The 52,793-nt window shown below is 66.9% G+C and carries 51 protein-coding genes and 1 pseudogene; 26 read left to right on the top strand and 26 right to left on the bottom strand.

All coding sequences use genetic code 11. The features are described 5' to 3' along the window. Positions 1-48: 48 nt before the first annotated feature. On the top strand, positions 49-282 hold the full coding sequence (locus B141_RS51755) for an HNH endonuclease signature motif containing protein (RefSeq protein WP_272944114.1): 234 nt from the start codon (positions 49-51) through the stop codon (positions 280-282). A gap of 250 nt (positions 283-532) precedes the next feature. On the opposite strand, the gene B141_RS0127560 is transcribed toward B141_RS51755, so the two are convergent. From B141_RS0127560 to B141_RS0127575, 4 genes are all read right to left on the bottom strand, one after another. Next, positions 533-2,482, bottom strand: a complete 1,950-nt coding sequence (locus B141_RS0127560) for a hypothetical protein (RefSeq protein ID WP_040422494.1) — start codon at positions 2,480-2,482, stop codon at positions 533-535. Then, positions 2,482-3,645, bottom strand: coding sequence for a 5'-methylthioadenosine/S-adenosylhomocysteine nucleosidase family protein (locus B141_RS0127565; protein ID WP_020578423.1), 1,164 nt, complete (start codon positions 3,643-3,645; stop codon positions 2,482-2,484). Before B141_RS0127565 ends, B141_RS0127560 begins: the two co-directional genes overlap by 1 nt. After that, positions 3,642-4,376, bottom strand: coding sequence for an NUDIX hydrolase (locus tag B141_RS0127570; RefSeq protein ID WP_020578424.1), 735 nt, complete (start codon positions 4,374-4,376; stop codon positions 3,642-3,644). The genes B141_RS0127565 and B141_RS0127570 overlap by 4 nt, the downstream gene beginning before the upstream one ends. Positions 4,377-5,019: 643 nt before the next feature. Continuing rightward, the gene (locus B141_RS0127575) at positions 5,020-5,853 is read right to left on the bottom strand and encodes a phytanoyl-CoA dioxygenase family protein (protein WP_020578425.1); all 834 of its coding nucleotides are present in this window, start codon (positions 5,851-5,853) and stop codon (positions 5,020-5,022) included. 150 nt (positions 5,854-6,003) lie between these two features. Here B141_RS0127575 and B141_RS43090 point away from each other — a divergent pair, with 150 nt between their 5' ends. Together B141_RS43090 and B141_RS52375 are read left to right on the top strand one after the other, a co-directional pair. After that, positions 6,004-6,933, top strand: coding sequence for an AraC family transcriptional regulator (locus tag B141_RS43090; protein ID WP_020578426.1), 930 nt, complete (start codon positions 6,004-6,006; stop codon positions 6,931-6,933). 34 nt (positions 6,934-6,967) lie between these two features. Continuing rightward, positions 6,968-7,717 carry a transglycosylase SLT domain-containing protein gene (locus B141_RS52375; protein ID WP_084678566.1) on the top strand — a complete coding sequence of 250 codons (750 nt, stop codon included), beginning with the start codon at positions 6,968-6,970 and terminating at the stop codon, positions 7,715-7,717. Between the two features lie 57 nt (positions 7,718-7,774). On the opposite strand, the gene B141_RS0127590 is transcribed toward B141_RS52375, so the two are convergent. Beyond that, positions 7,775-8,449 (bottom strand): response regulator transcription factor, encoded by a 675-nt coding sequence (locus tag B141_RS0127590; protein WP_020578428.1) that lies wholly within the window; start codon positions 8,447-8,449, stop codon positions 7,775-7,777. After that, positions 8,419-9,768: a sensor histidine kinase gene (locus B141_RS0127595; RefSeq protein ID WP_020578429.1), complete on the bottom strand. Its 1,350-nt coding sequence runs from the start codon at positions 9,766-9,768 to the stop codon at positions 8,419-8,421. The genes B141_RS0127590 and B141_RS0127595 overlap by 31 nt, the downstream gene beginning before the upstream one ends. Positions 9,769-9,862: 94 nt before the next feature. Between B141_RS0127595 and B141_RS46195 the strand changes: the two genes are divergently transcribed. Further along, on the top strand, positions 9,863-10,972 hold the full coding sequence (locus B141_RS46195) for a CPBP family intramembrane glutamic endopeptidase (protein ID WP_020578430.1): 1,110 nt from the start codon (positions 9,863-9,865) through the stop codon (positions 10,970-10,972). Here the strand turns inward: B141_RS46195 and B141_RS47900 are convergent. The 3 genes from B141_RS47900 to B141_RS0127615 are packed head-to-tail and all read right to left on the bottom strand — an operon-like array spanning position 10,895 to position 13,047. Then, positions 10,895-11,809 carry a helix-turn-helix domain-containing protein gene (locus tag B141_RS47900; protein ID WP_237742828.1) on the bottom strand — a complete coding sequence of 305 codons (915 nt, stop codon included), beginning with the start codon at positions 11,807-11,809 and terminating at the stop codon, positions 10,895-10,897. The two genes, B141_RS46195 and B141_RS47900, sit on opposite strands and share 78 nt — an antisense overlap. A gap of 9 nt (positions 11,810-11,818) precedes the next feature. Then, a complete protein-coding gene (locus B141_RS0127610; protein ID WP_040422501.1) occupies positions 11,819-12,655 on the bottom strand; it encodes an alpha/beta fold hydrolase in 837 nt (278 codons plus the stop codon). 29 nt (positions 12,656-12,684) lie between these two features. Next, positions 12,685-13,047, bottom strand: a complete 363-nt coding sequence (locus tag B141_RS0127615; RefSeq protein WP_157181338.1) for a hypothetical protein — start codon at positions 13,045-13,047, stop codon at positions 12,685-12,687. Between the two features lie 29 nt (positions 13,048-13,076). Between B141_RS0127615 and B141_RS47905 the strand changes: the two genes are divergently transcribed. Beyond that, entirely contained in the window at positions 13,077-13,247 is a 171-nt protein-coding gene (locus B141_RS47905; protein ID WP_084678560.1) for a sigma factor-like helix-turn-helix DNA-binding protein, read from the top strand. A gap of 23 nt (positions 13,248-13,270) precedes the next feature. Here B141_RS47905 and B141_RS0127625 read toward each other — a convergent pair whose 3' ends face one another. After that, entirely contained in the window at positions 13,271-13,696 is a 426-nt protein-coding gene (locus B141_RS0127625; RefSeq protein ID WP_020578435.1) for a four-helix bundle copper-binding protein, read from the bottom strand. 233 nt (positions 13,697-13,929) lie between these two features. Between B141_RS0127625 and B141_RS43105 the strand changes: the two genes are divergently transcribed. The 5 genes from B141_RS43105 (at position 13,930) to B141_RS43115 (ending at position 18,773) form a co-directional block, all read left to right on the top strand. Continuing rightward, complete coding sequence (locus B141_RS43105) at positions 13,930-15,048, top strand: FecCD family ABC transporter permease (protein WP_020578436.1); 1,119 nt, start codon at positions 13,930-13,932, stop codon at positions 15,046-15,048. Next, positions 15,045-16,127 carry an ABC transporter ATP-binding protein gene (locus B141_RS43110; RefSeq protein ID WP_020578437.1) on the top strand — a complete coding sequence of 361 codons (1,083 nt, stop codon included), beginning with the start codon at positions 15,045-15,047 and terminating at the stop codon, positions 16,125-16,127. Before B141_RS43105 ends, B141_RS43110 begins: the two co-directional genes overlap by 4 nt. Continuing rightward, positions 16,124-17,347 carry an ABC transporter substrate-binding protein gene (locus tag B141_RS0127640; RefSeq protein ID WP_020578438.1) on the top strand — a complete coding sequence of 408 codons (1,224 nt, stop codon included), beginning with the start codon at positions 16,124-16,126 and terminating at the stop codon, positions 17,345-17,347. Before B141_RS43110 ends, B141_RS0127640 begins: the two co-directional genes overlap by 4 nt. Next, positions 17,344-17,499, top strand: coding sequence for a hypothetical protein (locus tag B141_RS49735; protein ID WP_020578439.1), 156 nt, complete (start codon positions 17,344-17,346; stop codon positions 17,497-17,499). Before B141_RS0127640 ends, B141_RS49735 begins: the two co-directional genes overlap by 4 nt. Before the next feature lie 314 nt (positions 17,500-17,813). After that, on the top strand, positions 17,814-18,773 hold the full coding sequence (locus B141_RS43115; RefSeq protein WP_020578440.1) for an alpha/beta fold hydrolase: 960 nt from the start codon (positions 17,814-17,816) through the stop codon (positions 18,771-18,773). Here B141_RS43115 and B141_RS47910 read toward each other — a convergent pair. From B141_RS47910 to B141_RS49740, 6 genes are all read right to left on the bottom strand, one after another. Further along, positions 18,733-20,889 carry a glycosyltransferase family 4 protein gene (locus tag B141_RS47910; RefSeq protein ID WP_084678561.1) on the bottom strand — a complete coding sequence of 719 codons (2,157 nt, stop codon included), beginning with the start codon at positions 20,887-20,889 and terminating at the stop codon, positions 18,733-18,735. The genes B141_RS43115 and B141_RS47910 overlap by 41 nt on opposite strands. A gap of 169 nt (positions 20,890-21,058) precedes the next feature. Next, complete coding sequence (locus B141_RS50910) at positions 21,059-21,658, bottom strand: Gfo/Idh/MocA family protein (RefSeq protein WP_202805945.1); 600 nt, start codon at positions 21,656-21,658, stop codon at positions 21,059-21,061. Between the two features lie 17 nt (positions 21,659-21,675). Continuing rightward, complete coding sequence (locus tag B141_RS0127670; protein ID WP_020578442.1) at positions 21,676-22,953, bottom strand: cytochrome P450; 1,278 nt, start codon at positions 22,951-22,953, stop codon at positions 21,676-21,678. A gap of 58 nt (positions 22,954-23,011) precedes the next feature. Further along, positions 23,012-24,673 (bottom strand): FAD-dependent oxidoreductase, encoded by a 1,662-nt coding sequence (locus B141_RS0127675; protein ID WP_026257623.1) that lies wholly within the window; start codon positions 24,671-24,673, stop codon positions 23,012-23,014. 254 nt (positions 24,674-24,927) lie between these two features. Further along, positions 24,928-25,896 carry an SLAC1 family transporter gene (locus B141_RS0127680; protein WP_051114194.1) on the bottom strand — a complete coding sequence of 323 codons (969 nt, stop codon included), beginning with the start codon at positions 25,894-25,896 and terminating at the stop codon, positions 24,928-24,930. A gap of 35 nt (positions 25,897-25,931) precedes the next feature. Beyond that, positions 25,932-26,183 (bottom strand): hypothetical protein, encoded by a 252-nt coding sequence (locus B141_RS49740; protein WP_157181339.1) that lies wholly within the window; start codon positions 26,181-26,183, stop codon positions 25,932-25,934. 244 nt (positions 26,184-26,427) lie between these two features. On the opposite strand from B141_RS49740, the gene B141_RS0127685 reads away from it, so the two are divergent. The 4 genes from B141_RS0127685 (at position 26,428) to B141_RS0127700 (ending at position 29,121) form a co-directional block, all read left to right on the top strand. Beyond that, positions 26,428-26,661, top strand: coding sequence for a hypothetical protein (locus B141_RS0127685; RefSeq protein WP_020578445.1), 234 nt, complete (start codon positions 26,428-26,430; stop codon positions 26,659-26,661). Then, positions 26,658-27,137, top strand: coding sequence for a Clp protease N-terminal domain-containing protein (locus B141_RS0127690; protein WP_020578446.1), 480 nt, complete (start codon positions 26,658-26,660; stop codon positions 27,135-27,137). Before B141_RS0127685 ends, B141_RS0127690 begins: the two co-directional genes overlap by 4 nt. Before the next feature lie 239 nt (positions 27,138-27,376). After that, positions 27,377-28,279, top strand: coding sequence for an ABC transporter ATP-binding protein (locus B141_RS0127695; RefSeq protein ID WP_020578447.1), 903 nt, complete (start codon positions 27,377-27,379; stop codon positions 28,277-28,279). After that, positions 28,276-29,121 carry an ABC transporter permease gene (locus B141_RS0127700; protein WP_020578448.1) on the top strand — a complete coding sequence of 282 codons (846 nt, stop codon included), beginning with the start codon at positions 28,276-28,278 and terminating at the stop codon, positions 29,119-29,121. The genes B141_RS0127695 and B141_RS0127700 overlap by 4 nt, the downstream gene beginning before the upstream one ends. A gap of 214 nt (positions 29,122-29,335) precedes the next feature. Here B141_RS0127700 and B141_RS0127705 read toward each other — a convergent pair whose 3' ends face one another. After that, positions 29,336-29,761: a MerR family transcriptional regulator gene (locus B141_RS0127705; protein WP_020578449.1), complete on the bottom strand. Its 426-nt coding sequence runs from the start codon at positions 29,759-29,761 to the stop codon at positions 29,336-29,338. Positions 29,762-29,767: 6 nt separating this feature from the next. Between B141_RS0127705 and B141_RS46200 the strand changes: the two genes are divergently transcribed. After that, positions 29,768-30,862 (top strand): MFS transporter, encoded by a 1,095-nt coding sequence (locus B141_RS46200; RefSeq protein ID WP_020578450.1) that lies wholly within the window; start codon positions 29,768-29,770, stop codon positions 30,860-30,862. 58 nt (positions 30,863-30,920) lie between these two features. After that, positions 30,921-31,796 carry a polysaccharide deacetylase family protein gene (locus B141_RS0127725; RefSeq protein WP_020578451.1) on the top strand — a complete coding sequence of 292 codons (876 nt, stop codon included), beginning with the start codon at positions 30,921-30,923 and terminating at the stop codon, positions 31,794-31,796. 214 nt (positions 31,797-32,010) lie between these two features. On the opposite strand, the gene B141_RS43125 is transcribed toward B141_RS0127725, so the two are convergent. After that, entirely contained in the window at positions 32,011-32,691 is a 681-nt protein-coding gene (locus tag B141_RS43125) for a DUF6882 domain-containing protein (protein ID WP_202805946.1), read from the bottom strand. Here B141_RS43125 and B141_RS0127735 point away from each other — a divergent pair. Then, positions 32,684-33,082 (top strand): MmcQ/YjbR family DNA-binding protein, encoded by a 399-nt coding sequence (locus B141_RS0127735; protein ID WP_020578453.1) that lies wholly within the window; start codon positions 32,684-32,686, stop codon positions 33,080-33,082. The two genes, B141_RS43125 and B141_RS0127735, sit on opposite strands and share 8 nt — an antisense overlap. Here B141_RS0127735 and B141_RS52980 read toward each other — a convergent pair. Both B141_RS52980 and B141_RS0127745 read right to left on the bottom strand, forming a co-directional pair. Next, complete coding sequence (locus tag B141_RS52980) at positions 33,057-33,866, bottom strand: P-loop nucleotide/nucleoside kinase family protein (RefSeq protein WP_084678562.1); 810 nt, start codon at positions 33,864-33,866, stop codon at positions 33,057-33,059. The genes B141_RS0127735 and B141_RS52980 overlap by 26 nt on opposite strands. A 102-nt stretch (positions 33,867-33,968) precedes the next feature. After that, positions 33,969-34,634 carry an alpha/beta hydrolase gene (locus tag B141_RS0127745; protein ID WP_040422505.1) on the bottom strand — a complete coding sequence of 222 codons (666 nt, stop codon included), beginning with the start codon at positions 34,632-34,634 and terminating at the stop codon, positions 33,969-33,971. A 483-nt stretch (positions 34,635-35,117) separates the two neighbouring features. On the opposite strand from B141_RS0127745, the gene B141_RS43130 reads away from it, so the two are divergent. From B141_RS43130 to B141_RS0127760, 3 genes are read left to right on the top strand one after another with little or no spacing between them, the layout of a single operon-like run. Then, positions 35,118-36,167 (top strand): phosphotransferase enzyme family protein, encoded by a 1,050-nt coding sequence (locus tag B141_RS43130; protein ID WP_020578456.1) that lies wholly within the window; start codon positions 35,118-35,120, stop codon positions 36,165-36,167. A gap of 15 nt (positions 36,168-36,182) precedes the next feature. Beyond that, entirely contained in the window at positions 36,183-40,931 is a 4,749-nt protein-coding gene (locus B141_RS46205; protein WP_020578457.1) for an ATP-binding cassette domain-containing protein, read from the top strand. Continuing rightward, entirely contained in the window at positions 40,928-41,971 is a 1,044-nt protein-coding gene (locus B141_RS0127760) for a prenyltransferase/squalene oxidase repeat-containing protein (protein WP_020578458.1), read from the top strand. The genes B141_RS46205 and B141_RS0127760 overlap by 4 nt, the downstream gene beginning before the upstream one ends. 38 nt (positions 41,972-42,009) lie before the next feature. On the opposite strand, the gene B141_RS43140 is transcribed toward B141_RS0127760, so the two are convergent. The 4 genes from B141_RS43140 to B141_RS49750 form a co-directional block, all read right to left on the bottom strand. Next, positions 42,010-43,068 carry a phosphotransferase enzyme family protein gene (locus B141_RS43140; RefSeq protein WP_020578459.1) on the bottom strand — a complete coding sequence of 353 codons (1,059 nt, stop codon included), beginning with the start codon at positions 43,066-43,068 and terminating at the stop codon, positions 42,010-42,012. Positions 43,069-43,306: 238 nt separating this feature from the next. After that, positions 43,307-43,684 carry a VOC family protein gene (locus B141_RS0127770; protein ID WP_020578460.1) on the bottom strand — a complete coding sequence of 126 codons (378 nt, stop codon included), beginning with the start codon at positions 43,682-43,684 and terminating at the stop codon, positions 43,307-43,309. Positions 43,685-44,296: 612 nt separating this feature from the next. Next, a complete protein-coding gene (locus B141_RS43145) occupies positions 44,297-44,971 on the bottom strand; it encodes a hypothetical protein (protein WP_157181341.1) in 675 nt (224 codons plus the stop codon). 534 nt (positions 44,972-45,505) lie between these two features. After that, positions 45,506-45,682 (bottom strand): hypothetical protein, encoded by a 177-nt coding sequence (locus tag B141_RS49750; RefSeq protein ID WP_020578462.1) that lies wholly within the window; start codon positions 45,680-45,682, stop codon positions 45,506-45,508. 647 nt (positions 45,683-46,329) lie between these two features. Here B141_RS49750 and B141_RS47925 point away from each other — a divergent pair. The 6 genes and pseudogenes from B141_RS47925 to B141_RS0127825 all read left to right on the top strand — a co-directional run bounded on the left by B141_RS47925 (position 46,330) and on the right by B141_RS0127825 (position 50,896). Further along, complete coding sequence (locus B141_RS47925) at positions 46,330-46,626, top strand: site-specific integrase (RefSeq protein WP_157181342.1); 297 nt, start codon at positions 46,330-46,332, stop codon at positions 46,624-46,626. Between the two features lie 8 nt (positions 46,627-46,634). After that, a complete protein-coding gene (locus B141_RS0127795) occupies positions 46,635-47,156 on the top strand; it encodes an AAA family ATPase (protein ID WP_020578464.1) in 522 nt (173 codons plus the stop codon). 650 nt (positions 47,157-47,806) lie between these two features. Then, positions 47,807-47,854: pseudogene (locus B141_RS52985) on the top strand (hypothetical protein); the annotation flags it as partial. A gap of 70 nt (positions 47,855-47,924) precedes the next feature. Next, the gene (locus B141_RS0127815; protein WP_020578468.1) at positions 47,925-48,377 is read left to right on the top strand and encodes a tetratricopeptide repeat protein; all 453 of its coding nucleotides are present in this window, start codon (positions 47,925-47,927) and stop codon (positions 48,375-48,377) included. A gap of 372 nt (positions 48,378-48,749) precedes the next feature. After that, on the top strand, positions 48,750-50,096 hold the full coding sequence (locus B141_RS43155) for a serine hydrolase domain-containing protein (RefSeq protein ID WP_020578469.1): 1,347 nt from the start codon (positions 48,750-48,752) through the stop codon (positions 50,094-50,096). A gap of 152 nt (positions 50,097-50,248) precedes the next feature. Next, the gene (locus B141_RS0127825) at positions 50,249-50,896 is read left to right on the top strand and encodes a class I SAM-dependent methyltransferase (RefSeq protein WP_020578470.1); all 648 of its coding nucleotides are present in this window, start codon (positions 50,249-50,251) and stop codon (positions 50,894-50,896) included. A gap of 173 nt (positions 50,897-51,069) precedes the next feature. Here B141_RS0127825 and B141_RS0127830 read toward each other — a convergent pair whose 3' ends face one another. Together B141_RS0127830 and B141_RS52990 are read right to left on the bottom strand one after the other, a co-directional pair. Then, positions 51,070-51,963 carry an arginase family protein gene (locus B141_RS0127830; RefSeq protein ID WP_026257632.1) on the bottom strand — a complete coding sequence of 298 codons (894 nt, stop codon included), beginning with the start codon at positions 51,961-51,963 and terminating at the stop codon, positions 51,070-51,072. A 330-nt stretch (positions 51,964-52,293) separates the two neighbouring features. Continuing rightward, positions 52,294-52,656: a GNAT family N-acetyltransferase gene (locus B141_RS52990; protein WP_084678565.1), complete on the bottom strand. Its 363-nt coding sequence runs from the start codon at positions 52,654-52,656 to the stop codon at positions 52,294-52,296. Positions 52,657-52,793 lie beyond the last annotated feature (137 nt).

Genomic DNA, 52,793 nt, shown 5'->3' on the forward strand with positions numbered 1-52,793 from the left:
CGCTTCTTCACCACCGCCCAACGCCACGCACTAGGAATTCGGGACGGTCTGGAATGTAACTTTCCAGGCTGCGACCGTCCCGCGAAGTGGTGCGATGCCCATCACATAACTCATTGGGTCGANGGAGGCCGAACCGACCTCAACAACGGCGTCCTGTTATGCGGATCGCATCATAACCTCATCCACAACAGCGACTGGCAAGTCCGCATGGGACCAAACGGCAGACCCGAATACATACCCCCACCCTGGATCGACATCAACCAACGCCCCATCCGCACCTAAAACTGCAGCCGCAGATCGCGATACTGGTGTCGCCGGCGACGGCTCCAGCATTCGACGTGCCACCGTCGACCAGTAATGCGCCGCGAGGGAGGTTCGCCAAGCTGTCTCCATCGCCGCACCATAAATCCGGGTGCTGCCGCGGTCAAATCTGCCAGACGAGCAGGCAAGGACTCTTCGGTGGAGCATACTCCCGAGACCGGGTGGGCTCGGCGAGTTCGGTGTTAATCGGTCAGCTCACAGACGGGCGCCGTCAGGTCGGCGAGCCGTCTGCCCGTTGGTGCTGGCGTTTGATCCATTCCTTCCCTTCGGCCGCGATCCCCTCCAGGATGTAGAGGGTGGGGCCGAGCCCCGATGCGTCTATCGTGATTTGGGAAAGAATCTCCGGATCCTCGTCCGGCCGGATTCCGTCCATGCTCGACTCGGTGACTGGAACGCTGATCGGCTCACCGCTGACCAGTGTCAGTTCGAACTTCTGTTGCTGAGTGGCCAACCCATCGATGCCAACCGAAGCGACGGCGTCGAAGCGGTAGTTCAGCCGTTGCGTCATCTGAGCTTCTCCGTTGTAGGAGTTGAGGTCGATGTCGACATGCCGCACCCCGTCATCGGTCAGCAGGAAGAGCAGGAGTCGATATCGCGAGTAGCGCCACGGCCCATTGCTGACACGTGCTCGCTTGTACGACTTGGCCGGTGCTTCGATGAAGGCGTGGGCGATCACATGACTCGGTTTGAGCCCGTAGTGCCGCATGGATTCATCGACCTGGATCTTCCGGTCGTACTCCAGCCAGGCAGCCATCTCCTTTTCGGTTGGCCGGTCTGACAGCTTCCGCGACCAGCGGTCGTACGCTTGCTCGCGGGCCGCGAGTCGCTGAACCCGTTCCGCCTTGTCGGCTTCCACCTGCCGCCGCTCGGTCGTGATGTGCAGCCACGCCCACATACCGTTCGCCGCCGCCAAAATGGCGAGGGCTATCCAGGCAGCACCCCGAAGCGGTGAGGCCAGCACGGCTGCGCTGGCCGCCCAGATGCCTCCGGCAATGGCCGCGGCCAGCCCTGCGACGCAGAGGAGCTTGGTCGGGAACGGTGTGCGCAACTCGGCCACGTAGGCGATCAGGGTGCCCTTCTCCCACTGCCGCCGTACGTCACCCACTAGATGGCGGACCAGCCAGGCAATCTCTTCGGCATCGATTCGCTGCTCGCGGTAGATCTCGACCAGCTCGTCTCGTAGCTGTCGTTGGATGCCGGCCGTCTCGTCTCGCCAGAGGGCATAGTCGGTGTCGGCGGGAACGTATAGCGCGAAGTACCTGTCGAACAGCCGGTCGACCTTGCGGGCGAAGCCGCCAGCCGGCGCCGGTGGTCTTTGCTGCGGTGGGACGAACTGAGCATCCTTCGCTCGCAGCCGGACTGCCCGGAAACGCCATTCCGCTCCGGTCACGCCAAAGACGGCGAGGCCAACAACGGACGTGAGGAACGCGAGTATCGGGACAAGTTCAGCACGTTGCAGCAGCAACTGCCCGATGCTGCCGGCAGCGACCAGAAAGCTCGCTGTGCCGACGGCCGCGCGCAACCAGTCGCCTACCGAAATCGCGGGCGCCTGCACGGGAAGGACCCGGGCATGGGCAGGAGTGGGATGGAAGAACTTCCACGCCCGCCCCTTTCTGTTGCCGGCTTCTCGTCCGACTATTGCTCGCTCAACGGCGCGCTGCCATATCTCATCGACGATCGGGCCCTCGAGCAGCACTTCGAGATGGTCGAGAATCATGCCGCGCTGGCGCGGTGCGAGCTGATCGAGTTGCTTGACCAGCAGAGCGGTTCCGGTGCTGGCCGGGGAGTCGAGCAGGCTCCGAACGACCCGTAGGCCCGCCGTCCACTCGTCCTGACCGTTCAGGCACGAGATGCGGCGGCGGATGGACAGCACCTGTTTTTGATCATCATTGCTCAGTTGTCGTAGCGTCTGCCCACTCAGCAGGGCGAGCAGCCAGTGGAACCTCACCTCGTCGGTCTCGTGCCCTCGGGCCACGGCTTTCTCAATGTGCTGCCGTGCATTCGCCAGCATCCCGACGTCGAGACAGCGAACGCCGGCGCGGAACGTGTCCTCAGGCGAGGCTCCCGGCGGCAGTTGGTAGTGGTTGTTGATATTTCCGTGAACGACGTTGGCCTGTACGCCGACCTGGGCATTGCCCTGGGCGATATTGGCCGGCGTCATCACGACAGCCCCTTGACCACGGCGATGATCGCCGCCACCTTCGCGGCCAACTCCGCCACATCGGAGACCAGCCCCCGCAGTTTCTTGAGCGCTACTACCAGGGCACTCCTGCTCCGCTCGTTTTCTTCCTCCAGACAGTCATCCGCGACCTCCAGCTCGGTTTCCGCCGCGGAGTAGCTGGCCTCGTCCAGCTGACCGTCTCGATGGGCCCGGTCCAGGAGTCGTCGAAGATCCGCCAGCTCCGCCGCGAGGTCGATCGAGGGTTCCGGTTCAGCTCCGATCGTGATGGGGCCGAAAATCTGCCCCGCCTGAACTCCCACCCGCGCATTTCCGGTGGCGATGTTCTGGTTCGTCATGCCCATGTGCGCAGGTCCGCACTTCTCCATCGTCGCCTCCGGATGGTTGCCCGTTGCCCTCGGATCGGAGATCAGCTCCTCTGCCAGTGCCACCGCGAAGGCGGCCGCATGAGCAACCGCTCGTGGCTGCCAGTTCTCGCCGTCGGTGGCGCTCTTGGTACCGTCGGCCCGGTCGCTGATCCCGCGTACCACGACAACCGGCAGCGCATGGTTGAGATGGCCCGCCTGCGCAACACCGGCGGCTTCCATCTCGATCGCCAGAGCGTCGTTGTAGTGCTGTCGCACCCACTGGGCCTGCTCGGAAACTGCCGAGTCCTGCACGATTTCGCCTGCCGCGATCGGCCCAAAGCGAACCTTGGGCGTTGTCCCCTTGGGTAGGCCGTGCGCCCACTCACCACTTCGAGCCACGTGCTGTGCGATCTGGCCGGCGCCGTGCGAGAGCTCCCACACTCTGGGCCGGGCCTTGAGGCCATCGTCTTCGCTCGTGCCGCCGTGGTACGCGTAGATCTGCGAGGCCACCACCACGTCCCCGAGTCCGATACTCGGCCATAGGGCTCCGGCGACACCCACGAAGAGCACAGCGGCTGGGGAGAACTCGGCGATGGCGCGTTCGGCCAACACGGCTGCGGGATGGTTGCCTTTGCCCACCAGACCAAGGGCGCCGCGGCATCCGCGTCCACCGGGCCGGCCGAGTTCGAAGCGGGTGCCGGCGGGATGCCGGTGCACGCGCAGGTCGGTCAGATTCTTCCGAACCGCCTCGTACTCCAGGTTCAGGGCGGTGAGAATCACGACGAGGTCGTTGTTCATGGTTCTGCCGTCTCCTTGTCTGCCGGATCGGTCGGTCGGGTCATCGGGGGGTGCAGCGTCGTCCGCGGACCCTGGCGGAACTGCCGTGGTGGACGCCCGGTGTCGGTCTTCCTGGTCGGGCCTGCGGGGACGATGAAGCCCTCGACGTTTTGCACCTTTCGATAGAAGTTCCGTGGATCGAGCCGGACTCCCCATACCGCCTCGTAGACCTGCTGCAGCTCAGCGATGGTGAACGTCGGACCGCAGAAAGCGGTTGCCAGCGTGGAGTGCTCCAGCTTGCTGCGAGCGCGGTCGATGCCGTCTGTGAGGATCTGTCGATGGTCGAAGGCGAGTTTTGTCCTGGGCGATAGTGCGAGGTCGGTGGGAACCCAGCCCGCATCGGAGGCGTCGGTGCCGGCGATTGGTTCGGGTAGCCGCGGCGCGATCGTCAGGTAGGCCAGAGAGATGACCCGTCCCCTGGGGTCGCGTCCCGGTGTGCCATAGGCGCCCAGCTGTTCCAGATGCAGCTGGTCTGCCGTCAGGCCCGCCTCCTCGGACAGCTCGCGGTGGGCTGCCGCCAGCAGGTCTTCCTCCGCGTGGTTCAAGAAACCACCGGGCAGCGCCAGGCTGCCCTGATACGGCTCGATGCCGCGCTCCACCAGCAGCACGTGCAGGCGTGAGACGCGCAGGGTGAGGATGACGAGATCCACCGCGAGGAGCACCTTGGGAGGAACCCAGTGATCGTCGATCATGGATGCAGCTTAGATTATTGTCACTCTGACAGGAACCCTCGACAGCAGCCGAGCTTCACCTGGTCCGGGCATCGCCGCGATCGGCATTCGACGGTGGTCAGCGAATGCGCTGGAGACACGCTTTGCCTGGGGCATCCGGACCTGGACGCCGCCGCCCGGATGACACCACCGATGACGCCCGGCATGAAGATGACACCAAGCATGGGAATACCGGCGCGAGCGGTTCGGCGTGTTTGTGTCGCAGGACGACGGCCCTGAACACCCTGTCTTGTCTGCCGTCAGATTGGTCACGAGGCGCACGCGGAGGGCACGGAGACTCAGCTTGGGAATCTGATGCGGGTTTCGTCGCGGGCGGCACAGCCCGAGTCCGATGTGATGGTCCTAGAGCCAACTCTGCCCAGTCGCCGGGTTCGAGGATGTAGAAGGGATGTCCGGCCGGATCGGCGTAGGCGTGTTCGAAGCCCGGTGGCGGGAGCCGGGTCCCGGGCGACGACGACGCGGCCGAGCACGCCCAGCGCATTGGGTGGGCCACTTGCGCCCGGATGTGTCGCGGTAGAGGCAGAAGGGGTGGCCGATGGGATCGGCGTACGTGCGGTAGTCGGGCGCCCGGCAGGTCGGGCCGGGCGCCTTGTGTCGCAGGCCGTCAGGCGGTCCGACTGTCGTAAAGCACAGGATTCAGCGGCGTCCGAGGGACCTGGCCGACCTCCGTGCCGGGCATCCAACCGCGGTCGCGGACCTGGGGGTCGTTGGTGGGCTCGGCGACCCGGATGTCGGCGTCCATGTAGATCACGGTCATCACGCGGCGCGGCACCGTGGCAGGGTTCGGGCCCGCGTGGTGGAAGGTCCAGCCGCGGTGGAAACTGGCGTCGCCGAGGGCGAACGGCTCGACGACGTCCTCGAAGTTCTGCTCGGCAACGACCTGCGCCAGCCGTGCCTCGGACTCGTCGGAGATGGCGAGGTCGCGGCCGTAGGAGAAGTTGTGGCTGCCGCGGGCGAAGGCCAGTGGGCCCATGTCGAGCGGGGTCTCCTGGAGCGGCAGCCAGATCGTCAGGCAGCGGTCGGAGGACAACGGCCAGTAGTACTGGTCGGCGTGCCAGGGGGTGATGCCGCCGCCGGGCTCCTTGTACAAGGCCTGGTCGTGGTAGAGACGCACGGCGTGCACGCCGAGGAGCTTGGCCGCGATGCCAGCCAACCGGCGCGAGAACACCAGCCGCCTGACCTTCTCGTTCTCCCGCCACAGGTTCGTCACCTGCAAGAACGCCTTACCGTAGGTGTCGCGCTCTGCCAGCGGCAGGTGCTGGGTGTTCAGCCGGATCACCTCGGAGGTGATCGTCGGCTCGTACTGTGCGATCGTCTCCGGGGACAGTACGCCGGACAGGTGAATGAAGCCGTCGCGGTTGAAGTCGGCGGTCGCGGTCGGGGCCAGGCCCTCGTACGGCACATCCAACTCCGAGGCCGGTGTTGTTATCGCGGTCATGTCGCGCTTGCTCCTGATGCGTCAGGGGACGGGCGGGTTGCCGATCTCCACCGTCGCAGGGCTGGAACGGCGCCGCCACACCGCTATTGCCCACTTCTGGTACTCAGTTGTCACTCACGCATGCAGCCAAGCCCGGCTTAGGATGCCCGCGTGAAGCCGCGCTACGAGCAGCCTGGCGTACCCGACGGGACGACTTTCCTTTGCTTCATCCGCCGCCAGCGCGCCTTCGACTTCGCCTGGCATTACCACCGGGAGTACGAGCTCACCCTCATCACCGCGGGTACGGGCACACGCTATGTGGGTACCACCGTGGAGCGCTACCACCCCGGCGACCTGGTCCTGCTTGGCCCGGATCTGCCGCACACCTTCGCCTCCGAGCCGTACGACGGGATGGCCGAGGCGGCGGTGGCGCAGTTCCGGCACGGCTTTCTCGGCCCGGAGTTCTTTGCCCTGCCTCAATTCCGTACGCTCGGCGGCCTGCTCGCCCGATCCGCCCGCGGCCTGCGTTTCGCCCGCGTCCCGGGCGAGGTGCGGGTGCTCCTAGCCGGGCTGCCCCGCCTCGAGGCCGCAGCCCAAACCGTGGCGCTCCTCGCCGTGCTGCGCCGCCTCGCCGCCGACGCCACGGCCACGCCGATCACCGACCCCGGATACGCCCCCGCCCCCAGCACCGCCGTGCGCGACCGCATCGACGCTGTGTGCCGCCAACTTCAGCAGACCCACACCGAGCCGGTGTACCAGGCGGAGGTCGCGGCGCTGGTACACATGTCGCCGACGTCCTTCAGCCGCTTCTTCCGCCAGGCCATGGGCCGTACGCTCACCGACTACGTCAACCAGCTCCGGGTGGAGACGGCCTGCTCCCTACTCACCGCCACCTCCCTGCCAGTCACGCAGGTCGCCGCTCGTAGCGGCTACCGGAACCTCTCCAACTTCAACCGCCGCTTCCGCGAGCTGAAAGGGCTGCGACCGACGGAATACCGGGCGGCACACCCGCAGGCCGGCAAACCTTCTCGAAGTGCTCGGCAACGTGGAGTTGTCCCACCGAGGTCCGCGGCGGGAGCAGGATCAGCCGTTCGAACGTGACAACCTGTCCGCTATGAGGCGAACGCTGATACGGATGGTCGGACGGCGGCGGCCCCGGCCATCGGTAGTGGCGGCCACCGCAGCGATCGTTGCGACCGCACAGCTGACCTGGGCCGCAACGGCATGCACCAGCAACCACACCAACGGGGTGAGCACGTCGGCATCGCCGAGTGCAAGCGCTCCTCGAACGGCGTACGCCACCCAGCCGCGGCCGGATGTGCGACGTACGAAGGAGCAGACGCCTGAGCTACCCGCCGGCGGCCGGCCCACCAGCACGTCAGCTAACCGCCAGGACCCGGCTCAGTTCGCGGCACCGGTTGTCCGGCACGCTGCCGATGCGAGGATCGATGCACGATTGCTGATGGCGATCTTGTACAACGAGTCGTACAAACCGCACGACCCAGACGCCGAACGTGCCTGGCAGCGGCTCGATCCCGACGCCGCGTTCGGCATCGCCAACATGCACAAGCCTGCCTTCGATCAGACCAAGCGGGGACGCGCCTTCGCCGATCGCGACTGGCAGGAACTCCCTGACGACCCGGACCTCGCGATCCAGGCCGCCGCATGGCACCTGCATGACCTAGCAGCGCAACTGCCCGCCGTCTGGCCTGCGGCTTACACAAAGGCGGAACTTCTAGCCCTTGGTTACAACGCGGGAGCAGGCAACATGCGCGCATTTGCTAAAGGCGCCGAACCAGGCAGGGTTGCACACTCATATCTGACCCGCATCCGCCGCAACTGGGCGATCGCCAGTCGCGTCATCCGTGAGCACCGGCCACGTTAACGGCGCAGACTTGAGCACCGGAACGCGCTGCCGGGTGCGGTGGTGCACGCGGGATTCTCAGCCAAGCCGACCGTCTCTGAGGTAGGCCAGGACGGCGAGGACGCGGCGGTTGGTGTCGTCGGTCTGGGGAAGGTGGAGCTTGGCGAGGATGTTGCCGACGTGTTTACCGACGGCCGGCTCGGATATGACGAGTTGCCGGGCGATCGCCGAGTTGGAGTGGCCCTGGGCGATGAGGGCGAGGACCTCGCGCTCGCGCGCCGACAGCGAGGACAGGGGGTCACTGCGGCGGCGCACCAGTTGGCTGATGACCTGGGGGTCGATGACGGTTCCGCCGGCGGCCACCTGGCGCAGCGCAGCGATGAAATCCTCGACGTCGACGATCCGGTCCTTGAGCAGGTAGCCGATGCCGCGACCGTCACCGGAGTCGAGCAGGTCGGCGGCGTAGCGGTGTTGGACGTACTGGCTGAGCGCGACGATCGCGAGGTCGGGGTGAGCGCGGCGCAGTTCGACGGCGGCGCGCAGCCCTTCGTCGGTAAAGCTCGGAGGCATCCGGATGTCGGTGACCACCAGGTCGGGGCTGTGCTCGGCTACGGCGAACTTGAGTGCCTCGCCGTCGCCGACGACGGCTACGGTGTGCAAGCCGAACCGTTCGAGCAGGCCGGCGAGTCCTTCGCGGAGCAGGACTCCGTCTTCGGCGATGACTACCCGAATGGTGGTTGGTTGTGGTTGCACGGAAGCTCCACGCGTAGCAGTGTCGGGCCGCCGACCGGGCTGGACAGCAGCATTCTGCCGCCGGTGACCGCTACCCGGTCGGCCAGCCCGGTCAGACCGGTGCCGCGGCTTGGGTCAGCGCCACCGTGACCGTTGTCGCTGATCTCGACCGTGAGCATGGTGCCGTGCTGGCGTACGGTCACAGCCGCGCTGGTGGCGTCGCTGTGCTTGGCGACGTTGGTCAATGCCTCGGCCGCCACGAAGTACGCCGTGTTCTCAATCTGGTTGGGCGGCCTGGCGGGCAACTGGGCCTTGACGGTCACCGGGATGGGTGACTGGTCGGCCAGTTCGTCGAGGGCGGCGGGCAGGCCGAGGTCGGTCAGGATCTGCGGCTGGATGCCGTGGATGAGCTGGCGTAGCTCGGCCATCAGCTGCTTGGCCTGTTCGTGCGCCGCGGTGACGCTTTCGGCAGCGGACGAGTCGGGCGGCAGGTCGAGCCGGGCCAGCCCGAGTCTCAGGGTGAGGCTGACCAGTCTCTGCTGGGCGCCGTCGTGCAGGTCTCGTTCGATACGGCGGCGCTCGGCCTCGAAGGCGTCCGCGAGCCGCGCACGGGAGCGCGACACCTCGACGAGCTCCGCACGCAACTGTTCGGTGGTTTCGCCCAGCAGAAGGGCGCGCGCCACCGCTGCGTGTGCGCCGGCCAGCAGGGTCCACAGGTAGGGAACCAGCGGGAGCAACAGAACACCGACGATCACGTACGGCGGCGTCTGCCCGACCGTCGCTGCCGTGCCGAAGCCCAGCGCCACCGGGCTATCACCCGGCTGTTGTGCCAGTACCAGGAGTGGACTCACGAGGAACGTGCCGACCAGAGGTACGGCGAGCAGCGCGGCGATCGACAGTACGGGTGCCAGCGTGGCCAGCAGACAGGCGTAGCCGACCTCGCGCCAGGTGGCCGGGTCGGCGTAGCGGTCTCGCAGCCACGACACCAGCCCAGCAGGCGCCGGTGCGCGGTGAATGCTCACGGCTGGTCGGTTGTCCACCATGCGCAGACGGTTACGTTCCAGCCTGGCCAGTGGCGGAGCGATCAGTGGCCCGAGCGCGCCGGTCAGTGCGGCCGCGAACAGGACCATGAACACGATTACGCCGGCCTGGTAGCCACCTTCCGTCAACCGTGCGACGAGCACCAGCCAGGGAATCGCCAGCACCACGAACGCCGCAAGCGCCACCGGCAAGGTCGTGAGTAGGTAGCCCGCGGACCGCCACGGCCAGCTACTGGCCAGGAGCCGACGGCAGGTGAGGGCCTCCAGTGCCGTCTGCGGGTTACCTGTGCGCACGCCCATCACGGTAACCGGCGGTGCGGGGTGAGTCCCGGTGGCTGGTTGTACGGATCAGGTATGCCTGGCCCTACCTCCGTTTCGGTTCCTGGACGTAGTGATGTTCGGCCGGCTGGATGGTCATCTGGTGTCGCGGTCGGCGAGCTCGCGGCAGCGGTCGCCGCCGCAACTCCCCGTTACCGAACCGGAAGGAACCGGCCCGATGTCGAGAACCAAGGGCCTTGTCACGTACCTACTGATCAGCTTCGGCGTGACCTGGACCGTCGAGATCACCGCGCGTCTGATGGGTTTCTCGCTGGCGAATCCACTTGTGCAGATCCTGTCCCTCGGCTGGATCGCACCCGCCGCGGCGGCATTCATCGTCCGCCGCTGGGTGACGCGGGAGGGCTTCGCCGATGCCGGGCTGGCGCTACGGATGCGCACCGCCTGGCGCCACTACCTCGCGGCCTGGCTCGGCCCGCTGGCGTTCACCGTGGCCGCCGTCGGGGTGGCCGCGGCGCTGGGGCTGTGGCAGCCGACCCTTGCACCGCTGAACGATCTGATACCCGGGTTGCCCTGGTGGGCCTTCCTGGCCGTGCTGATGCTCGTGGTACCGCTGCTCGCTCCGGTCTACTGGGGCGAGGAGTTCGGCTGGACCAGCTATCTGCGGCTGAGGATATTCCCGGGGCGCCCACTGGCCGCGACCCTGGCCACCGGCTTGATCTGGGCGGTCTGGCACTACCCGCTGGCATTCCTCGGGTACATCGAATTCGGGAACGTGGCGCTGGGACTGCTGGTTTGGACGGTGTCGTTCCTGTGTCAGGAAATCATTCTCACCTGGCTGCGGCTACGCAGCGGCAGCATCTGGACCACCAGCGTCGCGCACGCCGGCAACAACATGACGCTCTCATTCCTGACCGGCATAGTGCTGGGCGGGACGATCGACGCCACTGTCAATATCGCCATCATGACCGCGCCGATGGTGGTGGTGGCCGGCTGGATTCTCCTCAGCGGCCGGTACGAGGCACAACCGCCGACCACGGCAGAGCGGAAACCTGAAACTCGATCCGTCCGACCAGGTAATGGTGTGCGTGCGGAAGCTGATCTCCGGAATGCATCACCGCGTAGCGATCAATACCTGCCGATAGTCGATTCAACTCGCGCAGGCAGGCTGTTCAACGAAGGTCGGGATGCGTTCGCCACCCGTCACAGGGCTCCGGGTTGGCGATGACACCGGCCACGCGACGTCGTCAATCGCGAGCCACGGCGCGATGGCCACGGCCGTGGGCGTAAGCCCGGCGAACGCCTTGACCTCGCGGTGGAGGTGGGACTGGTCGACGTAGCCGCTCTCGGTGGCAACTCTGGCGGGGGCGTGACCCGCCGCGAGAAGGTGGGCCGCGTGGTCGAACCTCACCAGTCGGGCCGCGCGTTTGGGTGTGATGCCGAGCTGGGACCGGAAGCGGGACCACAGTCGTTTGCGGCTCCAGCCGACCTCGTCCGCCAAACCGTCGACCCGTACCCGCCCCCGGCTGGTGACCGTCCGCCGCCAGGTGTGGGCGACCTCCGGATCGACCTGTGGGCGACCGCCCAGCCGTCGACCGAGGATTTCCGCCGCGATCGCGAACCGTTCGTCCCACGACGCGGCGGCGCGCAGCCTGTCCTCGGTTCGCCCGGCGTCGCGGCCCCAGACATCCTCGAGGGATACCACCGTCCCGCTGAGCTCGGTCGATGCGCTGAGCACCGCAGCCGCCGCGACTGGCTCCAGCCGGATCTGGAGGCACTCGCCCGTCCCCCGGCCAGTTGCCCGAAGGTCGCCGGGGAGGAGCCCGACGACGACACTGCCGCGCTCGTGCCGGCCATGCGTGTCGTAGACGAGGCCCTCCCCCTCGCTCAGGTCGATGAGCAGGGTGACGGATGGGTGCACGACCATGGCGATGTCCACGACTGGTGCTGGGACACGTTGGCGGAACCCGGCCATGCTGATCCCCGGCAGCTGACCTGACGGGCGCGGGACTGCGACGTCCACGTCCGACCACGCCCAGCCGGCGGGTGTCCCGGTCGACAGCACATGGCCAGTCTAGGGCTCAGGGATCACCGGCGGGGTGTCAGCGCCCGTTGCCGTGAAGCCCAGCAGCAGTTTGCTGGTCTCCTCGGGTGCTTCGAGCATGGGTACGTGCCCGACGCCTGGCAACATCTCAACCCGCGCGCTCGGCACCGCGTCGTACTGGCGCGCCGACGACGGCTCCCAGCGGGGGTCGGCGGCGCCGAAGATCACCAGCACGGGGACGTCGAGGGTGGCGAGACGTTCGGGCACGCTCCGCTCGGCGATGTACGCGGTGTTGCGTTGCAGCACCGTCCTGAACGCGCGGTAGGTGATGCCCTTGAGATCGGCGATCGCGTCGACCGGGATGTCCACCGGGCGAGCGGTCGTCGCGTTTATCCCCTTGCGGATCATCGCGTCCGAACGTGCCGACCAGAGGAGGGGGCCGAGAGGCGGGCCCAACAGGACTCGAAGGATGAACGGCTGCGGAAGGAGCGCATCGAGGCTCGGGCCGGTGCTGATCAGCGTGAGCGAGCTCACCAGGTCGGGGCGCTGTTCGGCAAGCGCGGTGGCGTAGTAGCCGCCGCTGGAGTGCCCGGCCACGGCGACGAAACGAAGGCCGAGGTCGTCGAGCACCGCCGCCACCCGGCCCGCCTGCGCGGGCACGTCGTATGACGGCGGGGGCGGGGACTGGCCACAGCCCGGGAGGTCGACCCGGATGACGTGATGGTGGCCGGCCAGTGCCGGGACCACCGGGCTCCAGGAGGCGCCCGAGGCTCCCGATCCGTGGATGAGCAACAGCGGCGGCGCCTGCCGCGGGCCGTCGTGGACCACGTGCATCCCATGCGAATGCTTGACGTCGTACTCACTCATGCAGGGGATGATGCATGGGCTGCCGACCATCAGTCTTGGACAAATGTCGTCGTGGAGTTGACGACCACCAGGGGACGGTGATCCTCAGGCGGCCCGATGGCGGCGGCTGGCTGGCCGCAGCGGCGGACGGCCGTGCGGTAGCTGGTCCGGAGCAAAGGCCGGGTCGCTGGCAACGGCAGTCGCGGCCGGGTCGGCGAGCACATCCTGGTGTCGCGGACTTGGACTGCGGTGGTCCTCGGACTGGCGGTGCACCACAACAGCAGGACCAGTCCCGCAGCGAGTGGGCCGTGGGTGGCGATCCGGGAGGCCGAGACCTCGTTCGCGAGCAGGTCATGCACCGAGAACGCGGTAAGAACAGCCACGAAGCCCGTAAGGACCGGAAGCATCCCCACCGTCGCCCGCGTACGCAGGGCAGGAAGACCTGGACCCCGAACGGCGTGAAGCGCTGGTGCTCACCCAGGTGCTCGGACTGTCCTACGCCGAGGTGGCCGAAATCTGCGGATGCCCGATCGGCACCGTGCGCTCCCGCATCGCCCGCGCCCGCGACGACCTGCTACGCGCCGACGGCCAGCGTGAAGCCGGGGCGAGCTGAACCACCGCCCGACAGACAACTGTCTACTTGCCGCGCGTGTTGGCACCGTGCAGGCCTTGGATGACTTGCCGGCATTGCTCGGCACAGCGCTGGGTGGCCTCCGAACAGATCCGGCAGTGCTCATGGTGAGCGGCGTGCTTGCCGCACGACTGCGTGCTGTGTTCGCAGGCGATCACGCACGCCTCCAGTTGTGCGCTGAGTAGGGCGACGTCACCGTCGCGGGTGAGCACCCGGCGGGTCGTCGCGACCACGTCGGCGCAGTTATGGTCGCGGGCGATGGCGTCACGCAGGTTCAATGCGTCGTCTCCGGCGAGCATCGCCGCTGCGCAGGCGGTGACGGCTTCCTCGCACTCCAGCATCGCGTCTACCGCGGCGGCCAGGCGGTCGCTGCTCACCTGGGGTACGAGCGTCAGGGCTGAACTGTCGAGCAGCTCGCGCGTGTGCGTCATGACGGGTCTCCTGATGTCGAACGGTCGCTCCCCGTATACCCGCCTCGCACGTCGGCCACCCGGCAATCGACCACGCGTGCCCCAAGGGTGAGAGCTAAACGGATCGGCGTCCCCTCGGCCCCGAGTGCCGCTGCATCAGTCCTGAGATCGCGCGGAACTTTCGGGTGATGCGGCACGACTTACACGGAGAAGCTGTTCTGCGTTCGCGGAAGGAGTGAGACGCGAGGTGCACCTTGTCGGATAGCGGCACGGTTGTTGACGACACCGTCAAGACCGAGGCAGTAGCCGTACCCTCCCACAAGCCCGGAGCGCGCCGACGGGTCGGATACGTGGCGGGCGTATTCGTGCTGCTGCTCGTCCTTCTCCTCGGCGCCGTCGTGGTGCTGATCGCGCAGGGCTCGATCCCCATACCGATCAGCGAGGTACTACGGATCCTCACCGGCCAGGAGGCCTTGACTGAGGTCCACCGGACCATCGTCATGGATGCCCGACTCCCCAAGGTCATCGCGGGGCTGCTGGCTGGTTCCGCACTCGCGGTCGGCGGGGCACAGATGCAGACACTGTTCCGCAACCCACTGGCTGATCCCTTCGTGCTGGGGGTCAGCTCCGGCGCCATCCTGGGCGCCGCCATCGTGATTCTGGGCACGAGTGGCGTCGGATGGCTTGCCGGGCTCGGTGTCGTCAGCCAGCTCGGGGTGACCGGCGCCGCGGTGGTGGGAGCCGCCGCCGTCCTGTTGATCGCGCTCGGCATCGCGAGGCGGATCGGCGACCCGGTCGTCGTGCTCGTCGTGGGTGTGATGCTCGGCTACCTGGCCGGGGCCATCGTGGATGTGCTCGTCTACTACACCGATCCTGAGCGGCTGCAGGCGCTGGCCGCCTTCACCCGCGGGTCGGTCCGCAACGTCACGTGGAGCGAGCTTCAGATCATCACCGTCGCCTGCGTCTGTGTGCTCGGGCTCTCCTGCTTCCTCTCCCAGCCGTTGAACGCCCTCCTGCTCGGAGAGCGGTACGCCAGCAGCATGGGGGTCAATGTCCGCCAGGTCCATTTCCTGTCGCTCGCGAGCGTGGCGGTGCTCTCCGGCATCATCACGGCCTACTGCGGCGCAATCGGCTTCGTCGGTCTGGCCGCTCCGCACCTGGCGCGCGGTGTCCTACGCACCGCCGACCATCGGTCGGTTCTTCCGGCAAGCGCCCTTGTCGGGGCCGTTATCGTGCTCGTCGCCGAGTACGTCGCCGGCGGCAACGGGCTCACCACCGTCTCGCTGCCACTGAATTCCGTCACCGCGTTCGTCGGCGCTCCCGTCATCCTCTGGGTGCTCCTTACCGGCCGAGCCAAGAGGCGGGTTGGATGAGCGAAGTTCTCAAGCCGGCGCTGCAGGCCCTCGGGGTGACCGCAGGCTATCGCCGCCGTCGTCACCCTGCCGTCGCCGTTCTACAAGACCTCCAACTCGAAGCGCATCCCGGCGAGCTCATCACCCTGATCGGCCCCAACGGCGCCGGGAAGTCCACCCTGTTACGAACGCTGGTCGGAGCCCAACCACCGCTGGCCGGCAAGGTGCTGCTGGACGGTGTCGACCTCACAACGCTCTCGCCTCGGCGCCGCGCTCAACGGCTCGCCGTCGTACTAACCGAACCAGTCGACGTGGGGCTGATGACGGTCGAGGCGGTGGTGGCGCTGGGCCGCATACCGTTCCGACCCTGGGCCGGCCGCGAATCGAAGCGGGACCGCGACGCCGTCGACCAGGCCCTTGCTGACGCCGGCGTCGAAGATCTGCGTCACCGCATGCTGAGTGACCTGTCCGACGGCGAACGGCAACGAGTCATGGTGGCGCGGGCGCTCGCGCAGGAGCCGGCGGTGCTTGTCCTGGACGAGCCCACGGCGTTCCTCGACGTCGCGCGCCGCATCGAGCTCGCGGCGATGCTCACGAAACTGACGACGACCACCGGCGCCGCGATCATCCTGTCCACCCATGACCTCGGGTTCGCGCTGCGTCGCGCCGACCAGGTGTGGCTGGTGGGCGGCGACGGGACCGTCACGGCCAGCGCGCCGGAGGATCTTGCCTACGACGGCGCCATTGCCCGCACTTTCGCCGGAGACAACATGTCCTTTGACGACGCCTCCGCAACGGTAGTCGTCGCCGACGTTACCTCGGACGCGACAGTGCACGTGGTCGCCGACGGGCGGCTCAAGCTGTGGACCGAGCACGCCGTACGCCGGGCGGGCTGGGCCCTCACAGGGAACGCTTCCGGGCACGTCCTGCAGGTTGAGCCCGACAGTCCGTGCCGGTGGCGTCTCAACGGGACACACCTGCCGGCTGCTACGCACGCAGAGGGAGTGGGCTTCGACTCCCTCGTCGCCCATCTGCGTGGACGCGGCGCAGCGCGCAACGGGAAGGCACCCTCCCCGACGAGCAGGAGAGCACCACAGTGAGAAGACCCATCAGATCGATCGCCGCGCTGCTGGCGCTGCCGATCGCCTTCACCGCATGCGGTTCGGCCTCAGACGACAGCACCCCACCAGGTAGTCGGACGAACGCGAACGGCTGCGTCACCGACTACGTCGAGGGGCGAGACTACTTCGCCGACAAGAGCACGGTGGAAGAGTCCGAGCTGTGGGACGTCACCTACCACGACTCGTACAAGACGATCACGTTGACCGACACCGAGAACGCTCGCGGCGACAAGCTGGTCTACGTGCTCTACCAGTGCGGCACCCCGAAACCGCCGGCAACTGGCGATCTGGCCAACGCTCTCTTCGTCCAGGTCCCGGCCACCAACGTGTCAGTTACGTCGTTCAACGCTCTGGCCATGGTGGACCGGCTCGGCAAGAACGACACCATCACCGGACTCAGTGGTCAGCTCCTCGCCAACGGCGAGAAAGACCAGTGGTACGCCGGTGTCATCGATGACGCCGGCAAGCCGATGTCGATCGGCGAGTACACCGACCTCAACCGCGAAGCCATCCTCGGCCTACAGAACCAGATCATCCTCATGTCCGGCTTCGGGAAAGGCTTCGACGACATCACCAACGCCCGCGCCGCCGAACTGCCCGGCGTGAGCGTGTCCAACCGCATGGAGCGCCACGCCCTGGCCTCGGCGGAGTGGGTCAAGATGGTCGCAGCCTTCTACAACGAAGAGGCCGCCGCGAACGCGGAGTTCAACAGCATCAAGACCCGGTTCAACAACGTGATGACCACCATCTCAGGCAAGGTCGACAAGCGCACTGTCGGTTACCTCTGCATCGCCGCTGAGCGGGGCTGCGAATTCATCTACGCCCACGGCAACGAAACTCTTGTAGGCCGTCTCTTCGCCCAGTTTGGCGCCACCAACGTCTTCGCACCGAACAACGACGAGCTCAACGGGCGCGCCTACGACCTCGAGGAATCGATCGGCACCGGCACAGACGCAGACTTCCTCATCGTCTACGACCCGATGTCGGCGACGCTGAACACGTTGAAGTCTGACGAACGCATGATGCGTTTCCAGCCCTTCGCGGAAAAGAACTTCATCGCCGGCGTCGACAAGAACTTCGAGGAGTGCCGCGCCAAGACGTACCTTGACGTCGACGTCCTCATCCGGGATTTCGCCCTCGGACTCGCCCCAGACCTGTTCCCCGAAACCCAGGGCACCTGCTTCGTGCGTTCCCCGTGACGCCAGCGTGCCGGCTCGCGGTGCTCGATCGCGCCCTCACGGCAACGAGCCTCGGCGTGCTTCTGGCCGCCCGCACGGCGGGGTTCCTCGCGGCGGTGCCCATCAGCGAAGTCGTCGCCGACCGCTACTCCCGCCGCCGCGTCATGTTGTGACCGCGCACGTGTCCTTTATCGTCACGCTGGGGTGGTTCGCATGATGAGAGCCGCTATCGCGGCGATGGATGTCGACCCCAACCCTGCGGAGGGAGAGCGCGAGTTCGCTGATGCGCTGCCCGGCCGCTTCGGCGCTGTGGGGCAGGTCGGTGGGCCGCATCGTCACACGCTAGGCGAGCCGACTGATCGGAACATTCGTCCAAGCCACCGGCACGCACCGGCGGCGACAGTGGGCTCATGCCTATTCTTCCGGCACTCGACAACTCGGCCAGTTCGACGACACCAATCCGCGGGCTCCTGACTGGGAGCCGCACGTGAGACGCGCGGGAAGCCGCCGAAGGCGCCGCCTGATCGTCCTGGCCGTCCCTGTCGCCGTCATCGGGCTGCTCCTGGTGAACGCGGCGGTGGTGGTGCGGCAGGACACCGAGGCCACCGGGAACTCAACGTTGTCTCTCGATGGCGGGAACATCTACGTGCGCCAGGACGGCCCCCGCGATGCCCCGGCAGTCGTACTGATCCACGGGACCGCCGCGTCGGCCCACTGGTGGGACCCGCTGGTTCCGATGCTGGCGAAGTCCCATCGCGTCATCAGGATCGACCTGCTGGGGCACGGCCGGTCAGCCAAACCGGCCGGTGGCGGCTACGAGATCCCGGAGCAGGGACGCCGGGTCGGTGCGGCTCTGGACCGGCTCGACGTCAAGCACGCCGTAGTGGTCGGCCATTCCACCGGCGGCTCGGTCGCCACCGCCCTCACCGAGCAACGAGGCGACCTGGTGACCGCGCTCGCGCTCATCAACTCCGGACCCCGCCTGGACGCCTTCATCTCAGACGGGCCTGCCGGCCGGCTCATGTTTAACCCCGTCGTAGGGCCACTGCTGTGGCGGCTTCGGACCGACAAACTGATCCGTCAAGCTTCGAGCACCGGGTTCAGCCGCCGCGGCTACGAGATCCCACAACAGCTCGTGGACGATGTGCGCGGCATGACCTACCACGCGTTCACCGCGACATCGCGGGCGGCCGACGACTACCTGAAGCAGCGTTCGCTTCCCGATCGGCTGACGGCCCTCGGGAAGCCGCTGCTGGTGATCTTCGGGGAGGATGACCAGAGATGGCGATCCTCATCCGCCGTCGAATACCGCGCCGTTCCGGGCGCGAGAGTCGAACTGCTGCCCGGCGTTGGACACTCTCCCCTACTCGAGGATCCGCCGCGGACCGCAGAACTTCTCCTGGCCTTCACCACGAACCGATCAGTACTTGCCGATAGCGAGGGATGATGACGGGAGCATCGAAGCGCTCTACGACGAACTGACGCGCTGCGTCACCGGCTTCGGCTCGAAGGCGTGAATCACTGTGAGCGAGGATCCGGTTGGCCGCATCATGAGGATTCTCGACTATCCAGGCCTCGGGATAAATCTGTCGCGCCGCGCCGTAGCTGGCGACCATGGGCCAGTCGCGTATAACGGGGACCGCCCCTGACGCTGCACCTTCCGTTGATCCAACCGGGAACGCTTCACGTCGGCTTGCACCGAGGATGAACCCGGCATCGCGTAGCGCCTCTGGTAGGTTATCGCAGAATCCGGCAGCGATAATACCGTCGCGCACGTCGTCACATTGAGCACGCTCACGGAACCGATCTCGGTATCGCATTGCACTGGTGTGGGCGCGCCGCTGGAAGTCGTTCCCGAGGAGCAAAAGTCTCCAGGTGGGGTCGTGTGACCGCAACTGGGCAAGTACGTCGAGCGCCCACACGGGATCCTTGACACGTTGGGCCCAACCGATCATCGCGATCGTACGGTCGGCGCCTGGTCGTTTTGAAAGCCCGAACCATTCTAGGGCCATTACGTTCGGCAGCACATGAATGCGAGGTCCTTCAGAGATCGCAGGTATCGCGCGCTGGACGAGTTCTCGGATGTGATCAGCTACGAAAATCACATCCGAGACCCGGGTCCAGTCGATCATGTGGGGGTGGTGCGAGAGGGCGTCGATACTGTGGATGCGAATGATCAAACGGGATTCTCGTGGCGCGTGGATGGTCGCCCAGATCGCCGCATTGTCACACCAATCAACAAAGATCGTATCAGCCCACGCAAGCAGTCTCCTGTTTTCTTCACTGATCATACCGGGCCGTTCTCCAACGACCTGCATGAGTCGATCCGTGATTAGCGACTCGGTCTGTTGCCGACCTGGCCTGGCATCTCGTTTGCTCGCGGTAAGTATGTGCAGGTCGACATCAGGTTGACCTTGGAACTCGGCGATAATTCCCTTTGTATGCTGTGGATACTTCCCTGGGATAACCAGCAATCGATGACGGCGCTTCGGCCGTCGAGTTGCCTTGATATCAGTCGACTCAGGACGGGGCCCCGGGTGTACGGCAGCCGTGGCGTCATCGCCTCGCTCGTCGACTACCGAAGCACGATCAGCGCCAAGCGCACGAACCACTTGCGAGCTTAGCAGTGGCCGCAGGAACCGGTCAGGATCTGCAACAAGTGGGCTCGACAGCACGTCTGCGTGGAGTTCGTAATGGAACATCACATCGATCACGTGGACGACGAGCCTGGAGGCGTATTCGGCGCGGCCGTCCCTCAGAGCCTCTTCGGCATGCCGAAGCACCACCTGGACTCGATCGCCTAGATCTTCAGCGCCTGGCCTTCCAGCGCTGATCTGAACCGTGACGATCTCAAGCTGTAGAACATCGAGGACCTTTTGGTCAAGGTCGAGGGTAAGGGCGGATCGACAGACCTGCTCTGCAGCGTCGAATGACTGATTCAGACGCAGGAGCTGCACGATCCTCGGCGCCTCAGCTGCCAGGCTGTTCAATTCCGACTCCGCAGCGCCGACCACTGCCCTCCATGCGGCAAGGACACTTTCGGGACTCGTTGTCGACATTCCCGCGCCGAGTAACTTTGCAAGCGCGTCAGTAGATCCAACGCGATCTACAAGGCCGGGCATAGCCGATGCGCCGACCTCAAAGATCATTGCCTTCGCGTTGACCCTCGCCGCGTGACGAACTGCCAGAACGGCACAAGGATCGGCCGCCACCACCGCGTCGGCTCGCCGTACGCATGCACGCAGCCATGGATCGTACTTAGCAAGAATCCAGGTGCGTCGCGCCGCGCCAGACAGACGAGCCGCCGAACGAACGATCCCACTGCGCGCGGAGGCTTTCAACCAGGTCGCTACTGGTTTTATGTCGTCTCGAACTCCGGCGCTCCGACCTGTGAGGCTCATCCGCAACTCGTGCACCTCGGTGGCTTGTAGACCTTCGAGGCCCCTTCGATCGAATCCGCACGCGACCCGGACAACCGCGCCCGCGCCATACAGCTGATTGGACAAAATCACAAGCTCGGACCAACTGGACCGGTCTGCACAAATGAGCAAGACTTCAGTCATCAGATGTTCACCTTCGAGCAACGGGCCACTAGTAATCGTCGCGATACGCCCCAGGGATAGATCCCCAACGTTGCCAGCAGCGGTAAGCAGGAATCAGGACCATAACACTGCGGATATCGACAGATACCCATTGGCGCGCTTCAGATGCGGGCCGGGGTGGGGCAGTCTGCTACGAACTCTGCTCTGCGAGCGTGACCTTTCGGCCGGTCCGTGCTGCCTTTCGGATCTGCTCCAGCATGGCGTGCCGCCGGACTGCATGCTGAAAGTCGGGAACGCCGTCAGTGCCTGGGGCGAGGCTCCCGGTGATCTGCTCGCGTAGAAGCGCGTACCCGTGGGCGACGTTGTGGGCGGGTTCGGCGGATCGCCCGGTCCATTGCGTCAGCGACCGCTGCCGTTGATCTGGCCGAGCACCATGGTCAGCGCGTCGACGGAGTGCCCGAAGGCGATCGACAGCAGGGTGGCGCCGTTCGTATGTCCAGCAGGTACGCGTGGCTGTCGTCGTACGTCGCGCCCCAAACCCCGCCCGACCCGAGAATGTTGGTCGACAGCACCCGCCCACGTAGCCTTCGGCGACCAGGTCCCGCAGATACCGAAGCGGCGGAGCCGACCGTGCCTGCAGGCCGACGGCCGTCAACAGCCCCCTGCGGTCCGCGAGGTCGGCCAGTTCCTTCGCCTGCGCGAGGTCAACTCCGAGCGGCCACTCGCTGAACACCGGCTTCCCCGCCTTGAGCGCGGGGCGGATGAGCTCCAGGTGCTGCGGAACCTTCACCGTCACGACGATCCCGTTCACCGGGTCAGCCGTTCGCCTGGCGCGGCTTGCTCCTGCTCGGTCGCCGGGGCGAGGGTGTCAAGTTCGACGAGGAGGTGGCGAGGGCCGCGCAGTGTCGGGTTCGGCCGGTACGGGGGTGGATCGGCGACGAGCCGGGGGTTCACGAGCCGGTGGGCCAGCGCGGGCAGGGCCACCTGTGCCTCGACGCGGGCGAGGGGGGCGCCGTAGCAGTAGTGGATGCCGCCGCCGAAGCCGAAATGTTGGTTGTCGGTACGGTCGGGATCGAAGCGGTCCGGGTCAGCAAAGCGGTGGGAGTCTCGGCTGCCGGCGGCCAACATCAGTACAAGGGGCGAGCCTTGGGGGATGGTCGTTCCGGCGATGTCGATGTCAGCCACCGTGGCGCGGTTGCTCAGCATCTGCACGGGGGGTTCGTAGCGCAGCAGTTCCTCGACCAGTGGGGTGATGAGGTCGGGCTCGCGCCTCAGCCGGTCGAGTACGTCGGGGTGGCGCAGCAAGGTGAGCACCCCGTTGGCGATGAGGTTGACGGTGGTCTCGTGGCCGGCGACCAGCAGCAGGGACGCGGTGCTGAGTATGTCCTTGCGGGACATCGGTCCGTGGGGGCCGGTGTCGGTGAGTAGCCCGGAGATCAGGTCGTCGCCTGGCTGTCGGACGTGGGCGTCGGCGAGCCCGTCCATGTATTCGCCGAGTTCGGCTTGGACGTGGTTTCGCTTGCGCTGGCGCTCGGCGAACGTGCCGGTGGACGGGTCCATAGTTGCGACGAACGCGTCGGCCCAGTGGTGGAAGCGCGGCTGGTCCTCCAGTGGGACTCCGAGGAGCCGGCAGATCGCCGTTACCGGCAGCGGGTAGGCGAAGTCGTCGACGATGTCGACACGGTGCTTGCCGGCGAAGTTGTCGATCAGGCCGTGGGTGACCTCGGCCAGCCAGGACCGCATCCCCTCGACGCGGCCGGGAGAGCTGGGTGGCCCGAACGGGCGGGTGGCCAATTCGCGCAGCTGGTCATGCTGGGGCGGGTCGAGGCGAATGAAGTCGGGTGGTATTCCGGGCGGGCCCTCCTCGGGGGCGGGTGTTTCGCCGGCGACGTCGGGGCGCTTGCGGGGGTCGGAGCTGACCCGCGGGTCGTGCAGCAGTGCGACGATCTCGTCGTAGGTACTCACCACGTAGGCGCCATCGTCTTGCCGCGCCACCGGGGTCTTGCGAAGCTCGGCATACAGCGGGTACGGGTTGGCCCGGCTGGCAGGGTCGAGGATCTGGTCGAAGATGCTGGGCTGAGCCATGACAAGTCCTTCCATGGTCGCCACCGCTGCGGTTGAACAGGCCTGTGTGGCAAGCTGGTCAGTGGTGGATCAGCCGCGCGCGGCGTTCGCTGGGATCATGGCCAGTCACCACCACGGTGGCGTGTCGGTCGCGGGTCTTTCGGTCGGGCAGCTGGGCGGGTACGGGCTGCTGGTCGGCCGGGCGGAACTCGGGTGGGAACGCCGCGGCCTCCTCGATCAGCCTCTGGTAGAACTCCAGCCACCTGCCCTGGTCGAACGCGACCGCGGCGGTGATACGCCCGTGGTAGCCGTAGACAGCCACGAACCGGCCTTCGGCCACCGAGCCCTGGGTGATGACGATCTGGTCGGCGAAGGTCGGTACCCCGACCGACTTGATGTTCGTACCAAACTGCGCCGACCAGAACACCGGGCTGGGTAAGTATGGCCACCGAGCTGCCGGGAGGCCGATCATGTTGTGGGCGGCGGTCTGAGCCTGGGTCACCGCGTTGCCCCAGTGCTCCAGCGCCAGGAACTGGTAGTCGTACAGCGGGTGCGGAAACCGCGCCACGTCCCCGGCGACGAAGACATCATCGGTGGTGACACCGTTGAGGTCGAACACCCGGCACCCGGCGTCACAGCCCACGCCCCAGACGCCGGCGGCCAGACCCGAGCCCTGCAGCCATTCGGTATTGCGGACCGCGCCCAGCGCCACCACGGCGACATCGGCATCGACCGTGGAGCCGTCGGACAGGTGGGCGCGGCGCAGCCGACCGGCGGAGTCGCCCTCCAGGGAGTCGACGGTAATCCCGCAGCGCAGGTCGACACCGTGCTCACGCTGCAGGTCGGCGGCCACCGCACCGATCACTCCGCCGAGCGCGCCCACCAGGGGTGTGGGTCCCCTTTCGGTGACCGTCACCGGCAGGCCTCGCTCCCGACATGCCGAGGCGACCTCGCTGCCGGTGAAACCGGCGCCGATGACCAGCACTCGCCGCGGCCGGTCGGCCAGCCGCTGGCTTAGGCCCGTGGCGTCGTCGCGGGTACGCAGCACGAACACGCCGTCGAGAGCGGCCTCGGCCTCGTTGAACCAGGGCCGGGCACGGGTCCCGGTGGCGATCAGCAACCGGTCGTAGTCGACCGCGCCTCCGTCGCCGAGCCGTACCTGCTTCCGGACCAGGTCGAGCCCGGTAGCGGGAACGCCAAGCTGCCAACGCGCGTCCAGTTCGTCGCCGCCGGGTAGACCTGTGTGATCCGGGGTAATCCACCCGTCGAGAACCTGTTTCGACAGCGGTGGGCGGTCGTACGGCTGGTAGGGCTCCTCCCCGATCATGGTCAGTGAGCCGGTGAATCCCTCGCGACGCAAGGTGGCAGCCGCGGCCAGGCCTGCCAGCGACGCACCGACAATCACAATGCGGCCATCCCGGCGGAAAGCCTCCATCGCCGCATCCCGCCAAGCCGTCGCGGTCGGTCCGGCGGCCCGCGGTGACGGCACCTGCCGCGCCGGCATGGTCACCGCCTCGGACACTGACGCCGCCGCGGGGGCATCCCTGCCGTCGATCTGATCGACCCGCAGAGCCTGCACCGGGCAGGCCGCCGCGGCCCGCATGACCCGCTGACGCTGCGCGTCGTCGGGCTCCGGGTCGTAGATCAGCGCCTCGTCACCGTGCATGCGGAAGACGTCAGGGGCAAGGAACGCACATTGGGCATATCCCTGACAGCGAGTGAGGTTCACGGCAACTTTCATCAGCTGTCCCTCCAGGCACACGTGTCGCGTCTTTCTGTGCGTCACACCCCTAGCCCAGACGTCCTTCACGCTCTGCCGGGAGACGGTTAGCGGCCAAGAGCCGAAAGTCCTCGCCAGCCTGAACCCAACGCTTTCCCTTGGTGGTTCACCGACCGAGCCACACTCCCTCGGGGGATTACGTCCACTCTGATGAAGGCGCAGCATTCACGGGCACCCACAGATCGCCAGCGTTCTCACGGCTGGGGTGCTTGCGGTTACTGGAGTCGGGGCAGGAACGTACGGCGGGCGAGGTCGGCCGTTGTCTTGGCGACGAGGACGGCGATGAAGGCTGTGATCGCGAGAAGTACGACCCAGGCCCACACCGCGTACCCGACGGGTCTTCCGTAGTTGATCCAGTGCAGGGCGAAGGTGGCGACGGCGGCGTAGGGGAACGCGAATGACCAGAACGCGGGGCCGAAGGCCAGCCGGCGGTACACGGGGATCAGCCGGAGTTGGACGAGGACGGCGAGCGCGGTGAAGCCGCCGAGCGCCAGGGCGAAGGCATCGACCCTGCCGTGGGTGATGGCCAGGTAGCCGAGGCCGGCGAGGGCGGGTGGTGCGACCTCGATGGCCAGGGTGGGCGTCATCGGCCCAGGGAGCCGGGGGCGGAACAGCAGCCGGGCCATGATGACGGAGCCGATGAGCAGCCACGACACGACGCCGAGACCCATGAACGCGTGGGCGATCGCGATCCAGCCCGCGGGGGCGGCGCCGATGGCGCCGATGAGTCCGCCAGCGACGGCGGGCAGGATGTAGCCGGAGTGCAGCCGATCCAGGTCGAGGCCTTCAACGATCCACTGGCCGGTGATCCACCCGGCCAGGATGGTGGCGGCTGCGGCGAACACCGCGAACACCCACCGCCCGGCGGCGAGGGCGTGGGGCATCAGACCCGTCGCCAAGAGCATGCCGACGATCGGAATCAGCGACACGAACGGTGCCAACACCGGATCGGCCAGTTCGCCGCGCCAGCCGCCTGGTCGGCGCGGCACCTGCGACACGTAGCCGACGACGAGTACCAGCCACACGACGGCGGTGACGATGAACAGGACGTCGGCCACCAGCGCGGGCGCAACCCCCACTATGGCCGCGTACCTCCAACAGGTGGCCAGACCGGCCAGCGCGAAGGAGATCCCGAACATGTTCGGGGTAATCCCAACCTGAGGCTGGGCAGTCCGCGTGTTCATCGGAGCCTCCACCCCGAATACCGACGCCCTCGGGATCAGGGCTGGTAGTCGCCGTCAATCCAGGCCCGGAAGAGTGCGATGTGCTCATCTGGCCAAGGTCCGGCGCCGCCACGCGTCGACGGCGGCATGCGCTTGCTGGAAAGTTGACGTTCCACGGCAGCGGAATGATCTCGATCGCTCATATATTCGTAGTCATCGAGGTAAACATTCAATCGCCTCATATGAGCGATGTCGACTTCCGTAAAGAGCGGACGAATATCCTTTGAAAAGCTGACGACATTATCCATCAGTTACCTCTTACGCGTGCCCTGACATTCGTTCACTGTCGATAATAGTTGGCAAGACCTCGGTATATGGCTCAAGCGCAAGCCCCACGAGATCGCTCGTGCGAACTCGTCGCCTCCAGTGATCTTGAGAAGAGGGCCGCCGCCACTCGTTGACTCAGAGTGGCCCAGGGGCGCCCCGGTCGCACCCTCATCAGCTAAGCAACTCAAGTTGACTATCCCGTGTTAGTCAACTACGGTTGCTTACATGTCGGCAGAAGACGTACCCGTTCCCAAGGACCCCGCCGACGCGCTGGCGGCCGTCGTGGCGCTGCGGCTCTTGGCCGATCGGCTGGAGGACGCCGCCGTGGAGCAGGCCATGCGCGCGGGCTGGAGCTGGCCGGACGTCGCCGAGGCCCTCGGCGTCACTCGCCAGGCGGTCCACAAGAGACACGCCAAGCGGCTCATAGCTGCCGGCGTCACGCTGAGGAGACGACGATGAGCGCGATCGACCACTACATCAACGCGGTCATAGAGCGGGGGGCGGCGGAAGCGCAGGAGGACGGCTCTGCGGCGACCGAGGCCCACCATCTGCTGCTGGCGATCGCCGCCCACGAGGGCACCACCGCGCACCGCGTCCTGGCCACGGCGGGGCTCGGGCGTCAGGCGATCAGGGCCGCACTTGACCGGGAGTTCGAGCACAGCCTGAGCACAGTCGGGGTGACCCTCGCCTCCTTCGATCTCCCAAAGCCCAGCGCCGCCCGCACACCGTCGAAGGTCGGCGCTACGGCGCGGCTCGCGCTCGAACGCGGCTTCGCCGCCGCCACCGGCAAGAAGGACCTGCGTCCCGTGCATCTGCTGCTCGGCGTCCTGGACACCGAGATCGGCACCGTACCCCGCGCACTCGCCCTGGCCGGCGCCGACCGCGTGGACCTTATGGCACGCGCACGGGAGACGCTCGCCGGGGAGAGCTGGTAACCGCCGTCCACTGACGCCCGCAAGAGTCGGTAACCCGGCCCACCACGTCGGGCCAGGCGCCCCTCGACGCCGCCTGATTCCCATCGCTACTCCCCCAATGTCCCGGCCCAGCCACGGCCCCGCACGGACTCGGGCCGATGAGTTCGGCCGTGATCTGGCATGCCCTCACAACCGGTGACGCCGGCAGGTGTCGCGGCGAGGGGCTCGATCGGGCTCGATCCACGAAGAGAGGTCATCTCATGACGACGGACGAGAAGGTCGTGCTTGAAGTCGACGGGCTGCGCATGCGCTACGGCTCGGTCGACGTCCTACATGACGTCACCTTCCAGGCCCGCCACGGCGAGGTGCTGGCCCTCTTGGGGCCCAATGGCGCCGGCAAGACCACCACGATCGAGATCCTGGAGGGCTTCCGCACCCGTTCACAGGGCCAGGTCAAGGTGCTCGGCACCGACCCTGAGCACGGCGATGAGCGGTGGCGAGCCCGGCTCGGGGTCGTGCTGCAGTCCTGGCGCGACCACGGCAAGTGGCGGGTAGGCGAGTTCCTCGCCCATCTGGGCACCTACTACGCCGCCTACGCCACGCCGCGGATACAGCGACCCTGGAACGCTGACGAGCTGATCAAGACGGTCGGCCTGACCGAGCACGCCGGCAAGAAGCTGAGGACGTTGTCAGGTGGCCAGCGGCGCAGGCTGGACGTGGCCATTGGCCTCGTGGGGCGTCCCGAGCTGCTGTTCCTCGACGAGCCCACCTCGTCATTCGACCCGCAGGCCAGGCAGATGCTCCACGACCTGGTGCGGCGCCTGGTCGGCACCGGCGAGACCACTGTCCTGCTCACCACCCATGACCTGGCCGAGGCCGAGAAGCTGGCCGACCGCATCCTCGTGCTCAACGGCGGCCGGATCATCGCCGACGGCACGGTCGGCGATCTGGCGCAGCGGATCGCCGGTCAGGACGAGGTGCGCTGGCTGCGCGGCGGGCAGCGCTTCGTGGAGAGGACCACCGACTCGACCGCGTTCGCCCGCGAGCTGTTCGCCCGATACGGGGACGACATCCAGGAGCTCGAGGTCCACCGTGCCTCGCTGGAACAGACCTACCTCAGCCTGGTCCACCAGGCCGAATCGACCCTGGAGGTCACCAGATGAACCCCGCCACGACGGCCCTGCGTGCCGGCTGGACCCGAGGTCGCATCGAGTTGCGGCAGTCGTTCACCAACGGCGCCGACCTGTTCGCCCACTTCCTCTGGCCCGGCCTGATGGTGGCCACCATGTTCTTCATCCGGGACATGTCCTTTGGGACGAGCGGCCTCCTGCTGGGCACGCTGGCGCTGCCGAGCATCCTCGGGATGAACGTCGCGACCGGCATGATCAGCATGAGCCAGCAGCTCACCGCCGACCGCGAGGACGGCACCCTGCTGCGCGCCAAGGCGACCCCGCACGGGATGCCCGCCTACCTCATCGGCAAGGTGATCTCGGTCTCCGGCAGTCTCCTAGCCGATCTGGTGATCTTCCTGGTGCCTGGCATGCTCATCGTCGAGGGCCTGCGGATCGGCCCGGGCACCTGGCCGACCCTGGGCTGGGTGCTGGTGCTGGGCCTGGTCGCGACCCTGCCCCTTGGCGCGGTCCTGGGCTCGGCGTTCGCCAGCGCACGCGCCCAAGGTCTCATCCAGCTGCCGTACCTCGCCCTGATCGGGATCTCCGGCATCTTCTACCCGATCACCGCACTGCCCGAATGGCTGCAATGGATCGCGCAGGTCTTCCCCATCTACTGGATGGGCCTCGGCATGCGCTCGGCCCTGCTGCCGGACTCGGCCGCGACCGTCGAGATCGGCGAATCCTGGAGACACCTGGAGACCGTCAGCGTCCTCGGCGTCTGGGCGGTGCTCGGCCTGCTCGTGGCCCCGGTGGTGCTACGCCGGATGGCGCGCGGGGAGTCCGGCTCAACCGTGGCGGCCCGCCGCGAGCGCGCCCTGCAGCGGGTCCAGTGACGCCATGAACCGTCACGACATCGACCGCCCGGTCGCTGGCGCCAGACCTGGCCCGCGGCTTCATGCTCCTGGCGATGCGGATCGCCTACCGCGACCAGGCACAGGGAGGCGATTGAGTCTCCGCGGCGCACAGTGATCTCGATTGATCCGCCGAAATCCAATGTCACAAAGGACTTGGGCCGTGTACTGCCAGGATGGTTGGAGAACGGGCGGGTCACCTGGATCCAGGCGATGGCGATCCCGGGGGAGCCGGGTTGCCGTCGTACTCGGTGATGACCTCATCGAGAACACGGACGGTTTCCAGCTGTTGACGGATCTCGTGGTTCAGACGATCACGATGGCGGCGAAGCTCATCCATGAGGAAGGCTGTGCGCTGGGATTCATCAAGCATGCACGGCAGCAGCGGCTCGATCGTCGCGCTGGTCAGGCCTGCGGCGAAGAGGTGCTGAATCAGGACGATCCGCTCGACGCACTCGGGCGCGAAGCGGCGATGCCCGGACGGCGTGCGATGTGAGACCACGAGGCCCTGCTCCTCGTAGTAGCGGATCGAACGAGTACTCACCGCAGTGGCGTCGGCGAGCTGCCCGATGGTCAACAGCTCGTCGGACTTGAACTTCACATTGATGTCAACTTCGACCATGAACGCATGCTATTCGAGTCCGCCACTGTCGATCGGGTGTCTGCCCGCGACGTGCTTGGCGTTGCCGGCGCCGCCGGTGGGGCGTTCGCGAGCTTCTACTGTTTCTACTCCGCCGCCCCGCTGATCTTCGCTGGCGCCCAGCCCTCGCCCGGTGTGCAGGTCGCCGTCGTGATGGTGGTCGTGGTGCTGATCCAGCCCTTCGTTCTCCTGGCCGGACGATGGATGCGAGCACGCGCCCGGGCCGCGGGCGCAGCGCTGGCGGCGATGGCCATGGGCCTGGCCGCGCTGCAGTCGGGAATCCGCTGGCCCGGTCTCGTCATCGTCGGGCTCGGGTTCGGGGTCTTCGTCGTCACCAGCACCGCTTGGGCCAAGGAACTCGCCACGTCCGCCGGAATCGGTCGGGCCCTGGGCGCCTACGGCTTCGGCTCCGCGATCGGCGGTGCCATCGGCGCCCCGGTCGGACTCCTCTTGGCAGCCCAGATCGGCGCGCACGGCGTGGTGATCGTTGCCACTGCTTTCGCGATCCTAGGTCTCGTCCCCGTCGCGACCATCGCCAGGAAGGCCGCCATACGGGCGACGACTGTTCCTGCAGACGTACCCCCGCAGCAGCTGCCACGGATCGCCAGCAGTCCTCGCCAACGGCGCGGGCTCGTCGTACCGATCAGCCTCGCGGCCCACCTGGTGGCTGTGACACTCTACGCGGCGGTACTGTCCTCGGCCGGTTCCCTGGTCGAGACCGCCACGGCGACCGCCGCGGTCCTCGTGGCCTTTGCCACCCAGGCAGCGCTCGCGCTCGGCCGTCTCGCCAGCGGTGTCTTGTGCGATCGGTGGTCTGCCGTCGGAACAGCGCTCGTTGCTGGCGGTTTGCTGGCGCTGGCGATCGCGGGCGTCATCGTCACTTCCACGCCGGGCGCAGTTGTCGCGGCCAGCGCCGCGCTCGGCGTCGCCGCAGGGGGGATCCAGACCGCCGCGCTGACGCTGATGATGCGCAGCGCCCGGACCCCGGCCCACACCGAGCGGGCCAGTGCCGCCTGGAACATCGCCTTCGACCTTGGCCTGGGCGCCGGAGCACTCACCGCTGGTCTCATCACACTCGCTTGACCGCGTGCTCTATCCCGAGCACCGCATCACCCAGCAACTGAAAGAGAAGGAGACACATATGACCACCACGGGAACCTGGCTACCCGAGGACGCCTCGGCCGTGGCCTGCCTGACCTTCGACGTCGATGCCGAGACCGGAATTCTCTCAGCCAACGCCAAGGCAGCCGATCACGCCATGGCAATCAGCCACCAGCAGTTCGGGCCCGAGATCGGCGTGCCCCGCATCCTGGACATCCTCGCGAACCTCGACGTGCACGCGACGTTCTTCTTCCCTGGCTGGGTCGCGGAACGCCGCCCGGCCCTGGTCGAGAAGATCGCTGCTGCCGGTCACGAGATCGGCCACCACTCCTACAGCCACGTCCCGGCCTCCTCTATGACACGTGAGCAAGAAGAGCGCGACTTCACCCGTGCGCTGAAGGTCTTCGAAGACATCGGCGTGCCCATCTACGGCCACCGCGCCGGCCTGTGGGAGGCCAGCTGGTCCACCCCCGCGATCGTTGCCGAGCACGGCCTGACCTACGACAGCTCCCTTATGACACAGGACTCCCCGTACCGCATCACCACCGAGGCAGGCAGCATCACCGAACTGCCCCCACACTGGTCGCTCGACGACTGGGAGCAGTACGCCTTCCTGCCTTTCCCTGAGATCGGACAGCACATCAAGAACCCCTCCGACGTCCTCCAGATGTGGACTGCCGAGGTCGATGCCATGCGTCGTTTCGGTGGACTTTTCATGCTCACCAACCATCCTTTCCTCAGTGGCCGGCCCGCCCGCGCCGTCGCCCTGGAAGCGCTCATCGGCCACATCCTCGACACCGGCGACGTCCCAATCCTCACCGGCTACGAACTGGCCACCCACCTCGCCGAGGTCGCCCTGCCCGAACGCGCCCACGAAAAGCCCTGTATCGAAGACGGCCTCTTCCCGACGCCATGACCGTTCTGAGCGATACACAGCATTCTCCTTCGCACTGGTGACTCCGCAGTAATGCGAGCTAGGCAGATGCCCCGCGGGCAATGCGCACATCCGGAGGCTCAGACGTGCGGGAGCGCGTTTCTCACTGACCGGCCGGCTCGCAACGCCGAGGCCAATCGGCTTGCTTGCGTGCGACGCGTGCACCGATGCTGCGCGTTCCTGCTGCGGACGTCCCTCAAACTCGGCGCAATGAATGAATGGCGAAGTGCAGGTCGATTTCATCGCCGGGTTCGAGCCACAAGCCATCGGCGGCCAGCACATCGGCAGCGACGATCCTTGCCTGCGCCACGCGCTTCTGATCGGCGTGGAAGCTCGGCCAGACCAGCAGGGGGAAGACGTGTTCTTCGCCGTAGAGGCGCACAGCCGTGATGTCACCGAGCACGGTCTGGGGCAAGGAGCTGTTGGCCCAGGACCACAACCAGGTCTCCTGGGCGTGATCCACGCTGCCGATCAAGGTGATTCGGCCGTGGAGGAAGTCTCGTCCACCGCGCGACCAGACGATGCTGGCGTCGTCCATCGACCAGCCGTACTGCACATCGCCACTGAGACCGTGGTCGGAGACCATCGCTGCTTGTCGCTGGCCGACCCTGTCCCTAGCCGCCGAAACCACCGACTCCCACAGCTCGTGATCATGTACAGGTCGTTGATCGACGTGATCCACTATTCTCCCGCCCGAACCACCGGGGGTCAGTTTTCGCGAAGCGTTGACACAGTACGCCGGTTGGGGCGAAGTAGTCATATTCGCCGCGGGTTCCGCATCCAGGGCGAGATCCCACAGTCCGCAGGGGTTCGCCCATCGCGACTCCTCGTTGAGGCTGTCGGCCAGGAACTCCACGTAAGGTGGATCGATGACCACCCGGGCATGGGATCACGTGCAGGCGTTCGCGCTTGGCCTGCCGCGTGCGGTCGAGGACATTCCCCGGGGGGAGCTGGTCGTTAAGGTCGATCACCCGCCTCGCCGGATGGCGAACGGGCTGGTGTATGGGCCGATGTTCCTGTGGCTTGGTAGGCGAAAGGCGCCTGTGCCGGCGGTGTCTGTGAAGCTCAAGGCCTCCTACGACCAGGCAGTCGCGGTCGGCCGTGCGACGCCGATGACGATGAGCGGCCTTGGGCAGTGGGGCTGGCTGACGGTCCCCCTTGCTGGCGTCGACCTCGACCTCCTGTGCGACTGGATCGACGAGAGTTACCGCAACGTCGCGCCGAAGAAGCTCGTCGCCGAGCTCAATCAGGTGCTGTCGGCCACCTGATCCGTAGGCCGCCGAAGATCGGCCAGCCCCTTTGACATTCACGTCTCGATGACGATGTGTGGCTCGTCCGGTCCGAGGGGTTCGACTCTCGCCTTGAGCACATCGAAGGTGTTGCGCACCATGCGAATGCTTCCCGACGGATTCGCGTTGCGACTCTCGACGCGGCACCATGCGATCTCATCGTCGCATCGAACGTGATAGAGCTGGATGGCTGCGTCACACGCTTCAGGCAGCGGCTCCAAACCGGCTCCATCGCGATCAGAAGCCTGTCCGTGATCGCCCCGACGTCTATTTCGGCCTCGTCGTCGCCGTAGAGAGTGGTGAGCCACTCGTCAGCCGAGAACCGAACTGCCGCGGCGTCCTGCTCGATCCTCTTGGCGAAGGTGGTCTTGCCCGCTCCGATGTAGCCGTGGATCAGATGAGCTGTCGGCATGGTGGCAGACATTAGCTCCTGCCCACGCGGACCACTCTCCCGGTTGGGGCGTGCGAGCTCCTTCGTCGGTTCGCCGAAGCGATGGATTCCCCGACCCTGAAGCGCGGATCGACGTGTTCCCGCATCGGTCGCGCCGCAAATCTCGTCGACCGACGCATCGGGGCCTGCGCGATCGCGTCGGCGTCGTTCCACGTTCCTCGGCGGCCGTCGACGAACGGGAACAGCGCGTAGCGCCGGCCACGGTGCTCGGAGGTGTACGAGCCGTCGAGCGCTTGCTGCGCCGCAGGAACGGGGATCCCCCGAGCCGCCCTCCGGAACAACCGGCACGAGGTCGGCGAACCATGACATCATCGGCCGCAGCTCCTCAACCCTTGGTGCCGCTGATCGTTCGACCCGGCGATCGCAGGCGCGGCGGTGGTGTCAACGCGTCCTGCGCCTTCGAGCACGATTGCTTCAGCGTCCGAACGCCCAGGCCACCATCAGCGGGAACTCGGCTTGCCAGAACGGGTCACCGTGGGTCCCGACCCGCTCGGTCATCACAACGTCCGCACCGGCATCGCGCAGCGCGTCCGCCCACCGGGTCGCGTTCTCGAGGAAGAACGGCTCCAACGTGCCGGCGACGAGGTAGGTGCGTGGAAGTGGGTTCGGCATCACGGCTGGCGGGCGGTAGCCGCCGCCCGGCGAGGCGGAGAAGACCGCACCGTAGATGTCCGGATGCCGAAGCCCCATGGCGAGCGCGAGTTCTCCACTCGCCGACACGCCGCAGACCGCTGTGCGTTCGGCCGGCAACGCGACGCCGAAGCGCGACCGCACCCAGCTGCGGACGTCCTCGACGAAGAACCTCTCGTGCGCCGCGAACCGTTCCTCGTCGAATGGCGGTGAGTACTCCTTGATGCGCGCCATCTCATCCTCATCGGCCGTCCGGTAGGCACCGACGATCATCGTGTGCGGTACGTCGACCGCCTCGAGGTACCCGCCCCACTGCGAGATCAACTGACCGTCACCGGCGAACACGACTGCCTCCGGCGGATCGGGAGGCACGTACACCGTGGCCTGCCGCCCGCCGTCGTACTCGAACGTCTCGGTGACGAGCTCCCCCGCTATCGGGTCGATCCGCACCGCTTCGTCACCGTTCGCGCCGATGGCTGCTTGGTCTCCATGACTCGCACCTCGATCCTTTTCGAAAGAGAGCCAACCGGAGAGCTGTGGATGGTCGGTGAAGGGGTGATACTCCGTTATCGACAGCGCCGGCACCGTCACCCTCCGCGATCGATCTGCCCGCGCGCCAACGATCGGAGTGCTGACCTTTGGGTGGCGAACCCGAGGAGCCTGCCTGTTCCTATCAGACGACGGACGGCGCCGGCACCGCTGATCGCAGCACTTTCGAGTGGCGCTCCGACTCGCAGCGGAACGCTTGACAAGCGCTACGCCGGTCGGGGAGATTGGCGCCACGGCGCCGACCGGTCGCCGAGCTGTGGAACATCCGCCCCAGCTGGGGTTCCAGTAGCGAAGGGGAGTTGCCCTCTCGGTCGTCGATTGTCAACAGGCCATCTCTCAACACCGCGTCGCTGGGGGGCAAGGGTGTCAAGGGGAAGGCTTGTCATGACCAGGGACGGCAGCTTCAAGAAGGTTGTCCGGCGTCACGCTAAGGAGACGGGGCAGCGCTACACCGAAGCGCTGACCGATCTAGAGGGTCTCGGTACCCGCATGCACCACGAGCCCACTGCTGAGCGACTGCTCGCCCACCTTCGGGATCGCTACGGCATCGACCCGGTCGCGGCGACGAAGGTCAGTGTGCACAAGACCTACGTCTTCCGCATCGACAGGAATGACGGCGACCCGTGGATCGCCCGCGCGTTCCCTCCCGCCCGTCCGAGGGCCGGCGTCGAGGGCGACGCCACGATCCTGCGATTCCTGGAGCGGCACGACTTCCCCGCGGAGCGTCTGGCGGTCGACGACGCTGTGTCTGACTTCGACGGAAGCGCGGTCCTCGTGACCCGGCACATCCAAGGCGTCCCGCTTCCCGATGGTGCCGAGAAGTTCGCCATTATGGGTGACCTGCTCGGACGGCTGCACGCGCTGCCGCTCGACGAGTCCGTCAGCCGCCCAGGCGGAGCGAGTGGTGAGGACCCCAGCCGTGAGGGCACGCCGCGTCAGGATCTGCTGGCCACCCTGTCGTTTCTCGACGCCGTGGACACGAAGGTCGCGGCGGCCCATCGCAGGCGATTCGAGCAGATCCGGGACCAGGTGCGCTCGGCCGACGACGGTCACGGTCTTCCCGAGGCGTTGCTCCACGGCAACCTCCTCCACGCCCCCGATCACGCAGTCGTGAGCGAGCAAGGGCCAGTCGCAATCAACTGGAAGGCATCTGGGCGGGGTCCGCGACTCGCCGACTTCGCCTATCTGATGTGGGGCACCTGGCTCAATGAGGAAATGATCGACGCGGGCGTCAACGCCTACCGCCGACACGTCGAGCTGACCGACGACGAACTCGACCGACTCGAGGCAGTGATGTACATACGGCCGCTGTACCTCATGGGCTTCGACTACCGGCGTCACATCGATAGGCACCACGGCGGCGAGGTCGAGTGGTTCGATCCCGAGTACATCCGCGCAGCCGCAGCCGCGACTCGAGCCGCGTTCCGCAAATAGATCGGGTCCGCGGCGATGGGGAAAGAGCTGAAGGTTCTCGGCGCGTCCGAGCACAACCTGCGGGACGTCGACGTCACGTTCGGTCCCGGCATGACCGCCGTCGTCGGTGTGTCCGGCTCGGGGAAGTCGTCGCTCGCGTTCGACGTGGTCTACACCGAGGCGCGGCGTCGGTTCCTCGAGTCGCTGGGGCTGGGACGTCCAGGGGCACGCGTGCCAGCCGCGCAGGTACGCAGCATCGAGGGCTTGGGGCCGGCGGTGGCGATTGCCCAGAACGTGCTGAACGTCAACCCGGCTTCGACTGTCGCGACATCAGTTGGCTTGCACCCTTTCCTGCGCATTCTCTACGCCCGATTCGCGGATGTCACCTGCCCGCGTTGCCAGGTGCCAGTACGGGCGGTGTCGCGCGAAGAGCGGCTCGCGATCGCCTTGGACATGCTCGCCGCTGCAGGCCGCCTCTCGGTGGAAGTGGCGGTCGTCCGCGGCCTTCGCCGGAGCCACGCGCGTCTCCTAGCCGGCCTGCGGGGCCAATTCGATGCGGTCACGATCGACGGGCGTCCGTGGGCGGCGAACAACTCCAGCCGCGTGCCGCGGCTCGACCCGACGGTCCCGCACGATGTGGTCGTACGCATCGCCACACTCCACGCGGGCGCCCCCGCGGCGGAGGTTCGCGCCATCCTCGAGCGCGCCGACGCGTTGGGCTCACCAGAGGTCCGTCTCGGCGGCACGCCGGTGCTGCGGGCGCCGATCTGTCCGAGCTGCTCGGGCTGGGTCCGGCCGCTGGAGCCGCCGGCGTTTCGTGATGCGTCGGTGGACACGTCGTCGCATCGCATCGCCGGTGTCACCCTGACCGCGTTGCTTGCGCGCTCGGTGAGCGAGGTCCTCGAGTTCGTCGAGCAACTTCCGGTCAGACTCCGTGCGGCACGAGTGCAGGATGAGCTGCTGCGGCGGCTGCGGCCCCTGGTCACGTTGGGACTCGGTCATCTCACGCTTGACCGGTCCATGCCGACGCTGTCGCGCGGAGAGGCACAACGGACGCGACTCGCGGTCGTGCTCGGGGGCCGGCTCGAAGACCTCCTGCATGTCCTCGACGAGCCGACCATCGGACTGCACCACACCGATCTCACACGACTCCTCGATGCCATCGCATCGTTGCCGGGGCCGGTGCTGATGGTCGAACACGACCGCACCGCGATCGCGATGGCCGACGATGTCGTCGAGATCGGCCCTGCCGGAGGCCGCGGCGGTGGCGAACTCGTCTTCCAAGGGGCACCCGCCGCGCTGTGGCGCGCCGACACCGCATCGGGCCGCGGCTTCTCGGCGCCAACCCGTGTCCAGCGCGCGCCCCATGTGATCGGTGATCAGCGGATCGGCATCACCGGCGCCAGCTTGCGCAACCTGCGCAACGTCGACTGCGAGATCCCGGTGGGATCGCTCACGGTGATCACCGGTCCGTCGGGAGCCGGTAAGACCACCTTGGCGCGTGAGGTGTTGCTGGCGTCTCTGCGCGAAGGCGCGCCGGTCGGCTGCGTCACGTTCGACGCGCCGCCGGTGCGCGCGGTCGCTGTCGATCAGAAACCCCTGGGCAACAACCCGCGTTCGAATCCGGCGACCTATACGAAGGTGTTCGACAGGATCCGCGACGTGTTCGCGAAGGAGACCGGGCGGTCCGCGTCGGAGTTCACGTTCAACCGAGCCGAAGGGGCGTGCCCGGAGTGCGAGGGGATGGGGGCGGTCGCCATCAGCCTCAGCCACCTGGCGCCCATCTGGGTGCCGTGCGAGGCCTGCGACGGCCGCCGGTACCGGCCCGAGGTCCTCGAAGCAACATGGGAAGGTCGGTCGATCGCCGAGGTATTGGAGTTGAGCGTCGACGAGGCCAACGCGCTGTTCGTCGAGCACCGGTCGGTGACCCGCATCCTCCAGACCTTGCAGGAGGTTGGACTCGGCTACGTCACGCTCGGCCAACCCTCGCCCAGCCTCTCCGGTGGCGAAGCGCAACGAGTGCGGCTGGCCCGCGAGGTGACCAAGGCCAAGGCCGGCGACCTCGTGCTGCTCGACGAGCCCACCACGGGGCTTCACCCTGGCGACCTGGACCGACTCCTCAGCGTGCTCGACAAGCTGACGGTCAACGGCTGCACGGTGGTCGTCGTCGAACACCAGGCAGACGTGATCGCCTCCGCCGACTGGCGCATCGATCTCGGCCCGGGCGGTGGCCCTGAGGGCGGACGACTGCAGCACTGCGGCACGCCCGTTGCCGAGAAACGATCGAAGGTGACGCCGCGGGCCAAGCCACGCACGCGAAGGCGGTCGAGCGATGCCATCCGGGTGCGGAGCGCCCGCGCCCACAACCTGCAGGGTGTCGACGTCGAGTTCGCCAAGGGCCGATTCACCGTTGTGACGGGCGTGTCGGGTTCGGGCAAGTCGTCGTTGGTCCGCGACGTCGTCGCGGCGGAGGCCAACCGGCGGCTGCTCGAGTGCCTGTCGGTCTACGAGCGCCAGTCGGTGCGCGAAGGACCGGAAGCTCCAGTCGACTCGCTCACCGGGCTGGGTCCGACGATGAGCATCGACGCTTCCGGCACGATCTTCGACTCAGGTGGGCCCGGGAATTACGTCTGGGATGCCGCCCGGACGACCGTCGGCCGGTCCAGCGACCTCGACCGTCTCATGTCCCTCGTCCTGGCGCGTGCCGGTGTGCGCTCGTGCCTCGCGTGCGGTGGCGACAACGTTCGCCGGTCCTCACCGACGCCGGAAGCAGCGTGGGCCTGCGGCGACTGCGTGACGAGCGCGGTGCCGATCGAGCCGCGCCACCTCATGGGGTCGCCGGTTGCCATCTGTCCGCAGTGCGTGGGGCTCGGCGTGACGCGGCAGTTCCATTTCGACAGGTGGGTCGTGCAGCCCGATTCACCGATCTGCGCCGGCTGCTTCCGCGCGAGCGGCCGGGGTCCGTCGGCGATGACGTCGGCATCGATGGCGTTGCTCGGCTACTTCTGCAAGGAAGGCACCGGCGGCCACGCCTCGCTGCGTGCGTTCGCCGAGCGGCACGGGTTCGACCTCGAGACCACGCCGTGGTCGGAGCTGACCGAAGAAGCCCGCCAGACGTTCATGTTCGGCGACCCGTCGCCCACCAACGAGTTCTCCTTGGTGTCCTGGATCGGGATGAACCACTGGGCCCAGTACGACCTGGGCGGCGCGGACACCAAGGCCTTCCCCTGCGCCGAGTGCAGCGGCAAGCGGCTGCGCGCTCCCTACTTGACGACTCGCCTCGAAGGTCGCGACCGCAACGACCTGTTCTCGGCGTCGCTCGTCGAGCTCGAAGACCTACTGGCATCGATGGACGAGCCGGACGACAAACACGCGGCGGACGCACGCACAGTCGCGCTGCACCGTCTCGACTACTTGCGCTCTGTCGGGCTCGGCTACCTCCACCTGAACCGGGCGACCTGGACCTTGTCCGCGGGTGAGGCGCAGCGGATCAAGCTGGCGTCGGTGCTCGGCAGCGGCCTCGTCGGCATGACCGTGCTGCTCGACGAACCATCCCGAGGCCTGCATCCGCGAGAAGTGAGCGCGCTCTCCCGCACCTTGACCGAGCTCCGCGACGCCGGCAACACCGTGATCGCCGTCGAACACGACCCCACGCTCATCCGCGCCGCCGACGATGTCATCGAGATAGGTCCCGGTCCCGGACGAGCCGGCGGCCGCCTCATCGACCTCGACAGCCCCCAGTCGGTCACCCGGGCAGTACTCGACGGACGCGTCTCGATCCCTCGCCGCGACCGCCGCGAGCCAACAGGGTGGATGTACGTCACAGGCGCGCGGGAGAACAACCTGCGCGGCCTCGATGTCCGCATCCCGCTCGGTGTGCAAGTCGGCGTCTGCGGTGTGTCCGGCTCGGGAAAGTCCTCGCTCGTCGTCGACACCATCGCACTGGGGCTGGCGCGACCAAAGACCAACATCCCCCGCAGCGGCGTCATCCGCGTCGCACCTGGTCTCCACGACGCTATTTCGGGCGCGCCCGTCCGCACCGTCGTCGCCGACCAAGCCCGCGCTGAGATCACCTCACCCGGCATGTTCCTCGGGCTGATCAACGCCGCCCGCAAGTCGTTCGCCGCGAGCGAAGTGGCCCGCGAGCAGGGCATCACGATCAAGGACCTCGCCTACGGCTGCGACGCCTGCGGCGGCAAAGGGACCTGGCAAGAGGACATGTCGTTCCTGCCGTCGGTGACCCAGACCTGCGACGCGTGCGGCGGCTCCGGCTACCGCCGCGAGGTCGCCGCCCTCGTCGAGCGGGGCCGAACCCTCGCCGACATCGAAGCCCTCACCATCGGTGAACTCCTCGAGGAGTGGGGCGACATCGACGGCGTCCATCGCGTGGGCGGCGCCGCAGTCGCGCTCGGCCTCGGCTACCTCATCGTCCGCCAGCCCGGTTGGAGCCTCTCAGGCGGTGAAGCGCAGCGGCTCAAGCTCGCCAAGGAGCTCGCCCGCCCCACCAAGGCGGGCAGCCTCTACGTACTCGATGAGCCCACCGTCGGTCTGCAGGTAACCGACGTCGCGGGGCTCGCCCGCGCCCTCGACGCGATCGTCGAAGCAGGCAACACCGTCTTGGTCGTCGAGCACGATCCCGTCCTACTCGCAACCTGCGACTGGCTCATCGAGCTGGGGCCCGGTGCCGGACCAGACGGTGGCGAGATCGTCTTCGAGGGCCGGCCCGAAGAACTCGCCGAGGCCGACACAGCAACCGCGCCGTACATCCTCGAAGCCCTCACATGAACATGACAACGCTCCTGCTCGGAGATCCGTCCCCGTCGTTGCGGTGGCGTACGGCTATCGAGCTCGAGGGCGCCCCCGATGACGATGACGACGTCAAGGCCTGGCGGGGCGAGATCGGAGAGAGCCTCGCGGTCCAGTCGCTCCTCGCACGACTGTCGGCGGCCGAGCGGCGGCCTCAAGCCGCCGGCTACCTGCTCTGCCAGCTCGCGTACCTCGGCTACCGCGGCCCCGAACTTGCCACTGCCGTCGACGCCATCTTCGCCAACCAGCAGCCGGACGGCTCGTGGCCACTGCGGCTCGACGACGACAACGACCAGCCCGCACGCAAGCCGAGAAGGGGAGCGCCACCGGGGTTGGCACCATCCGACGGCCCGCGCTTCGTCACCATGCAGACCGTCGTGCCGTTGCGGGGTATCGCCGCGGCCGGGTTCGCCGCCGACCCTCGCACTGAACGCGCCTACGAATGGCTCCTCCGCGAACGCCTCCCCGACGGATCCTGGCCCGCCGGACCCAAAGCCGACCTCGGAGGTCCCGGACGGCCCTCACTGCCGGAAAAGGACTACCGGCGGCTCACACACGGGGAGGGGTGCCGCTCGGCGACAACTGGCGCGGTGGCCTGCCTCGCGCTGCACCCCCAGCGCAACCGATCCGACGCGGCCCGCGTCGGCGTCGGCCACCTCCTCGCACGGGAGACCCGAGACGAATCGACCCTCGGCTGGGAAGTCTCCCGGCTGATCGGGCTTGAGCGGGCGATGGGACAGGTCACCTTCTACGTCACCTTCGATCTCGCCTTCCTCCTCGACCTCGCCTCCCGATGCGGCGTCTCCGCTGATGACCGCCGCGTACGCGACCTCGTCACCTGGCTCGAAACACTTCGAGGCCTCTACGGCCTCTGGGAACACCAAGCCCACCCGCAGCTCTCCCGATGGCTCACCTTCGACCTCGAGTGCAGCCTCCGCCGATTGGCCGACGGCGCCTGGATCGGCAACGAGGAACCGGCCAGCTTCACCCCCTACAAACGTGGCCGCCGCCGCTACTGACCCGACGCCCAGCGGGGCACACCCCGCCGGGCGTCGGGTCATGGACGCGTGAAGGACTCGACGACTGCGTTGTGGTGCTCATACCACCACGACAGCAGGGCCGATCCGGCGAGGAAGAACTGGTCGCAGGAGGTGTCACCGTGGTCGTAGTGCCAGTCCAACGGCCAGAGCCCGCAGAGGTACTCCCACCACCAGCGGTGCACGGCGTCAGCCAATTGCGCGTCGGTCACAGGCCTGGTCGCACGGTAACCGGCGATGAACGCCGACACCCGGTCCAGATCGACGTTACCTCGCTCACGGCTCATGAACAGGAAGACCGCCGCGCGTACGACTTCACCGAGCAGCGAGCCGAAACAGAGCCGGTCCCAGTCCAGAACGGCGTTGATGCGCCCGTGCTCCCACAGCAGGTTGAACTGCTGGAAGTCGCCATGCATCCAGCCGTACGGGCCCAGCCAGGTACTGCCGACGGGCCGTCGATGCGACTGCGCGGTGATGTGCTCGCGCCGAGTCCGGAGCAACCGGCGGGCCTGCTCGTCGAACTCGTCGGGTACCGGTCGGGCCTCAATCAGGCTTGCGTAGTGGTCGATGGCGTCGAGCGCCGCGCGTGGATCCGTGGCGGGTTCGCGGTGGTGGGATACGGCGGCGTCTGGCTCAGACGGGAGCACGGCGTCCAGGTGGTGGTGCAGCTCACTGAGCAGGTGGCCAGCCGCCGTGCACTCGGCTGGTGTGAGATCGACACCCTCGCGGAGTACCCCTGGCATCCACGGGGTGAGCGTGAAGCTGCCGCACGCGTGGTCGAGCAAGGTGTCACCGTCGGGCAAGACCACCGGGGTCGGTGCCGGAAACCCCCGTGCCGCCAGGGCATCGAGGACGGCGTGCTGACACCTGGCCTGGTCGGGGCTGTGGTCGAGGATCTGCTTGACCGCGAACGTGCCTGCCGATGTCGTCACCTGCCAACTGCGGTTCATGAAGCCAGTGGTCAGTGGCTCCAGTCTCGAGGGGCTGCCCAATCCGAACGCGTTCGTGACGTCTGCGACCAGCTGCTCGTCCGGTAGGCCCGGACTCGTCAGATGCTTCACGCGCTCGCGTTGCGTCATGCCGCCCAACTATGCATCATTTCACCACTCCCCCGGTGCTACTCCCCAGACCAACGCATTACGAGTGGGTTCTCGTGCGCAGGTCACCCGCCGGTTCCAGAACTACTGACCGTGGACTGCTCGTTATTAACGTTGGTTGTTGAGGACTGATTAGGGCCGTTCAGGAGCACGTGGGGGCCATGTTTGCGTGGAGGCGATCGACCCCGCGCCACGCCTCAATTCCGTCGGATTGCTGCCGTCAACGTGCCTCAGTAACACAGAACTCATTCCCCTCCGGGTCCTGCATGAGCGTCCGCCCATCGAATTCCTTCCGGACTGACGCACCGAGCGCCACCAGCCGGGCGACTTCCTCGTGCCGACTTGCCGCCTCGACATCGAGGTGGACTCGATTCTTCGTCGACTTGTGCTCAGGGACCTGCTGGAAGAACAGGATCGGTCCTGGACCGTCCACAGCGACCGTCGGATCGGTCTCCGGGGTCAGCCCCAGGCTTGCCAGCCGTTCGATCTCGGCACTGTCGTAGGCCCGGACGTCGTACCCATCAAGCACGCCAGCCCAAAAGCACGCCAGCTTGGATGGGCGCTCGCAGTCGAACACGATCTCGCGAATCGCTGCCATTAGCTTCTCTCCTCCCGCCCAGACCGGGCTGGCTTTTGTTGTCCCTCGGGGCGCCCATCGTGAACGCAGGTGCGGTGCTTGTCGCTGTTGGCTCGCGACAATCCTGACAGAACAGAGCGGCCCTGAAAGGACTCCTCTCCCGTACCCGGGTTCTGGGCAGGGTGGCAAGGCTCGACATCGGAGACCGTCAGGCTTGGCCTTGCGACCCTGTGCAGGTTCCGGGTAACCGCTTGCGGTGGCCGTCCGATGAGAGCGGAGCCTTGCCGAACAGCAGAACCTGGTCGAATTGTGGCTGCCGCCGACGGTCGTGGCTGGATCCGAACCTGCGCCGACCGAACCACCACTCTGCCCAGTCGAGCAGACCGCGCTCGAGAAAAAGCTGTGCGCAAGAAGCCAGAAGCGCTCGAGGAGCAGCTCCTGCCGGCGCGACAGGACTGGGGCGGTGGGCCGGTCGAGTTCGACCTGGTGGTACCGCCGTCGGGGAACATGTGCGAGTGCAGCGGCTGGCCGACCGCACCGGCGTCATCTCCGTGTGCGGGCAACGCCTGTCCCAACGCATCTAGACACCCGCACCGTCGCGTCGTGTCCCGGCTTGTGGTCGCAGGCTAGACATCACCGGATGGGAGCGTGATGTCCGGGCGCGAGGAGCGCTGGCGGTGGGGCGGCCAGCGCAGCGGCCGCGTCGCTGACGGGTAGATCTACCAGGGCGTCACAGGTCGGTGCGGCGCATTCGCAGTCGAACGCGCGGATGACCGTGCTGGCATCCCGCGGTACAGGGGCTCGCGCAACCCCTGTGAGGGAGTGGGTGACGGCGACCTCATTGGCGTAGCGCAGCAGGGATTGCCGTTCACGCACGCTCCGCGCTGTTGGGCCCGCTGCGAGGCACTCGGCGAAGTGATTCTCAACCGCGGCGAGTGTCTGGCTCACAGTCTGGTTGTCGACGATGATCGTGGCCGCGTCCGGAGCGGCATCTAGTTGATTCCGGACCAGCTGCCAGCCCCACAGATATCCATGGTGCACGCCCTCCGGGTGGCGCTTTTCAAGCCTGGCTCGCTGCTCCTCTTGCGAGGGCATCAGCCACACCGCATTGCCCGTGGGCGTGGCCAGGTCCGGAGTAACGAGGGCACCTTCGACCACCACCAGCGGCCAGGATAGTGACAGCAGGTCCTTACCGATCATGGGACCACGGTCGAAGTCGCCCGGGCCACTGCTCGGCAACGCCACACCTGCCGCTGCGGCCCGATCCCAGTACTGCCACGTGTGGTCATCAACGCTGTACCAACGCAAGCCGTGACGCCTCGCCAGCAGGCGACTCACCGTCGTCTTACCAGCAGCAGCCGGGCCACCGATCCAAAGAACATGCGACAGATCTCCCACCACGCCTCCCCACAGGCCAATCGCTCCGAACCCCGGATTCAGTCGCTGGTCCATTCCGGCAAGCCCGGCCTACTGCGGCTACGATCACGGCAGGTCGCCGCGAACGGCCTCCTAAGCTATCTAGACCACCCGTCGCGCATCAGCTGGCGGGAAATTGTCGCGGCATCAGGTGTCGCAAGACAAGAGCTGACCTCGGTGTCCTGGCTCAGGTGATGCTTGACGGTCCGCGTCTCGGGTGATGGTTGACACTGGCCGCGTTTGGCCTTCGCTGGTTGGCGACCCTTCTCGTGGGCGGCGGCGTTGGCGAGGGAGGGCGTGAGGTCTACAGCGTCGAGGCCGTTCTACTTTCGTCCGAACCGGCTGAGCCAGCCTCATTCGGGCCGACGTGGGCTTGAAGAGGTCGCGAAACCATCCAACAGCACTGTCCCAGCTGCTCACTATGGTTCAGGCATGAACAGCCCCGACTGCCCGAGCAAGCGCCTTGTTGAGCAACGGCTGCGCAACCGCGCTATGGAAGCGCTTGAGGCACTGAGCGACGGTGATGAAGGCGTTCGAACGGTTGGCATCGTGGAGTATGTCGAGGAGTTCTTCGACGTGATCAACGATGATCTGCCGTGGCACTGGCGGGAATGGTCCTACTTCACGCCCAATGAGGTCCAGACGCTCGATCGAGTCCAGCGTCTACTCAAGGCGGCGTGCGAAGCAACACCACGTTCTGCTCGGACAGCGAATTCATTCGTTCCGGATGGCCAGCCACGATCCGGCCGGCCGCGATTCAAGCACTCGAACTCATGCGCAGCCGCGGACGATTTCGCGAGGACGTCGAGGAAGCCCGGCCATCGCAGCCCAGCTGAACCCGCTGCCAACTGGAACATGCTCGCCCGGTCGCGTATCACCTGGTACAGGACAAGAGCTGACCTCCGGAGTCCCCCAGCTTCCGGCCGAGGCGGTGAGGAGGTGTACGCCGTCGTGCGTGCGGAGATCGGGTGGTCTGGGTCGTCCAGGGCGTCGAGGAGGCGTACGGCGTATGCCTCGGTCATGCGGTCGCGGATCAGGTCGGGGATGAGCCAGGCGACGCGGTAGGTCTCGGAACTGGTCTGCTCTGCACCGCCAGACCTACCCCGGCAGGGGCGGCCTGGTCACGAAGGAGACAAAGGGTCGTCGTCGCCGGACGGTACCGATCACCGAGCCGCTACGTCCGACGCTGCAACGTCCTGGTGCACGAGCGGCGTCCTCAGGCAAGGCTGCTCGCGGGTCCGCCCGGGGGCGTGATCACGACAGCGACACTCAGACACGCGACCGGGTGGGACACCCTCGTCACCGACCTCGGGCTCCCCGGCCTGGTCCGGCACGGACTCCAACACACAACGCTCACCTGGATGGCGGACACCGTGATCGAGCTGCACATCCTCCAGCGGGTCGCGGGTCACCAGGACCCCGCACGCATCTGGTCCGTACTTCTCTCCCCCCGCCACTCCCCCGCACATGGCCAGCCACGCCGTGACCTGGCCCGAACGCGGACGACTGGATCACACGGGGAACACGTGGCTAGGCTCGCGATGTGATTATTTGGATGAACGGGACCTTCGGCGCAGGAAAGACGACCACCGCCAACGAACTCGTCAAACTCGTCCCAGCATCGAGGATTTTCGACGCTGAAGAGGTCGGCGGCATGCTGAGGCACGTCCGGGATCTGCCACAGCTGGGGGACTTCCAGCACTGGCCGCCATGGCGTCACCTGGTCGTGGAGACCGCTTCACAACTCCTCAAGTATCTCGGCGGGGTTCTCGTGGTCGTCCAGTCTGTGCTCGTCGAGCAGTACTGGACAGAGATCCGCTCCGGCCTGGAAAAGGCTGATGTCCAGGTCCACCACGTCGTCCTCCACGCGGACCACGACACCCTCGTCAAGCGCATCGAGGGGGACGACGAAAATAACACTGCCTTCCCCAACAATCGCCAGTGGCGTCTCGACCACCTTGCCGCCTACCACGGTGCCCGGCCGTGGCTTGACCAAGCTGGCGACGTCATCGATACCACGCACGTCAACGCGGCGGACGTCGCCCGGCTGATCGCCGACAAGCATCGCCTTCTCTGAATGCAACGCGGTAACCGGCCCGTACCTGTGGACATTATCCGGGCCCAGGCTGGACCCGGACGGATCTCCTGAGAGCCGTTCTCCCTTCGCCCGGACAGCTATTCGCCAGCGTCGACAGCCTCTGCGTGGCCTTTCCTGTGGCTGACCACTCTCCCCGGAGAGGACTCCCCCGCTCGGCGTCCGACTCACCGTCGACATCGAAGTGGTTCAGCAACGTCGAGAGCGATCGATTCCACGTCGACCTACGACCCGTACTCGGCTGGGCTACGGCTGCGCGAGTGCGGCGTAAGACCGTCGGCAAGCGATCCCATGGCGAAGCTGACGACGAGCCACAGAACCCGCGCGAGCTCGCTCTCCCCGACGTGGCGACGCTGGATCGCCTTGTAACTAAGGCGATCGAGGCCGGCGGACATCGGTGCTGGGCGACGTCGTGACCATCCTCGCGACCCTACGGATCAGCGAAGTGGCCGAGCTCCAAGCGTTTTCCCCGCAGTCCAGGAGGACGTACGGCATCGGAGGCTCTCTGCATACTCCCCGCGACTCGCGGAGTGCAGGCCGGAGCCTGGCGTGCGAGGACGACTGCGGAGAGTAGTGTGTCAGTGACGGAACGGGATCGAGTGGGAGCCTCCGGTGACGGCGCCGACCACCAGGTGCTGCTGATACGTCGGTCTGACTGTGGCCAGTGGGCGATCCCCCGCGGCCACCTCGACCCCAGAGAGACCGTCACCGAGGCGCTCGCCCGCGAACTTCGCAGGAAGGAATCCACTAGTGATCACGGATCCAACGATCCTCCGGATCGGCGAGGTGGTGCAGCGCAGCCATCAGGGCGAGCGGGAAGCCGCTCGCCTCCTGTTCACAGAGATCTGGGACGAGATCGGCGGCGAGCAAGGGGACCCCCTGCACCGTTGCACACTCGCGCACGCGATGGCCGATGTGCAAGACGACGTGCGCCAGGAGCTGGTCTGGGACCAGCGAGCGCTAGCGGCTGCCGACCTGCTCACCGACGCGCGCGTGGCGCAGGCTGGGGTGACGCTTCCGGTGGCGGGGTTGTACCCGTCGTTGCACCTGAACCTGAGCGAGTGCTACCGCAAGCTGGGCGATCTCGACCGTGCTCGTGAACACCTCCAGCAGGCGCAGGCCACGATCGGCGCGCTTGGCGATGACGAGTATGGGCAGCTGATCAGAGGGGGCCTGGAGCGCCTGGTCGAACTGCTGCGCTGACCCGACAGCGGCGACGGCACCCGGGAGGTCGGCCCCTTCTGGAGCGAGGCGCTGAGCTGGCCGCTGGTATGGGACCCAGAACCACGAGACCGCGATCCAGTCACCGCACGGCGGCACAAAGATCGCCTGGGGAGACCCGCCCGTAGCCCCGACGATGCTCCCACCGACGCCGGCGGACGGCGCGGACGGCGCGGACGGCGCGGACGGCGCGGACGGCGCGGACGGCCAGTCACTCAGACCGAGGCGATAGCGGCATTGGGTCGGCCGATCGGGGCCATGGTGACGGCCAAATGACGCTATATAGGCGTTGACTGACGTCGATACGGTGTCATATGGACGACACCATATGCCACGGGACGGAAGGGACACGGGATGAGTGAGCCCACCTATGGGACCGTCATCGAGGAGGCGCGCGCCGAGTTCGGTGTGCCTGGAGTGAGCTGGGTGGTGATCGACAGCGGCCAGATCGCCAGGGCTGGGACGTCGGGGGTTCAGGCGGCCGGTGAGACGCGGCCGGTGACCGGCACGACGAGATTCCAGGCGTGCTCGATCAGCAAACCGATCGCCGCGCTGGCGATGCTGCGGCTGGTCGATCGTGGCGTGCTCGACCTGGACTCCGACATCAACGCCTACCTGACCTCATGGCGGCTGCCGCGCAACGCAGACTGGCAGCCTGTCGTGACGCTGCGACAGCTGGCGAGCCACTCGGCGGGCCTCACGACGTCCGGGTTCCCGGGCTACAAGCGAACCGATGAGCTGCCGACCACGGTGCAGATCCTCTGCGGAAGCCATCCGGCGAACACGTTCGACGTCCGCGTGGACACCGTCCCGGGGACACAGTTCCGCTACTCCGGCGGCGGAACGCTCGCGATGCAGCTGCTGCTCGAGGATGTGACCGGCACGCCTTTCCCAGCGCTGATGCGCGAGCTCGTCCTCGACCCGCTCTGCATGGGCGACAGTGACTACACCCAGCCGCCACCGGCGGAGGCGTACGACAGGCTGGCGTCGGGCCACGACATCGCCGGCGCTGTCGTCGCGGGCGGCTGGCACGTCTACCCCGAGATGGCGACCGCCGGCCTGTGGACGACGCCGAGCGACCTGTGCAGGTACGCGCTCGCGGTCCGGGCAGCTTACGCCGGCGCGCCGGGTGCGCTGATCTCGCAGCATCTCGCGCGCGAGATGCTGACCCCGCAGGTCCCCGCGACGGAGCGGATCGGAGGGTTGTCCGCGGTCGGCCTCGGCCCGTTCGTCTCCGTCGGTGGGGCAGCGAGGTTCGGGCACAGCGGCGGGAACGAAGGCTTCAAGTGCCACCTGCTCGCCTACCAAGACGCCGGTGTCGGCGCGGCAGTGATGACAAACAGCGACCTCGGAATCTACGTGGTGCAACGCGCGTTCGCCGCGATTGCGAAGGTGTACGACTGGCCGGACTTCCCGATGACTGTCGACGATCCCGAGCTGCCCACCGAATCGACCCTCGCCAAGATCGCGGGCCGCTACCGACTGCGCGACGGGGTCGAGCTGGAGATCACGCCAGCCGACTACAACTTGCGGGTGACGTTCAACGGACAAGCACCAATGACGTTCACGTTCACGGGTACGAACGACGACGGCACCACGGTGTTCAACTCGGTGGCGACCGAGACGAAGCTGCGCCTGAATTGCGACGGCGCTCTCACGTTCGACCAGAACGGGCAGACCATCGCCTGCGACCGGCTCTAGATATTGAAGAGGCGGGGTACCTGGTCCCCCTGTGCGACCTGCCCGGGACGGTGCAGTGATTGGCGTGCGCTTGAACCTGCATCCTCGTGGCAAGCTGACGAACCACCAGCCGCTTCGCACCGGTACGACCGCCGAAAGGGAGCGTCATCCGCATGCCTGACACGAACGCACAGCCTGACTTCAACCACAACGACTTCTATCACCGGTATCTGCTGCGCCAGGTACCACGGCAATGCGATCGAGCACTCGACATCGGATGCGGAACCGGCTTGTTCGCCAGGCGATTGGCTCAGCGTGCACAAACGGTTGAAGCCATCGATCGTGCGCCCGAAGTGATCGCCCAGGCGCGTGCGCTGTCCCACGACACACCCAACGTCCGCTACGCCGAGGCAGACCTTGCCGACTACGACCTGGGCACTGCGCGTTATGACTTCATTTCCGGCCTCGCCAGCGTCCATCACATGCCGTTCGCGGAGACGATCACGAAACTGCGTGATGCGTTGACCCCTGGTGGCGTGCTGGCCATCCTGGGCCTTTGCCGTTATGCGACACGAGCCGACTACCTGCCCGACCTGGTCGCGGCCCCGGCGAACCTGGCTGCGAAAGCGGTCGTGCGGGCGAAGGCCCGCTTTGGCAGCCGGGTGGCAGGCTCCGGACCGGCACCGTCGATGAATGCGCAGATGACGCTGCCGGAGATCAGAACAGAAGCGGCACGGCTTCTGCCCGGCGCCGTCATCCGACGTCGCGTCTTTTGGAGGTACTCCCTCATCTACAGGCAGCCGGCGACCTCGACGAGATGAGAGCAAACGCTGGGAGAACCGGAACGGGGCGAGCTCGTGCGCTGGAACCTCCGGCTGAAGGCGGCTGGTTCAGGGCATCTGGAAGTCGACCGAGTTGCGGCGGCGGCGCCTGGGCGCCGCCGCCGCAACCGTTGCGCTGCCGCGGGCCGAAGCCGGGCGCGAGCGCTCGGGCGCTACGGTTTCGCCAACGGCCCGAGGGCCTGGGCGAGAGCCTTGGCAAGAACGTGGGCCGTGGAGCCGTCCGGCTCGCCATGGTCGGGATTGAACTCGGCGAACGTCATACCGGCGAACCCCGGATGTGCCACGAACTCCGACAGTGCGGTCATCGCCTCGGCCTTCGTCAGCCCTCTGTTGTACAGCGGTACGTCGGCGACGGGAAGGTCGTAGAAGTCGATCACATCCACGTCGAAGTGCACCACGAAGCGATCCGCGCCGAGGGCCTGCACGGCCCGGCGCGCGGCGCTTCGAGGGTCGGGCCTGACGTCGCTGGCCGGGAAACGAGTGCTCGGAACCAGGCCCTCCCGATCCTCCTCCGGGTCACCGTATCCGAAGAAGCACAGCCGTTCCGGACTCAGCAGCGGCCGTCGGGGCCCGAAACTGGCCAGGGCGGGAGCCGTGCCCGGTAGGTCAAGCATGTGACCGACGCCGAGCCCGTCCAGGACGCTCTCCGGGTTGTCCGGGGCATTGGACAGGTCCTGACCGCCATCGAAGTACAGCAACGCCACGTCCTCGTCGTGCGCAACCGCGGCGCTGTAGAGCGCGATCGCAAGCGTGCACTCCCCGCCTACCACGAGCGGGAGCTGGCCGGCCTCGAAGATCGAATTGATCTGCGCTCGGGCGTCGGACAGGACCTGCAGGACCTGACTCAGGTTGTGCGGCCGCCGCTCGGTCGGGTGCGGCCGCCACCGGACGACCGGGCGGTCGCCATGGTCCTCCACCTCAAGCCCGGCTTCGCCTAATAGGCGGATCAGACCGGCCGCCCTTAATGCTGCCGGCGCCTTCTCCTGTCCGGGCCAGTGGGCCGCCGCGCTCGACGGAACGCCAAGCAAACCTAGAGTTGTACTCATTTCCGCAATGCCATTCATACTCTCATCAGCCCTTCCTGTCGGCACCACTCATCGAACCTCCAAGGGACTCCGGGTTCGGCTGGAGTCACCGACGCTATGGGCTGATCCGGACACCTACTGTCTTGTTCGTGTTCGTGACCCACGTCTCGCGTCTACCCGCGTCCGGTCCTCGGAGCCGAGGTCTGCAGCTGCGGGCTTTCGGCGGTCTCGTCGCGAATGTCGGCCGGTTTCGTCGACGCTGGTGTGGCGCCTTTGCAGGTCAGAGGCAACTTGACCCTCATGAGACCCGATGCGGGCACGTACATACCGGGAAGGGCGAACGTCGGCCGGTCAGCGGTTGAGGTCCTCGCCGGCTTGTTCTTGCCGTACGACGCGATCCGGGTGGAACGTCATGTGAAAGTCCCTCTCGGACTCGGCGTGCTGCTCGAAGCCCAAGCGCTCGTAGAGCCTGCGCGCTCTCACATTGTTCCTGTCGACGTCGAGATGCAGAGGTTTGGCGGTGGATCGGCTCTCCTGGATCAGTGCGGTGATGAGGTGGGTGCCGATTCCGTTGCCCTGGAAGGCCGGGTGGATCTGAATTCCTCCTAGTACTACAGCCGTAGATCGTGATCTTGGTTTCGTCGGTGGTAGTGGCAGAGTTTGGCTCGGTGTTGGTGGAGTCGGCGGTATCGGCTCCATCGTTCGGTGTGCCATGGGTGGTGGCGAGGTCGGGTGTAGGTGGCGCGTTTGTGTCGGATTTCGTTGCAGGTAAGCGGGATCATGGCCTGGTCGGTGTGGGGCTGGTCGGCCGATGTCAGGGATGGCCGCGTCGACTGGGCGGTCTGGGATCG

It is taken from the genome of Actinopolymorpha alba DSM 45243 (genome assembly GCF_000373925.1).
GTDB classification, from domain to species: Bacteria; Actinomycetota; Actinomycetes; order Propionibacteriales; family Actinopolymorphaceae; genus Actinopolymorpha; species Actinopolymorpha alba.

What these genes read in the sequence shown, in the direction of transcription:
- B141_RS43155 (WP_020578469.1), top strand. Translation starts at nt 48,750, where the DNA reads ATGAGTGAGCCCACCTATGGGACCGTCATCGAGGAGGCGCGCGCCGAG.
- B141_RS43110 (WP_020578437.1), top strand. Translation starts at nt 15,045, where the DNA reads ATGAGCGAAGTTCTCAAGCCGGCGCTGCAGGCCCTCGGGGTGACCGCA.
- B141_RS0127700 (WP_020578448.1), top strand. Translation starts at nt 28,276, where the DNA reads ATGAACCCCGCCACGACGGCCCTGCGTGCCGGCTGGACCCGAGGTCGC.
- B141_RS52980 (WP_084678562.1), bottom strand. Translation starts at nt 33,866, where the DNA reads ATGATGTCATGGTTCGCCGACCTCGTGCCGGTTGTTCCGGAGGGCGGC.
- B141_RS43130 (WP_020578456.1), top strand. Translation starts at nt 35,118, where the DNA reads ATGACCAGGGACGGCAGCTTCAAGAAGGTTGTCCGGCGTCACGCTAAG.
- B141_RS0127725 (WP_020578451.1), top strand. Translation starts at nt 30,921, where the DNA reads ATGACCACCACGGGAACCTGGCTACCCGAGGACGCCTCGGCCGTGGCC.
- B141_RS0127610 (WP_040422501.1), bottom strand. Translation starts at nt 12,655, where the DNA reads ATGAGTGAGTACGACGTCAAGCATTCGCATGGGATGCACGTGGTCCAC.
- B141_RS0127830 (WP_026257632.1), bottom strand. Translation starts at nt 51,963, where the DNA reads ATGAGTACAACTCTAGGTTTGCTTGGCGTTCCGTCGAGCGCGGCGGCC.
- B141_RS46200 (WP_020578450.1), top strand. Translation starts at nt 29,768, where the DNA reads ATGCTATTCGAGTCCGCCACTGTCGATCGGGTGTCTGCCCGCGACGTG.
- B141_RS0127735 (WP_020578453.1), top strand. Translation starts at nt 32,684, where the DNA reads ATGACCACCCGGGCATGGGATCACGTGCAGGCGTTCGCGCTTGGCCTG.
- B141_RS0127705 (WP_020578449.1), bottom strand. Translation starts at nt 29,761, where the DNA reads ATGGTCGAAGTTGACATCAATGTGAAGTTCAAGTCCGACGAGCTGTTG.
- B141_RS52990 (WP_084678565.1), bottom strand. Translation starts at nt 52,656, where the DNA reads ATGGCACACCGAACGATGGAGCCGATACCGCCGACTCCACCAACACCG.
- B141_RS46195 (WP_020578430.1), top strand. Translation starts at nt 9,863, where the DNA reads ATGTTCGGCCGGCTGGATGGTCATCTGGTGTCGCGGTCGGCGAGCTCG.
- B141_RS0127565 (WP_020578423.1), bottom strand. Translation starts at nt 3,645, where the DNA reads ATGAACAACGACCTCGTCGTGATTCTCACCGCCCTGAACCTGGAGTAC.
- B141_RS0127575 (WP_020578425.1), bottom strand. Translation starts at nt 5,853, where the DNA reads ATGACCGCGATAACAACACCGGCCTCGGAGTTGGATGTGCCGTACGAG.
- B141_RS0127675 (WP_026257623.1), bottom strand. Translation starts at nt 24,673, where the DNA reads ATGAAAGTTGCCGTGAACCTCACTCGCTGTCAGGGATATGCCCAATGT.
- B141_RS0127760 (WP_020578458.1), top strand. Translation starts at nt 40,928, where the DNA reads ATGAACATGACAACGCTCCTGCTCGGAGATCCGTCCCCGTCGTTGCGG.
- B141_RS0127825 (WP_020578470.1), top strand. Translation starts at nt 50,249, where the DNA reads ATGCCTGACACGAACGCACAGCCTGACTTCAACCACAACGACTTCTAT.
- B141_RS0127570 (WP_020578424.1), bottom strand. Translation starts at nt 4,376, where the DNA reads ATGATCGACGATCACTGGGTTCCTCCCAAGGTGCTCCTCGCGGTGGAT.
- B141_RS43140 (WP_020578459.1), bottom strand. Translation starts at nt 43,068, where the DNA reads ATGACGCAACGCGAGCGCGTGAAGCATCTGACGAGTCCGGGCCTACCG.
- B141_RS0127595 (WP_020578429.1), bottom strand. Translation starts at nt 9,768, where the DNA reads ATGGGCGTGCGCACAGGTAACCCGCAGACGGCACTGGAGGCCCTCACC.
- B141_RS0127795 (WP_020578464.1), top strand. Translation starts at nt 46,635, where the DNA reads ATGAACGGGACCTTCGGCGCAGGAAAGACGACCACCGCCAACGAACTC.
- B141_RS49740 (WP_157181339.1), bottom strand. Translation starts at nt 26,183, where the DNA reads ATGGATAATGTCGTCAGCTTTTCAAAGGATATTCGTCCGCTCTTTACG.
- B141_RS0127625 (WP_020578435.1), bottom strand. Translation starts at nt 13,696, where the DNA reads ATGACGCACACGCGCGAGCTGCTCGACAGTTCAGCCCTGACGCTCGTA.
- B141_RS46205 (WP_020578457.1), top strand. Translation starts at nt 36,183, where the DNA reads ATGGGGAAAGAGCTGAAGGTTCTCGGCGCGTCCGAGCACAACCTGCGG.
- B141_RS0127690 (WP_020578446.1), top strand. Translation starts at nt 26,658, where the DNA reads ATGAGCGCGATCGACCACTACATCAACGCGGTCATAGAGCGGGGGGCG.
- B141_RS47910 (WP_084678561.1), bottom strand. Translation starts at nt 20,889, where the DNA reads ATGACTGAAGTCTTGCTCATTTGTGCAGACCGGTCCAGTTGGTCCGAG.
- B141_RS0127685 (WP_020578445.1), top strand. Translation starts at nt 26,428, where the DNA reads ATGTCGGCAGAAGACGTACCCGTTCCCAAGGACCCCGCCGACGCGCTG.
- B141_RS52375 (WP_084678566.1), top strand. Translation starts at nt 6,968, where the DNA reads ATGGTCGGACGGCGGCGGCCCCGGCCATCGGTAGTGGCGGCCACCGCA.
- B141_RS0127670 (WP_020578442.1), bottom strand. Translation starts at nt 22,953, where the DNA reads ATGGCTCAGCCCAGCATCTTCGACCAGATCCTCGACCCTGCCAGCCGG.
- B141_RS0127695 (WP_020578447.1), top strand. Translation starts at nt 27,377, where the DNA reads ATGACGACGGACGAGAAGGTCGTGCTTGAAGTCGACGGGCTGCGCATG.
- B141_RS0127770 (WP_020578460.1), bottom strand. Translation starts at nt 43,684, where the DNA reads ATGGCAGCGATTCGCGAGATCGTGTTCGACTGCGAGCGCCCATCCAAG.
- B141_RS0127560 (WP_040422494.1), bottom strand. Translation starts at nt 2,482, where the DNA reads ATGACGCCGGCCAATATCGCCCAGGGCAATGCCCAGGTCGGCGTACAG.
- B141_RS0127680 (WP_051114194.1), bottom strand. Translation starts at nt 25,896, where the DNA reads ATGAACACGCGGACTGCCCAGCCTCAGGTTGGGATTACCCCGAACATG.